The 55,565-nt window shown below is 64.9% G+C and carries 53 protein-coding genes, 1 tRNA gene, 1 other RNA gene and 3 pseudogenes (1 of these 58 running past the window's edge); 26 read left to right on the top strand and 32 right to left on the bottom strand.

The genetic code is table 11. The annotated features are described in order from the left end of the window. The 7 genes from KAK09_RS13615 to KAK09_RS13585 all read left to right on the top strand — a co-directional run. On the top strand, positions 1-365 hold the 3' portion of the coding sequence (locus KAK09_RS13615; protein ID WP_210879485.1) for an FAD/NAD(P)-binding protein. The gene continues 31 nt to the left of window position 1, outside the view; only the last 365 of its 396 coding nucleotides appear in the window; the start codon falls outside the window, past its left edge; it ends in the stop codon at positions 363-365. Next, positions 362-526 (top strand): hypothetical protein, encoded by a 165-nt coding sequence (locus KAK09_RS13610; protein ID WP_210879484.1) that lies wholly within the window; start codon positions 362-364, stop codon positions 524-526. Before KAK09_RS13615 ends, KAK09_RS13610 begins: the two co-directional genes overlap by 4 nt. Before the next feature lie 123 nt (positions 527-649). Continuing rightward, positions 650-1,198, top strand: a complete 549-nt coding sequence (locus KAK09_RS13605) for an NAD(P)H-dependent oxidoreductase (protein WP_210879483.1) — start codon at positions 650-652, stop codon at positions 1,196-1,198. Positions 1,199-1,285: 87 nt separating this feature from the next. After that, entirely contained in the window at positions 1,286-2,635 is a 1,350-nt protein-coding gene (locus KAK09_RS13600; protein WP_210879482.1) for an LLM class flavin-dependent oxidoreductase, read from the top strand. 11 nt (positions 2,636-2,646) lie between these two features. After that, entirely contained in the window at positions 2,647-3,483 is an 837-nt protein-coding gene (locus tag KAK09_RS13595; protein WP_210879481.1) for an ABC transporter permease, read from the top strand. Between the two features lie 45 nt (positions 3,484-3,528). Continuing rightward, complete coding sequence (locus tag KAK09_RS13590) at positions 3,529-4,506, top strand: ABC transporter substrate-binding protein (RefSeq protein WP_210879480.1); 978 nt, start codon at positions 3,529-3,531, stop codon at positions 4,504-4,506. A gap of 11 nt (positions 4,507-4,517) precedes the next feature. Further along, the gene (locus KAK09_RS13585; protein ID WP_210879479.1) at positions 4,518-5,288 is read left to right on the top strand and encodes an ABC transporter ATP-binding protein; all 771 of its coding nucleotides are present in this window, start codon (positions 4,518-4,520) and stop codon (positions 5,286-5,288) included. Positions 5,289-5,379: 91 nt separating this feature from the next. On the opposite strand, the pseudogene KAK09_RS13580 reads toward KAK09_RS13585, so the two are convergent. Continuing rightward, positions 5,380-5,670: pseudogene (locus tag KAK09_RS13580) on the bottom strand (YcbK family protein); the annotation flags it as partial. A 265-nt stretch (positions 5,671-5,935) separates the two neighbouring features. Between KAK09_RS13580 and KAK09_RS13575 the strand changes: the two are divergent. Beyond that, positions 5,936-6,025 (top strand) — tRNA-Ser (locus KAK09_RS13575). A gap of 381 nt (positions 6,026-6,406) precedes the next feature. Here KAK09_RS13575 and tnpB read toward each other — a convergent pair. The 14 genes from tnpB to ccoN all read right to left on the bottom strand — a co-directional run bounded on the left by tnpB (position 6,407) and on the right by ccoN (position 21,770). Beyond that, positions 6,407-6,793, bottom strand: coding sequence for an IS66 family insertion sequence element accessory protein TnpB (tnpB, locus tag KAK09_RS19140; protein ID WP_418895534.1), 387 nt, complete (start codon positions 6,791-6,793; stop codon positions 6,407-6,409). Positions 6,794-7,029: 236 nt separating this feature from the next. After that, positions 7,030-8,133 (bottom strand): ABC transporter permease, encoded by a 1,104-nt coding sequence (locus tag KAK09_RS13565; RefSeq protein WP_210879478.1) that lies wholly within the window; start codon positions 8,131-8,133, stop codon positions 7,030-7,032. After that, the gene (locus KAK09_RS13560) at positions 8,133-9,227 is read right to left on the bottom strand and encodes an ABC transporter permease (protein WP_210879477.1); all 1,095 of its coding nucleotides are present in this window, start codon (positions 9,225-9,227) and stop codon (positions 8,133-8,135) included. Before KAK09_RS13560 ends, KAK09_RS13565 begins: the two co-directional genes overlap by 1 nt. Beyond that, positions 9,224-10,978 (bottom strand): ATP-binding cassette domain-containing protein, encoded by a 1,755-nt coding sequence (locus tag KAK09_RS13555; RefSeq protein WP_210879476.1) that lies wholly within the window; start codon positions 10,976-10,978, stop codon positions 9,224-9,226. The genes KAK09_RS13560 and KAK09_RS13555 overlap by 4 nt, the downstream gene beginning before the upstream one ends. A gap of 5 nt (positions 10,979-10,983) precedes the next feature. Further along, positions 10,984-11,943 carry an HlyD family secretion protein gene (locus tag KAK09_RS13550; protein WP_210879475.1) on the bottom strand — a complete coding sequence of 320 codons (960 nt, stop codon included), beginning with the start codon at positions 11,941-11,943 and terminating at the stop codon, positions 10,984-10,986. A 285-nt stretch (positions 11,944-12,228) separates the two neighbouring features. Continuing rightward, on the bottom strand, positions 12,229-12,387 hold the full coding sequence (gene ccoS / locus KAK09_RS13545) for a cbb3-type cytochrome oxidase assembly protein CcoS (protein WP_210879474.1): 159 nt from the start codon (positions 12,385-12,387) through the stop codon (positions 12,229-12,231). Positions 12,388-12,390: 3 nt separating this feature from the next. Next, entirely contained in the window at positions 12,391-14,574 is a 2,184-nt protein-coding gene (locus KAK09_RS13540; protein WP_210879473.1) for a heavy metal translocating P-type ATPase, read from the bottom strand. 3 nt (positions 14,575-14,577) lie between these two features. Further along, positions 14,578-15,036, bottom strand: coding sequence for a FixH family protein (locus KAK09_RS13535; RefSeq protein WP_418895533.1), 459 nt, complete (start codon positions 15,034-15,036; stop codon positions 14,578-14,580). After that, positions 15,033-16,469: a cytochrome c oxidase accessory protein CcoG gene (ccoG, locus tag KAK09_RS13530; RefSeq protein ID WP_210879471.1), complete on the bottom strand. Its 1,437-nt coding sequence runs from the start codon at positions 16,467-16,469 to the stop codon at positions 15,033-15,035. Before ccoG ends, KAK09_RS13535 begins: the two co-directional genes overlap by 4 nt. Positions 16,470-16,645: 176 nt before the next feature. Further along, complete coding sequence (locus tag KAK09_RS13525) at positions 16,646-17,980, bottom strand: alginate export family protein (protein ID WP_210879470.1); 1,335 nt, start codon at positions 17,978-17,980, stop codon at positions 16,646-16,648. A gap of 368 nt (positions 17,981-18,348) precedes the next feature. Next, entirely contained in the window at positions 18,349-19,215 is an 867-nt protein-coding gene (ccoP, locus tag KAK09_RS13520) for a cytochrome-c oxidase, cbb3-type subunit III (RefSeq protein WP_210879469.1), read from the bottom strand. Between the two features lie 3 nt (positions 19,216-19,218). After that, the gene (locus tag KAK09_RS13515) at positions 19,219-19,413 is read right to left on the bottom strand and encodes a CcoQ/FixQ family Cbb3-type cytochrome c oxidase assembly chaperone (protein WP_210879468.1); all 195 of its coding nucleotides are present in this window, start codon (positions 19,411-19,413) and stop codon (positions 19,219-19,221) included. A gap of 12 nt (positions 19,414-19,425) precedes the next feature. After that, positions 19,426-20,151 (bottom strand): cytochrome-c oxidase, cbb3-type subunit II, encoded by a 726-nt coding sequence (gene ccoO, locus KAK09_RS13510; protein ID WP_210879467.1) that lies wholly within the window; start codon positions 20,149-20,151, stop codon positions 19,426-19,428. A gap of 14 nt (positions 20,152-20,165) precedes the next feature. Then, on the bottom strand, positions 20,166-21,770 hold the full coding sequence (gene ccoN, locus KAK09_RS13505) for a cytochrome-c oxidase, cbb3-type subunit I (RefSeq protein WP_210879466.1): 1,605 nt from the start codon (positions 21,768-21,770) through the stop codon (positions 20,166-20,168). A gap of 203 nt (positions 21,771-21,973) precedes the next feature. Between ccoN and KAK09_RS13500 the strand changes: the two genes are divergently transcribed. After that, positions 21,974-22,813, top strand: a complete 840-nt coding sequence (locus KAK09_RS13500; RefSeq protein WP_210879465.1) for a universal stress protein — start codon at positions 21,974-21,976, stop codon at positions 22,811-22,813. 106 nt (positions 22,814-22,919) lie between these two features. On the opposite strand, the gene fnrL is transcribed toward KAK09_RS13500, so the two are convergent. Then, entirely contained in the window at positions 22,920-23,672 is a 753-nt protein-coding gene (gene fnrL / locus KAK09_RS13495) for a transcriptional regulator FnrL (protein ID WP_336244460.1), read from the bottom strand. A 64-nt stretch (positions 23,673-23,736) separates the two neighbouring features. On the opposite strand from fnrL, the gene hemN reads away from it, so the two are divergent. After that, entirely contained in the window at positions 23,737-25,092 is a 1,356-nt protein-coding gene (gene hemN, locus KAK09_RS13490; RefSeq protein ID WP_210879464.1) for an oxygen-independent coproporphyrinogen III oxidase, read from the top strand. 5 nt (positions 25,093-25,097) lie between these two features. On the opposite strand, the gene KAK09_RS13485 is transcribed toward hemN, so the two are convergent. From KAK09_RS13485 to KAK09_RS13465, 5 genes are all read right to left on the bottom strand, one after another. Further along, complete coding sequence (locus KAK09_RS13485; RefSeq protein ID WP_210879463.1) at positions 25,098-26,693, bottom strand: ABC transporter ATP-binding protein; 1,596 nt, start codon at positions 26,691-26,693, stop codon at positions 25,098-25,100. Beyond that, on the bottom strand, positions 26,690-27,796 hold the full coding sequence (locus KAK09_RS13480) for an ABC transporter permease subunit (protein ID WP_210879498.1): 1,107 nt from the start codon (positions 27,794-27,796) through the stop codon (positions 26,690-26,692). Before KAK09_RS13480 ends, KAK09_RS13485 begins: the two co-directional genes overlap by 4 nt. 94 nt (positions 27,797-27,890) lie before the next feature. Continuing rightward, complete coding sequence (locus KAK09_RS13475) at positions 27,891-28,985, bottom strand: microcin C ABC transporter permease YejB (RefSeq protein ID WP_210879462.1); 1,095 nt, start codon at positions 28,983-28,985, stop codon at positions 27,891-27,893. A 30-nt stretch (positions 28,986-29,015) separates the two neighbouring features. After that, positions 29,016-30,881, bottom strand: a complete 1,866-nt coding sequence (locus KAK09_RS13470) for an extracellular solute-binding protein (RefSeq protein ID WP_247651270.1) — start codon at positions 30,879-30,881, stop codon at positions 29,016-29,018. Positions 30,882-31,096: 215 nt separating this feature from the next. Next, positions 31,097-32,155: a c-type cytochrome gene (locus KAK09_RS13465; protein WP_210879460.1), complete on the bottom strand. Its 1,059-nt coding sequence runs from the start codon at positions 32,153-32,155 to the stop codon at positions 31,097-31,099. Between the two features lie 120 nt (positions 32,156-32,275). Here KAK09_RS13465 and KAK09_RS13460 point away from each other — a divergent pair, with 120 nt between their 5' ends. After that, positions 32,276-33,118 (top strand): prephenate dehydratase, encoded by an 843-nt coding sequence (locus tag KAK09_RS13460; protein WP_210879459.1) that lies wholly within the window; start codon positions 32,276-32,278, stop codon positions 33,116-33,118. 56 nt (positions 33,119-33,174) lie between these two features. On the opposite strand, the gene KAK09_RS13455 is transcribed toward KAK09_RS13460, so the two are convergent. Then, positions 33,175-34,605, bottom strand: coding sequence for an NCS1 family nucleobase:cation symporter-1 (locus KAK09_RS13455; RefSeq protein ID WP_210879458.1), 1,431 nt, complete (start codon positions 34,603-34,605; stop codon positions 33,175-33,177). A 174-nt stretch (positions 34,606-34,779) separates the two neighbouring features. Between KAK09_RS13455 and KAK09_RS13450 the strand changes: the two genes are divergently transcribed. Beyond that, positions 34,780-35,424, top strand: coding sequence for a GntR family transcriptional regulator (locus KAK09_RS13450; RefSeq protein WP_247651261.1), 645 nt, complete (start codon positions 34,780-34,782; stop codon positions 35,422-35,424). 15 nt (positions 35,425-35,439) lie between these two features. Here KAK09_RS13450 and KAK09_RS13445 read toward each other — a convergent pair whose 3' ends face one another. Then, positions 35,440-35,907 (bottom strand): SRPBCC family protein, encoded by a 468-nt coding sequence (locus tag KAK09_RS13445; protein WP_210879456.1) that lies wholly within the window; start codon positions 35,905-35,907, stop codon positions 35,440-35,442. A gap of 58 nt (positions 35,908-35,965) precedes the next feature. Continuing rightward, positions 35,966-36,937: an NAD(+) diphosphatase gene (gene nudC / locus KAK09_RS13440; RefSeq protein WP_210879455.1), complete on the bottom strand. Its 972-nt coding sequence runs from the start codon at positions 36,935-36,937 to the stop codon at positions 35,966-35,968. Between the two features lie 237 nt (positions 36,938-37,174). Here nudC and KAK09_RS19135 point away from each other — a divergent pair. Then, positions 37,175-38,902 (top strand): annotated as a pseudogene (locus KAK09_RS19135) (bifunctional 2',3'-cyclic-nucleotide 2'-phosphodiesterase/3'-nucleotidase); the annotation flags it as partial. Between the two features lie 216 nt (positions 38,903-39,118). After that, an RNA gene (ffs, locus tag KAK09_RS13430) (signal recognition particle sRNA small type) lies at positions 39,119-39,216 on the top strand. On the opposite strand, the gene KAK09_RS13425 is transcribed toward ffs, so the two are convergent. Then, positions 39,203-39,697 carry a phosphatase domain-containing protein gene (locus KAK09_RS13425; protein WP_210879454.1) on the bottom strand — a complete coding sequence of 165 codons (495 nt, stop codon included), beginning with the start codon at positions 39,695-39,697 and terminating at the stop codon, positions 39,203-39,205. The two genes, ffs and KAK09_RS13425, sit on opposite strands and share 14 nt — an antisense overlap. Positions 39,698-39,805: 108 nt before the next feature. On the opposite strand from KAK09_RS13425, the gene KAK09_RS13420 reads away from it, so the two are divergent. The 4 genes from KAK09_RS13420 (at position 39,806) to KAK09_RS13405 (ending at position 42,989) form a co-directional block, all read left to right on the top strand. Beyond that, positions 39,806-41,548 carry a DNA polymerase III subunit gamma/tau gene (locus tag KAK09_RS13420; protein WP_210879453.1) on the top strand — a complete coding sequence of 581 codons (1,743 nt, stop codon included), beginning with the start codon at positions 39,806-39,808 and terminating at the stop codon, positions 41,546-41,548. A gap of 67 nt (positions 41,549-41,615) precedes the next feature. Next, positions 41,616-41,960: a YbaB/EbfC family nucleoid-associated protein gene (locus KAK09_RS13415; protein ID WP_210879497.1), complete on the top strand. Its 345-nt coding sequence runs from the start codon at positions 41,616-41,618 to the stop codon at positions 41,958-41,960. 68 nt (positions 41,961-42,028) lie between these two features. Further along, entirely contained in the window at positions 42,029-42,622 is a 594-nt protein-coding gene (gene recR / locus KAK09_RS13410; RefSeq protein ID WP_210879452.1) for a recombination mediator RecR, read from the top strand. 37 nt (positions 42,623-42,659) lie between these two features. Next, positions 42,660-42,989: a DUF1294 domain-containing protein gene (locus KAK09_RS13405; protein ID WP_210879451.1), complete on the top strand. Its 330-nt coding sequence runs from the start codon at positions 42,660-42,662 to the stop codon at positions 42,987-42,989. A 32-nt stretch (positions 42,990-43,021) separates the two neighbouring features. Here KAK09_RS13405 and KAK09_RS13400 read toward each other — a convergent pair whose 3' ends face one another. The 5 genes from KAK09_RS13400 to KAK09_RS13380 form a co-directional block, all read right to left on the bottom strand. After that, positions 43,022-44,143 carry a beta-ketoacyl-ACP synthase III gene (locus KAK09_RS13400; protein ID WP_210879450.1) on the bottom strand — a complete coding sequence of 374 codons (1,122 nt, stop codon included), beginning with the start codon at positions 44,141-44,143 and terminating at the stop codon, positions 43,022-43,024. An 89-nt stretch (positions 44,144-44,232) separates the two neighbouring features. After that, positions 44,233-45,189 carry a 2-hydroxyacid dehydrogenase gene (locus tag KAK09_RS13395; protein WP_210879449.1) on the bottom strand — a complete coding sequence of 319 codons (957 nt, stop codon included), beginning with the start codon at positions 45,187-45,189 and terminating at the stop codon, positions 44,233-44,235. Continuing rightward, on the bottom strand, positions 45,186-45,524 hold the full coding sequence (locus KAK09_RS13390) for a tRNA-binding protein (protein ID WP_210879448.1): 339 nt from the start codon (positions 45,522-45,524) through the stop codon (positions 45,186-45,188). Before KAK09_RS13390 ends, KAK09_RS13395 begins: the two co-directional genes overlap by 4 nt. Next, the gene (gene proC, locus KAK09_RS13385; RefSeq protein WP_210879447.1) at positions 45,517-46,332 is read right to left on the bottom strand and encodes a pyrroline-5-carboxylate reductase; all 816 of its coding nucleotides are present in this window, start codon (positions 46,330-46,332) and stop codon (positions 45,517-45,519) included. Before proC ends, KAK09_RS13390 begins: the two co-directional genes overlap by 8 nt. Positions 46,333-46,367: 35 nt before the next feature. After that, a complete protein-coding gene (locus tag KAK09_RS13380) occupies positions 46,368-46,868 on the bottom strand; it encodes a type III secretion system chaperone family protein (RefSeq protein WP_210879446.1) in 501 nt (166 codons plus the stop codon). A 241-nt stretch (positions 46,869-47,109) separates the two neighbouring features. Here KAK09_RS13380 and ttcA point away from each other — a divergent pair, with 241 nt between their 5' ends. The 4 genes from ttcA (at position 47,110) to yihA (ending at position 51,438) form a co-directional block, all read left to right on the top strand. Then, positions 47,110-47,979: a tRNA 2-thiocytidine(32) synthetase TtcA gene (ttcA, locus tag KAK09_RS13375; RefSeq protein WP_210879445.1), complete on the top strand. Its 870-nt coding sequence runs from the start codon at positions 47,110-47,112 to the stop codon at positions 47,977-47,979. A gap of 40 nt (positions 47,980-48,019) precedes the next feature. Next, complete coding sequence (locus KAK09_RS13370) at positions 48,020-48,760, top strand: diguanylate cyclase domain-containing protein (protein WP_210879444.1); 741 nt, start codon at positions 48,020-48,022, stop codon at positions 48,758-48,760. 161 nt (positions 48,761-48,921) lie between these two features. Continuing rightward, positions 48,922-50,751 (top strand): membrane protein insertase YidC, encoded by a 1,830-nt coding sequence (gene yidC / locus KAK09_RS13365; protein WP_210879443.1) that lies wholly within the window; start codon positions 48,922-48,924, stop codon positions 50,749-50,751. A 36-nt stretch (positions 50,752-50,787) separates the two neighbouring features. Continuing rightward, positions 50,788-51,438 (top strand): ribosome biogenesis GTP-binding protein YihA/YsxC, encoded by a 651-nt coding sequence (gene yihA / locus KAK09_RS13360; RefSeq protein ID WP_210879442.1) that lies wholly within the window; start codon positions 50,788-50,790, stop codon positions 51,436-51,438. A 6-nt stretch (positions 51,439-51,444) separates the two neighbouring features. On the opposite strand, the gene KAK09_RS13355 is transcribed toward yihA, so the two are convergent. After that, complete coding sequence (locus KAK09_RS13355; RefSeq protein ID WP_210879496.1) at positions 51,445-52,173, bottom strand: SDR family NAD(P)-dependent oxidoreductase; 729 nt, start codon at positions 52,171-52,173, stop codon at positions 51,445-51,447. A gap of 114 nt (positions 52,174-52,287) precedes the next feature. Here KAK09_RS13355 and argB point away from each other — a divergent pair, with 114 nt between their 5' ends. The 4 genes from argB to KAK09_RS13335 are packed head-to-tail and all read left to right on the top strand — an operon-like array spanning position 52,288 to position 55,438. Next, complete coding sequence (gene argB / locus KAK09_RS13350; protein WP_210879441.1) at positions 52,288-53,181, top strand: acetylglutamate kinase; 894 nt, start codon at positions 52,288-52,290, stop codon at positions 53,179-53,181. Continuing rightward, complete coding sequence (locus tag KAK09_RS13345; RefSeq protein WP_210879440.1) at positions 53,182-53,832, top strand: ferredoxin; 651 nt, start codon at positions 53,182-53,184, stop codon at positions 53,830-53,832. Then, positions 53,829-54,326, top strand: coding sequence for a SixA phosphatase family protein (locus KAK09_RS13340; protein ID WP_210879439.1), 498 nt, complete (start codon positions 53,829-53,831; stop codon positions 54,324-54,326). Before KAK09_RS13345 ends, KAK09_RS13340 begins: the two co-directional genes overlap by 4 nt. Continuing rightward, positions 54,323-55,438, top strand: a complete 1,116-nt coding sequence (locus tag KAK09_RS13335; protein WP_210879438.1) for an acetoin utilization protein AcuC — start codon at positions 54,323-54,325, stop codon at positions 55,436-55,438. The genes KAK09_RS13340 and KAK09_RS13335 overlap by 4 nt, the downstream gene beginning before the upstream one ends. Before the next feature lie 10 nt (positions 55,439-55,448). Here the strand turns inward: KAK09_RS13335 and KAK09_RS18795 are convergent. Then, positions 55,449-55,565: pseudogene (locus KAK09_RS18795) on the bottom strand (ABC transporter substrate-binding protein); the annotation flags it as partial.

Here is a 55,565-nt window from a genome sequence, read left to right as displayed (position 1 = left end):
ATGCGCTGATCATCGGCGGCGGGGCGAGCGGGGCGCTGATGGCGACGCATCTGATGCACCGCGCCCCCGAAATCCGCGTCACCATCGTGGAAAAGCGCGGCATCGTCGGTTGCAGCATCGCCTATGCGACCGACAACCCCGAGCATCTGCTCAACACCCGCGTTCACAACATGAGCGCCTTTCCCGACGATCCCGGTCATTTCCTGCGTTGGCTGCGCACGCGCGATGAGGATTGCGGTGCGACCGAACAGTGCTTTGTCAGCCACGCCACCTATGGCCGCTATCTCGAAAGCCTCGTGGCGCCCTGGCGCGACGACCGGCTGCGCTGCGCCTCGGGCTGGATACGACTCCCGGCGCGCGGGTGATCGCGCGCGGCGGCGTCGCCTCTCGCCGGATCTTCGCCATCGGGCCCTGCGCGCGCGGCGCCCTGTGGGAAATCACCGCGATTCCCGACATCCGCCTGCAATGCGCCGATCTCGCCTGCGCGCTGAGCGGTCATGCTGGCATCGTCAAACAGCGAAGCTGACATTCTCCCTGCCGCGTCGGGACGGCATCTTTTCTCTCTTTTCACCGGTATCTTTGGAATGGCAGCAAGAGCACAAAGTAAATACGATAAACACGATAGAATTGCTCGTTGAAAGGAAAGCTCATGACCGAGATCATCGGTTTCGTCGGCAGCCACAGCCAGCCCTCGCGCACCCGCGCCCTCGTCACGGCGGCGGTAAAGGGCGCCGCCCGCCAGACGGGCTCGGGCCATGCGGTGTTCGATCTGGGTGATCTGGGGGCATCCTTCAGGCAGGCGGACTCGCTGTTTGATCTTTCATCGGACGCGCGGACGCATGTTGACAGGCTTTTGGCCGCGCGCGCCATCGTCGTCGGCAGCCCGGTCTATAAGGGCAGCTATACCGGCCTTTTCAAACATCTCTTTGATCTCATTGACCCCGAGGCCCTGCGCGGCAAACCGGTGCTCTTGACCGCCACTGGCGGTGGTGATCGGCACGCGCTGGTGATCGAACATCAGCTGCGTCCGCTCTTTGGCTTCTTCGAGGCCGCGAGCGTGCCGACGGGCGTCTATGCCGGTGCTGCTGATATCGGCAGTGACGGGCAGCTCTCGGGGCCATTGCGCGCGCGGCTCGACACGGCGGTTGCGCAACTTAGCGCCGCCCTCACCCCGCGCAAGCTGGAGGCCGCCGCCTAACCCCCTTCCCCGACGCTGCGCCATCTGAATCACCCGACCACGCAGGCTGGGCCATGGCGGAGCCTTGCCCAAAACAAGGAGACCATCATGACCAGACAAATCAAACTCGGCGCCTTCCTGCCCGGTGGCGGACAGCATGTCGCCGCCTGGCGCCACCCGGACGCCCGCGCGGACGGGGCGACCAGCCTTGACTATCACATAGACCTGGCGAGGACCGCCGAGCGCGGGCTTTTTGACGCCTATTTCCTCGCCGATGGCCTGGCCACGAACGGAGCCGGGCGTGAGGGCGGCAGCGCCAAGATCGCAGGCTTTGAGCCGCTGACGCTGTTCGCGGCACTGGCCACGCAGACGACCCATCTGGGGTTCATCGCCACCAACACCACGACCTACGAAGAACCCTTCACCGTAGCGCGCAAATTCGCCTCGCTCGATCTGATCTCGAACGGGCGCGCGGGCTGGAACGTGGTCACCACCGCGACAGAGGAAGCGGCGCAGAATTTCAACCTGGATCAACAGATTTCCCATGCCGACCGCTATGACCGTGCGCGCGAGCATGTCGAGGTGGTGAAAAAGCTGTGGGACAGTTTCGAGGATGACGTGTTCCTGCGGGACAAGAAGAGCGGGGCGTTCTACGATCCTGATCGGCTGCACGACGCCAACCATGTGGGCAGGCACTTCCGCGTCAAGGGTGCGCTCAATGTCTCGCGCAGCCCGCAAGGGCATCCGGTGGTGGTGCAGGCCGGGCAATCCGAGGCCGGGCGCGATCTGGCCGCCGAAACCGCCGAGGTGATCTTTACCGCCCATCAGAAGATCGAGACGGCGCAGGAATTCTATCGCGACATCAAGGCGCGCGCGGCGGCCAAGGGACGCAATCGCGATCATGTGCTGATCATGCCCGGCGTCGCCCCCTTCGTGGGCCGCACCGCGGCGGAGGCGCGCGAGAAATACGAGCAACTGACCGATCTCATCGTCGAGGCCGACGGGCTGGCGCTGCTGGCTGGGCTTGCGGGCGGCACGCTCGATTTCAAGGGGCTTGACCTTGACGGCCCGCTGCCACCCGCCCCCGAGACCGAAGGCATGAAATCGCGCCAAGCCCTGATGCGGCAGATCGCCGACGAGCACGGCTTTAGCATCCGCCAGCTCTATCAATGGATCGCCACTGCGCGCGGCCATCTCACGCTGGTCGGCACCCCGACTGAAATCGTCGATACGCTGCAAGAGTGGTTCGAGAACGAGGCTGCTGACGGCTTCAACATCCTGCCGCCCTGGCTGCCGGGCGGGCTGGACGATTTCATCAATCTTGTGACACCGGAATTGCAGCGCCGGGGCCTCTTTCGCACCGCCTATGAGGGGCGCACCCTGCGCGAGAACCTCGGGCTGCCCTATCCCGTGAATCGCCACACCGCCGCGCGCAGCGCCGCGCAGGCCGCTGAGTAAAGGAGGTTTTCATGACCTATCAGATTTCAGATACGCGCGTCCGGTCCCCTCGGGGGCCGGACATTCGGGCCACGCTGGCGCGGACAGCACAGCGGGCGCGTGGCATCTTCGCCGATTACGGGTTGCTTCTTGCCTTCTTCGCGGGCTGGCATGTGGCCAGCGTCACCGGGCTTCTCAATCCCGCAGTTTTCCCGCCGCTCGACCGTATCGGGCAGGCACTCTGGAACGGCATCGCCTCGGGGCGGTTGGTGGGGGATATCGGCATCTCGCTGCAACGCGCAGGGCTGGCCTTTTTCGCGGCCGTCGCGCTCGGCATCCCGCTTGGTCTTTTCATGGGGCAGATCCGCGCAGTGGAACGCGCGCTTGACCCGATCCTGCAACTTTTCCGCCAGACATCGGCGCTGGCGCTTTATCCCGTGTTCATCCTGCTTCTGGGTCTGGGTGAGGCGTCGAAGGTTTTTGTCATCTTCTGGGCCACGCTTTTCCCGATCCTGCTGGCGACCATCGGCGGTGTGAAAGAGGTCGATGCCAAACTGATCGAGATGGCGCGCACCTTTGGCGCGGCGCGGCTCACCACCTTTCGCCGGGTCGTGCTGCCGGCCTCGGTCCCGGCGATCTTCGTGGGCCTGCGTCTGTCGGCCACGACCGCGCTCTTGCTGCTGATCGCCGCCGAGATGATCGGGGCCAACAAGGGCCTCGGGTTCCAGGTGATGAACGCGCAATACAATTTCCAGATCCCGCTGATGTTCGCCGCGATCTTCCTGCTGGCCGGGCTTGGCCTCGCGGCCAACTGGGTTCTGGTTCTGCTGCAAAGGCGGCTCTGCCGCTGGAACACGGCCAGGCACTGAGTTTTCTCCCGTCAACCAATCATCCACAAACCAAAGGACAGAAAAATGACCTATCGCTTCAAATCCATCATCGCGGGCGTCGCCCTGTCGCTTTCGGCTGCCACGGCACAGGCCGAGGACGTGACCCTGCGCTACCTCTCCTATCATGGCGGCGTGTCGGCGCATGAACTGGCCAAGGAGCTTGGCTTTTTCGAGGGCACCGGCGTGAACTTCGAAGGCTTGGGCTATGCCGGGGGCGGGCCGGAGTCGCTCTTTGCTCTGGCTGCGGGCAGCGTCGATATCGGCTCGGCGGCCACTTCGGCAATCATCAACGCCATCGCCGGCGGCAATGATTTCGTCGCCGCCTATCCGACCAACGGCATCAACGATGATGCGCAGTCGGTCTTTCATGTGTTGGAGGACAGCCCGATCAAATCCATCGCGGATATCAAGGGCAAGACCATCGCTGTGAACACACTTGGCGCACATCTCGATTATACGGTCCGCGAGGCGCTGCATCAGCAAGGGCTGCCGCAGAACGCCGCCAATCTGGTGGTGGTGCCGGGGCCGCAGCTTGAGCAGGTGCTGCGTTCGAAACAGGTGGACATCGCCGCCTTTGGCTATTGGCAAACGACGTTCGAGGGCGCGGCGCGCGCGAATGGCGGTCTGCGCGCGGTGTTTGATGACACCGACATTCTGGGCGAGATCGCGGGCGGCTTTGCCGTATTGCGCCGCGATTGGGTCGAGGCCCACCCAGAGGCCGCCCGCCACTTTGTCGAGAAATCGGCGCGTGCACTCGATTACGCCCGCGAGAACCCGGAAAAGACCCGTGAAATCATTGCCAAACTGCTTGAGGCACGCGGAGAAAACCCGCAGGTGGCCAAGTTCTTCGCAGGTTTCGGCGTGCGGGAGGGCGGTCTGCCGGTTGAGCGGGACGTGCAGTTCTGGATCGATGTTCTGGTGCGCGAAGGCGCGTTGCGCGAGGGACAGCTTGCCGCCGCCGACATCCTGTTGATCACGGGCGATGCGCCCGCCACGAACTGAGGCCGGACGCGATGACGCTGGTGCAGACACAGGCGAAGGGTGAGGTCACGATCCGTGATCTCACCAAGAGCTTCCCCCTTGACGGCGAGACGCTGACCGTCCTCAAGGGGATCAATCTTGATATTCGCGGTGGCGAGAGCCTTGCGATCGTGGGGGCCTCCGGCTCGGGCAAGACGACGCTTTTGCGCGTGCTGGCCGGTCTGGAAGAGCCGGATACGGGCGACGTGCTGACCGACGGCGCGCCGGTTCACGGGCTGGGGCGCGAGCGCGCGGTGATCTTTCAGGAGCCGCGCCTACTGCCCTGGCTCACGGTGCTCGATAACGTGGCCTTCGGGCTGGAGGTGCAGGGCGTGCCGAAACCGGAGGCGGCCGAGCGGGCGCGACGCTATATCCGCCTTGTCGGTCTGGCCGAGTTCGAGGCCGCCTGGCCCCGGCAGCTATCGGGGGGCATGGCGCAACGGGTGGGCATCGCCCGCGCCCTGACCGTCCAGCCCGAAATCCTGCTGCTGGATGAGCCGTTGGGCGCACTTGACGCCATGACCAAGATGACCATGCAAGAGGAGCTGACCCGCATCTGGCACGAGGAAAAGGTGACGATGGTGCTGGTCACCCATGACCTCGAAGAGGCGATCTTTCTGGCCGACCGGGTGCTGGTCCTTCCGGGCACCAAGGGCGACGCCATCCGCCTCATTGACGTGGACCTGCCCCGCCCGCGCGACCGCAACGACACGGGTTTTGTAGGCTATCGCCGTCAGTTGATGGCAGAATTCGGGTTGCATTGACCGCACCGTGTCCAGATCGCCACGGTGGTGCCGTAGCGCAGCGCCGCCCGCATACACGGACTGGCTGCAAACCCGGTCAGAAGCGCGGCAATCACCGCCGCCCCCGTTTCCAGTCATCAAGGCGCGCCCAGATCGCAACTGCAATCCCTGCGAGCGCCAGCGCGATGAACACCCAGCGCAGGGTATCGAGATACGGGACCAGCGGCAGGATGGCGGTCTGGGTCTCGGCCTGCACGACCTCGACCCCGGCGGCCCCCACTGTCGCCACACCCGCCGCACCACCGCCCTTCATGGTGCGGCTGGCGGCCAAAACCTCGCGCGCAGGCGGTGTTTCGGCTGCAAATGCTGTCTCTCGGACCGGGAACCGCTCGCCCGCATCACGGATACTCCCAACCACAGGCTGCCCGCCGTGGCAGCCTGACCGAGAGACCGAGCCTCTCCGAGGTCTGGCGCTCATACACCATCCCATGGGGCACTACCGTCCGCGCCATGATGAATTCCCACCGGACCTGCGACACGGCGTTCAGGGCAGACCGACGGCCCTCGGCGGAAGGTTATGTCAGAGCCTCCCTTGATCATCATGCCTGGCGGTGCCGGTCGAACAGCCCTTGCCAAGGCTCGCCATCATTGTCTAAGAAGCACAGGCCGGAGAGGTGGCCGAGTGGTCGAAGGCGCACGCCTGGAACGCGTGTAGGCGGGTAACCGTCTCCAGGGTTCGAATCCCTGTCTCTCCGCCACTTTCCTTTGAGAAACGTTTCTCCCGATCCGGCGGAAGACGAGTGAGGCGAAGCCGGTCTTCGGTCAGACCATGCCAATTCGAGGACGCGAATGGAGCGCTCACAACAGGAAATCGAGTGGAACACGGCATTGGCGATCGTCCTGCACCGCGCTGGGACCGGGGGCTCTATGCGGGTTCATTGGTTGCGGTCTTTGCTGATCCGACCGGCAATGCCAATTCGGCCTGCCGCCAGCGAGGGCTTGCGGATGGGCCTCGTTTGACCTTCGCGCGTGCTGCCGTGGCCGATGCGCGAGATCGGCCTCGGCGGCCGCGGCACGCCCTTCCGCCGCGGCGAGTGCGGCGCGCAGTTGCTTGAGTTCGGAGGCGGTCTCGGACATGGTCAAAACTTACCATGCCGATCCGCACAAGCCCATGGGAAAGAGACTGGGGGAGGCCGATTTATCCTGCCTTTGCAGGGCGTTGGGTCCAGCGCGAATTGCGCCAGCTTTACGTCGGGGGAAACAGTCCACCGGACTGTTTCCTGATCCCTCCTCACCTTCCAGAAGATAGCCGAGCTGCGCCGCCGAGATCTGCACTGCCTCGCCACTGCCGGTGCTCGGCCAGATGAACTTCCCGCCTCGAGGCGCTTCAGGTACAGCGACATGCCAACGCCGTCATGCCATAAAATCTTGACCAGATCGCCACGACGTCCGCGGAAGCAAAAAATCTCACCCGCATGCGGGTCACGACCAAGACCCTCCTGGACCTGCAGCGCCAGCGTGTTCATCCCTCGCCGCATGTCCGTCACGCCGCCTGCGATCCAGACCTTCACCCCGGGTGGAAACGCGATCATGGCCCGTCCACCGCGGCTAGGATCCGCCGCACCACACTTATGGGTAACTGCAAGCACAATCGGTCGGTTACGAGCCATCCATAGACGGCGGCGGCGTGTTGCGATGATCGCGTTCCTGCCTGGCTGGATCGCCGTCAGCCCATGAATCCGCCCCCCCCCAAGCCGGACCATCAACCCGCCGGCGAGCGCCGGAAGATCCGGGCGGCGACGAGGAAGAGCGGTGTACCGATGGCCACGAGTGCGAGCGCCTGGGGCCAAAGCTCGGCAAGACCGGCGCCCTTCAGGAACACACCAAGGATAACATCCATATAGTGACGCAACGGGCTGACGAGCGATGCCGTTTGAAGCAGCTTGGGCATGCTTTCGACCGGGGTGATGGTCCCCGAGAGAAACAGCACGGGAAACAGCCCGAAGAAGCTCAAGAGAAGGGCCTGCTGCAGCGTCCGGCTGACGCTCGCGATGAGCACGCCGATGGCGATCGCGCTGATCAGAAATACCGCTGTCAGAGCGAGGAACAGGGCAAGGCTGCCGCGCAGCGGCACGCCGAACCACGACACGATAAGCAGGCTCGGGAACACCGAAACGAGTCCCATCACGAGCATAGGCGCGGTCTTGGCCACAAACAGCTCGGTGGTGCCGATCGGCGTCACCCGAAGCTGCTCGATAGTGCCCGCCTCCTTCTCGCGCATGATCGAGGCGGCGGGATAGATGACGCCCACCATCAGGGCGGCCAGCGCGATCATCGAGAGGACGGTGAACGAGGTTGAACTCCCATCGGGATTGTACCAGACACGGAGCACCGGCCGGGCGCCTCCCTGGCCGTGCTGCTCGGCGGCGGTGGTGCCAAACCGGCCGACGATGGCAAGCGCAATGCCACGGGCTTGGGCAGCAATGTTGGAGTCGGTCCCGTCCAGCAGGATCTGGACCGCCGGAACCTCGCCGCGCGTGACATCCCGCTGGAATCCCACAGGCACGACCAGCGCGACCCGGGCGCGGCCGTCCTGCAACCAGTCCGTCGCCTCGGTGACATTGGCCGGTGCCCCGGCCAATGTGAAGGTATCCGAAACGAGAAAATCCTGGACAAGGGCGCGGCTCATCGGCGTTTGGTCGAGATCGACAGCGGCAAGTGGCATGTTCTCGACATCGAAGGATACGGCCAAGGTGCAGATCACCACCTCGATCGTGTACAGCCAAAGGATCAGCATCAGGACGACGCGGTCGCGCAGGAACTGGATCATCTCTTTGACGAGCAGACCGGCGAGGCGGGTTGTCATCACGCCACCTTCTTGCGGAAGCGCCACACTGCCAGCGCAAAGACGATCAGCGTATAGGCCAACAGAAGCGCGACCGATGGCCACAGCTCCGGCAGACCGGCCCCCCGGAGCACCAGACCGCGCGAAAAATCGACGAAATAACCGGCTGGCAGCGTCCGGGCATAGAGTTGGGCGGCATACGGCATGGTGAAAATCGGGAACAGGAAGCCCGAGAACAGGGTCGATGGCATGAGCGCGACGATCAGCGCAAGCAGCATCGCCACGACCTGGCTGTTGGCGATCGTCGAGACGAGAAGCCCGATACCCACGGTGGTGAAGACATAGACAAGTCCCACTGCCAACAGGAGGCCGAGGCTGCCCCGCATGGGCACGCCGAACCACAGGAAACCGATCACGATCACCGTGACGAGTTGAACGAACGCAATGAGACCGTAGGGCACGAGCTTGCCGGCCAGGAACTCGGCCGGCGTCAGGGGCGAGGCGAATATCTGCTGAATGGAGCCGCTTTCCTTCTCCCGTGTAATAGCCAGCGCGGTAAGCAGGGGCGGAAACGCCATCAGGATGACACCGAACAGACCGGGCACGATGAAGTTCGCACTTCTGAGCGCCGGGTTGTACCACACCCGCACCTCCACGCGCGCGGCCGGCGCGACCGCCTCTGGGAAGGCGGAGATGATGCTCTCGGCATAGGCCGCAGCGAGGTTCGCGCTCGCCGCATAGGTCCCGTCAACGATGACCTGCACGGGGGCCGCCTCGCCGCGAACCAGCGCTTGGTGAAACCGGGGCGGAATGACGAGTGCGAGCATCACTTCATTGCGCTGGATAGCACCTTCCATGGCTTCGGGTGTCGCGTAGGTGTCGGCAAGGCGGAAGTATCCGCTCTGAACGAATTCATCGACGAGCTGGCGGCTGGCGGGGGAACGATCATGATCGAGAACGCCCATGGGGATATCGTCAACGTCCAGGGAAATAGCATAACCGAACAGGAAAAGCATCATGATCGGCATGATCAGGGCGATGGCCACCGTCACCGGATCGCGGGCGATCTCCTTTGTCTCTTTCTCAAGGACCGCTGCGATGCGTGACGGTTTCATGACGCTTTACTGCCGCTGCGCGCCATCCGGGCGCGCTCGCGCTCGATATAGGCGACGAACACGCCTTCCACCGTGGCCGGGACATCGGACGGCAAGCCGGCGCACAACGACGCCAGGTCGCCGACCGCGATCATCCGGCCTTCGTGCATCAGCCCGAGGCGGTGACAATAGGCGGCCTCCTCCAAGTAATGGGTTGTGACGAGCACCGTGGTGCCGGCGGCTCCCAGCGCGTTCACCAAGCGCCAGAAACGATAGCGCGACAGCGGATCGACACCGGAAGTTGGCTCGTCGAGAAAAACGACTGCGGGTCGATGCAGGATGGTGCAGGCGAGACCGAGACGTTGGCGAACGGCCCCTGACAGGTGAGCGACGGTTTGACGTTCGAATTCTGCGAGTCCGGTTACGGCGCTTGCCCAAGTGATCGCATCGCGCGCGGCCCGCCGGCCAAGCCCATAGGCGCTGGCGAAGAATCTGAGGTTCTCGCCCACCGAGAGATCGGGATAGAGCGAAAAGCGCTGCGACATGTAGCCGATGTTCTGGCGCAAGACCTGGGGGTCGGTAACCGCGTCGATCCCGGCAACCCGCGCGCTCCCGCTCGACGGCGGCAACAATCCGCACAGCATGCGGATCAGCGTTGTCTTGCCGGCGCCATTGGCGCCCAGGAGACCAAAAACCTCGCCCGCGCCAATTTCGAACGAGACGTCATCCACGGCGACGAACGAGTCGAAGCGTCGACTCAGGCGATTGGTCGCTATGCCCGAAGTGGCGCTTTCCGCAGGGCCGAACGCCCGCGCCTCGCTTGCGGGTTCGATCTCCCCATCGGCCGCATGCCTGGCGCCGGCGGTGAGGATCACAAAGATGTCTTCGATCGTAGGGCGTGCTGGCTCCACCCGGCCAAGGTGCGCCAGTATCGCACGAAGGCGGGATGATAACGGGTCGCCAGGCCGCACGACAAAACGAACTTGGCGTGCCTGCCACTGGACACCCAGAACTTCCGGTTCACGACCGAGTGCGTTCTCGACGGCGGCGGGTTGGCTGGAGTCGACGCTGAACACGGCGCCCGTCCCGCGCGCCCGCAGTTCGTCTGGCGTGCCAAGGGCGATCATTCGACCAGCGTCGAGGAAGGCGACACGGTCGCAAATCTCGGCCTCGTCCATGTAGGAGGTGCTGAAAACGATCGTTGCGCCATCGCGCCGATATGCCTCCAGCATCCGCCACAGCTCGCGGCGCGACAGCGGGTCAACCCCGAGGCCCGGCTCATCGAGCAGCAGGAGCGGCGGCGCATGGACGAGATTGGTGCAAAGCGCGAGCTTCTTTCGCATGCCCCCCGACAGCGCGCCCTCGCGGCGATCGAGAAACGTGCCAAGCCCCGCCATGGCAAGCAAGCGCTGACGGCGCTCGGCCAGTTGCGCTGCAGAAACGTTGCGTACCTTGGCGGCGAAGGCAAGATTTTCTGCGACTGTGAGCCGGTCATACAGCGTGAAGCCTTGCGCCATGTAGCCGATCCGCGAGGTAATTTCCGCACTCTCACACACGCTGTCGTGGCCGAGCACCCGGCACTGGCCTTCGCTCGGGTCGAGGATCGCCGCCAGGAGCTGCAGAAGCGTGGTCTTGCCCGCGCCATCCGGCCCGACGAGGCCCACGATCTCGCCCCGAGCGATGCCGAGGTCGATATCCTGAATCGCCCATCGGCCCCGGAACCGTCGGCCCAGCCGCTCCGTCCGGATGATATCGGAATGGGACTGTGCCATCGGCGTCACCGCGGGACGAACAGGCGAACCGGCCAGTCTGCATCCGGTTGCCAAAGAATCCAGGCATCGGCCGGCATTCCGGGCTTCAATAGGCCGTCAGGGTTGTCGAGAGCGATGGTCACTCCGAAGACCATACGCACACGCTCTTCCGGCATGTGAATGTCGCGTGGCGTGAAGCGCGCCTGCTGGTCGACCCGCGCCACTCGCCCCTCGAACAGGCGGTTGGGGAAGGCGCTGACACGCACCCGCGCCAGAGAATTCAGACGCACCCTGGCCAGCTCGCCCTCCGGTATGAAAACCCTGAGTTCGATGCGGCTCAGGTCAACGAGGACCGCCACCACCTGTCCGGGCTGGACGACCTCGCCGGCCTCCACCGCCTTGACGAGCACGTTACCGCCGATCGGTGCGGTGATGCGGGTCTTGTCGATCTGGCTGGTGATCAGGTCGAGATCTCGGTGCGCCGCCTCAACTTGTGCTTCGAAGGTGTTGATCTGCGCTTCCAGGGCGGCAATCCGACCGCGCGCTTCCTCGATGGCATTTTCGGCCTGTTCCACCCGTTGCTCCGGCGTCACTTCTCGCGCAAACAGCTCGCGCGCCCGCGCCAAATCGCGCTCGGCTGTTCCCAGGTGATGCCGTGCCGTCTCCAGCTCACGCTCGGCGCGTCCGCGCTGTCGCTCCAGCGCTTCTATCAGAGCCTGCGCCCGCCGATGCCGCAGTTCAAGGTCCGTAACGTCGAGCCTGATCAGAAGATCGCCGCGCGACACCGTCTCACCTTCAACGAGGCGGCTTTCGACGACACGGGCCCCCACCTCGACCGCAACCCGAACCTCGGTGCCCTCAATATGGCCGTTTCCGTATAGCAACCTCTCGGGCAGCGGCTCTGGCCGCAGGTAGAGATAGCCGCCATAGGAACCGCCGGCGATCAGCGCCAACAGAAGCGCGGTCCAAACCCAAGTTTGTCGCATGCAGGCACCTCATTGAGCAAACTGCTAAAAAGGACCATGGACCTCTCCTGAGGATTCATGTGCCCTTTCAACAATCTGCACACAACTTCACAAATGATGGGCCCGTCTCTTCACGTCAAAGAATGACCTGAGGGACGGATTCTTTTCAACCATCATGCAGGAAAACCTGGTTCTACAGTGAGAAGAATCACATAAGCGGCGCGAAATTCGGAGAAGGTTGCCTTTCAGCCCCCCGGAGCCAGGCTTGCGTTCTGCCCCTTCCTGGTACCGAACGTTCTGGCAGCTTCAGGGTTTGGGCCGGTCATCCCAGTCGTCGGACAGGATGCGCCGCGCATCGCCTTCCGGGTCGTCATACTGGTTCGAGCGCACCGTGTAGACAAAGGCCACAAGGCCCACGCCACCGAGGATGAGCGAGATCGGGATGAGATAGGCCAGCACGTTCATGGATCACCTCAGCCTGAGCGCGTTGAGCGATACGGTAATGGAACTGGCCGACATGGCCAGGGCCGCAATCAACGGCGAGCAAAGCCCCGCCACCGCCAACGGCACGGCGACGATGTTGTAGACCGTGGCGATGCGGAAATTCTCGCGGATGCGGCGGGTGGCGGCGCGGGCGGTCTCGCAGGCCGCGCCGATGGGCGACAGATCATTGCCCAGAAGCACGATATCCGAGGCCACGCGCGCGGCATCAAGCGCCGAGGCGGGCGAAATCGAGACATGGGCCGCGGCCAATGCGGCAGTATCGTTAAGCCCGTCGCCCACCATCAGCACATGCGCACCCTGATCCGAGAGCGCCTTGACGCGCGCAGCCTTGTCGGCGGGCAGCGCCTCGGCCAGCCATTGCGCGATCCCCAGCCGCACCGCCAGCGCCTCGACCGCTGGGGTCGTGTCGCCCGACATGAGAATGACCCGCTTGCCCTGTCTGACCAGCGCCTCCACCGCCTCTTCCGCACCGGGGCGCAGCGCATCGGCGAACGTGAGCGCCACCGGCGCGGCCTCTCCCACCCGCAGGAAGGTGGCGGTCTCGGCGCGCGGCGCGGCACCAACCCAGCTTGCCCGGCCAAGGCGCACATCTTGCCCCTCGAAGACCCCCTTGGTACCATAGCCCGGCACTTCGGAGATGTCGGACACCTCCGCCGTCACATAGCCGCCGTCACGCCCGGCGAGGGTGATCGCCTGCGCCAGCGGATGCGCCGATGCCTGCGATAGCGCAAGCGCCAGTTCCATCGCGTCGCGCGGCAGCGTGTCGAGATTGGTCAGGCGCGGCATGCCCGAGGTCAGCGTGCCGGTCTTGTCGAACACGACCGTATCCACCTGCGCCAGCCGCTCCAGCGCGGTCTCGTGCTTGATCAGCATTCCCCGCCGGAAAAGCCGCCCCGAGGCCGCCGTCGTGACCGCAGGCACGGCCAGGCCAAGCGCGCAGGGGCAGGTGATGATGAGCACGGCAGCGGCGATGTTGAGCGCGGTGCGCAGATCCCATGTGTAAAGATACCAGCCGAGAAAGCTGAGCCCCGAAAGGATGTGCACGCCCGGCGCATAGAGCTTGGCCGCGCTGTCGGCCAACGATGTGTAGCGCGAGCGCCCGGATTCCGCGATCGCCACCAGATCGGCCATGCGATGCAGCGAGGTCTCCGCCCCCACGGCGGTGGCGCGGATGGTCAGCGGGCCGGTGAGGTTCACCTCGCCCGCGCTGACCTGTTGCCCCTCACCCGCGAAAACGGGCAGCGTCTCGCCGGTCAGCAGCGAGCGGTCGATTTCCGACGTGCCCGCGACGATCACGCCATCCACGGGCATCCGACCGCCGGGACGCACGAGGATCAGATCGCCAATCGACAGGTCCGCGATCCCCACAACCTCCTCCGCCCGCTCCCGCAGGCGCGTCGCGCGCGGCACTTCGAGCGCGGTCAGCTCTTCGGCGGCGGACCGCGCGATGGCGCGCGTGCGGTGGTCGAGATAGCGCCCCGCGAGCAGAAAGAAGGTGAGCGCGATGGCCGCGTCGAAATAGGCGTGCTCGCCCGAAAGCGATGTCTCCCAGAGCGATGTGATAACGGCCAGCAGGATCGCGAGCGTGATCGGTACATCCATGTTGAGTCGCCCCTGCCGCAGCGCGGCACAGGCGTTGCGAAAGAACGGCACGCCGGAAAAGGCGATGGCAGGAAGGGTTATGGCAGCGGAAATCCAGTGAAACAGGTCGCGCGTCGCGGCCTCGGCCCCGGACCAGACCGAAACCGACAACAACATGACATTCATGCTGGCAAAGCCCGCCACGGCAAGCCGCATCAGCAGGTCGCGCCCGGCCTTGTCGGTCGCCGTGGCGCTGAGTGTGCCTGCGTCCAGTTCATGCGCCTCGTATCCCAGCCCCTCGACCAGCGCGCGCATCTCCTCTGCCGTCACGTCCGGCGCGGCGTCGATGCTGGCGCGCTTGAGCGTGAGGTTGACGCGGGCCGAACGCACCTGCTCATGGGCATTGAGCGCGGCCTCGATCTTCGAGATGCAGGCCGCGCAATGGATCGTCGGCAGCGATAGTGCGATTCGCGCGTCCGGCAGCGCGCGCGCCGCCAGCGCCTCGGCCGCGGGGGCGGCGGCGCAGGCGGGGCAGGCAGACGGCGTGGCGCGCAGCGTCGCGGTCATGGCCTACTCCGTCACCAGAACGACGCGCTGCTGAAACGCGGTGCCGTCCTCGGCACGGGCCTCCATACGGATATTCCAGTTGCCGGGCCCCAGATCGACCGGCGCGACATAGCCCCGCCCGTCAAAGCGGAACTCGGGGCGCTGGTCCTCGGCCACATGTGTGGCGCGGCCAAGCGTGGCATCAAGGGCTGCCACGCGCACCGGCTGCCCCTCGGCATCGGTAATGGCCAGCCGCAGCACGCCACCGCCATGGGTGGCACGCACCTCCCAGCCAAGCGCCTCCTGCGCGGCCTTGCGTTCGTTGAATTCCTGGCTGGCGACATAGGAATTCTTCACCTCAAGCCCCGGAAAGGTGCTGACCGCCGAATATGCCAGAAAGAGGTTCACCGCGATGATGACGCCAAAGGCCCCCACGAAGATGAACAGCACATGCCGCCCGGTAAGTTTCCGCTCTGCCATCATTCGCCCCTTCCGTTAAAGACGGTATCCTTGTAAGAGCGCGCCCCGCTCTCGCGATCCTCCAGCCAGATGCGCACCTCGCTGCGCGCGTCCCGCGCCGGGGCCGATCCCGGCGGCGCGACAAGATAAAGCCGTTGCAGGCGCATCTCGTCGGCGGGCACGCTGACCACATTGCCCTCCAGACCTTCAAGCGACAGGACAATCGCCGGGTCGCCCTTGACGCTCAACACGAACTCCCGCTCGTCATGCTGCATGTTGCGGATGCGCACCTCATAGGTGTTGCGGATCGTTCCATCCGAAAGTGTAACATAGATCGGATTGCGCACCGGCGCGACCGTGATATCGAGATCGGAACGGATGAAGAGCGCAAAGACAAGGCCGATCCCGACCGCCGACCATAGAACGGTATAGAGAATCGTGCGCGGACGCAGGACATGCTGCCAGACAGGCTTGGGCGTCTTGCCCTCCCGCTCGCGCTGCTCATCGGTAAGCGCCATATAGTCGATCAGGCCGCGCGGCTTGCCCAGCTTGGCCATCACATCATCGCAGGCGTCGATGCAGAGCGCGCAGGTGATGCACTCCATCTGCTGCCCGTCACGGATATCGATGCCCATGGGACAGACATTGACGCAGGCCATGCAATCGACGCAATCTCCCATCTCCGCCCCGGCCTTGACCTCGGCCGAGTTCTTGCGCGGCTCACCCCGCCAGCCGCGATACCCGACGGTGAGCGTGTCCTCATCCATCATCGCTGCCTGAATCCGCGGCCAGGGACAGGCATAGATGCAGATCTGTTCCCGCGCAAAGCCGCCGAAGAAGAAGGTCGTGCCGGTCAGCACACCGATAGTGGTATAGGCGATGGGGTGAGCATTGAGAGTGAACAGATCAACGAGAAGCGTCGGCGCATCAGTGAAATAGAACACCCAGGCCCCGCCCGTGGCCACCGCGATCAAAGCCCAGGTGATCCACTTGGTGAGCCTGAGCCGCAGCTTGCGGACATCCCATTTCTTTTGTCGGTGCAGCCGCAGCCGCGCGTTGCGATCGCCCTCGATCCAGCGTTCCACGAGGATGAATAGGTCGGTCCACACGGTCTGTGGGCAGGCATAGCCGCACCAGACCCGGCCGAGCGCCGAGGTGAACAGAAACAGGCCCAGCCCCGCCATGACCAGAAGCCCGGCCACGAAATAAAATTCGTGCGGCCATATCTCGATCCAGAAGAAAAAGAACCGCCTGTTCGCCAGATCGAGCAGCACCGCCTGATCCGGCAGGCTTTCGCCCCGGTCCCAGCGAATCCAGGGGGTGACATAATAAATGCCGAGGGTGATCGCCATGAGCACCCATTTCAGATTTCGGAACGGCCCCGAGACGCGTCGCGGAAAGATCGGTTCCTGCGCGGCATAGAGGGATTGCGGGGCGTTCGGTTGCGAATCGGACAAATCGGAACTCCGGGCTACTCGGGTCATGGAGCGCGTTCTTGCAGGATGCCACGGCACCGGCTTTGACCTGAATCAAATCTGAATCTTGAACCGATCTATTTGCCCGCCCAAACCGCGCCCGAAATGACAAGGGCGGCCCACGATGGGCCGCCCCGACACCGCAAATCGCGGCGCGATCAGAAGTTGACGATGGCGAAAGCCTGCAACAGGTAGATGTTGTCGTTGTCGCCGAAAGCCTGCTTTGCTGCCGATCCGGGAAAGGCCACACCGGCCACGGCGCCCACGCTCAGATTGTCGTTCACCTCCCAATCCACATAGAAGTTGATCTCGTCGGCAAAGTCCGTGCTGGTCACCGGAATGCCGAAGTAATTCTTCTTGTCCAGATCGAAGTGATAGTAGATCGCGCCGATGCCGATGCTTTCGCTGACGCTTCCGGAGAGATGAACCATGTGGGTGCGCTGGTTCGAGTTGAACAGCAGGTATTCGCCCACGATCTCGCCCTGGAACCAGGTGCCCCAGCCATCAAAGCCGTAGAAAAGCGGGTCGAAGGCCTTGATGTCGGCGCTGCCGTCCTGACCGCTGAATTTCGAATAGCGATAGCTCAGCGTCGGCGTGAAGGGCAGCCCGGCAAAGCTGTAGCTGATCTGCCCGTAATAGCCATGGGCGTCGAAATCATTGCCGCCCTTGCCGCCGAACTGCTTGGTATATTCACCGCTGAGCGAAAGCCCCTCGACCGCCGGGATCGGCACGTCAAGCGCCCGCAAGCTGACCATTTCCATGCCACGACGTGCGAAATTCACTTCGTCGGAATCGTTGATCTCGGCGTAGAGGATACCGAACTGGCCATAATCGGTCGTGAATTCGAGATCGACCCCGCCTACTTCGGCCCGGTCGTTGTCGCTGTCGCCCTTGACGTAGAAACCGGTAAAGCCGACCTGCTCGTTGCCCAGCCTGACGATCCCGGTGTTGCGAAACGCCGTGCGCGGCGCAAGCCAGAAGGCATTGTCCGAGAAGGCGTCGAAGTTACCGTCATAGAACAGCCAGCCATTGCCGATCTGCAGATCCTGCCGACCGCCCGAGACATCGAGCACAAGCGGGTTGTCGCCCTGCGTGAGGTTGAACCGCAGGCCCAGATACGCCGCTTCGATATCGGCGTCGGTATCGTCGCCGGCGGTAAAGCCACCCGCATCGCCATCCCCGAGAGTGCCGGTCAGGACGCCGGACAGCTCGCCGTAAAGCTCGGCCACGCCGCCTGCGTCGTAGCTGAAGCTGAGGCTTGGCTTGACATAGGCCTCGTAGTTGCTGGTATCCCCGGTGTTTTCCCCGTTGCTCAGGTCGATCCGGCCCAGACCGAAATTCGGGTTGTCCACGAAGAACGCCGCCGATCCGATCTCGACATCAAGCGACACGGTCAGCCCGCCACTGGAATAGATTTCCGCGGCCGGGGCGGGCATCGCCAAACCACCGGCAAGCCCGAGCGCAAGGAGCGTATGGGTTGTGCGTTTCGTCATTTTCATTGTCATTGTCATTGTCCCGTCCGTCGGCTGACATGGGGCGGCATCGGTTCAGACGCCCAAGGGTCCGCCAGAATGCTTCATCATTAGGAACGCGGGATGAAAACCCGCCTTCTGAAAAGAAGGCCGGGAGAGTCGCTCGATTTCAAGCTGTAGTTGCGCGTCCCCGGCAAAGGCGCCGACGATGTTGCAAAAATGTGTCTGGGGCACTGTTGTGCGGCAGAGCCGGAAACACGATGCCTCAGGTTGTCACGGACGGGCCGTCATGGCAAAACGGCACCGACCCTCCCTGGAAACGCGCGAACAGGACGGAAGGGCCGGTGCTTCACCCCGGGTCTTGCGACCCGGGGATTTCGTCGGCGGGACTATTCGCCACCGCCAAGCTGGTGGACATAGACCGCGACGGCGCGCACCTCGGCCTCGCTCAGGCGATCCGCCCAGGAGGGCATGACGCCAAAGCGGCTGTAGCGCACGGTCTCGGTGATGGTCTCGTAGCTGCCACCGTAAAGCCAGATCGCATCGGCAAGGTTGGGCGCGCCCTGCGTCACGTCCCCCTCGCCCGCCTCGCCATGACAGGCGGCGCAGTTGTCGAGGTAGATCTCCTCGCCCGCGGCAACGGCGCTGGCATCCTTCGGTTCGCCCGAAAGCGCCATGACGTAATTCACCACCTGATCGATCTCGCGATTGTCGAGCATGTCACCAAAGGCGGGCATCTGCGACCAGCGCGCATCGGGATCGGTCTCGTTGCGGATCCCGTGGGCGATGGTGGTATGGATATCCTCCAGCGAGCCGCCCCAGAGCCAGTCATTGTCCAGAAGGTTGGGATAACCCCCCGCCTGCACGCCCGCCGCACCCGAGCCGTGACACTGCGCGCACCAGGTGCGGAACACCGCGCCGCCAGCCGCGACCGCATAGTTGTTCAGCTCGGCATCGCCGGGCACATCGTTGAGGTCGGCGGCCACAAGGCGCGCGTTGATCCCGGCATTGGCCTCACGCGCCGCCTCGATCTCGGCGGCGACATTGGCGCGCGTGGACCACCCCTTGTAGCCCGCTGTCGCCTGGTTGATCAGCGGCCAGGCGGGATAGGCGATCACATACCACAGCCCCCAGGCGATGGTGGCGTAGAACACCCAGACCCACCAGCGCGGCAAGGGATTGTTGTATTCCTCGATCCCATCCCAGGAATGGCCGGTCGTCTCGACCTGCTTCTTGTTGTCGGCTTTCTTGGCCATGTCTCACGCCTCCTCTGGGCGGCGGGCGCTCTCGGGCGCCGGTTTGTCTTCGTGCCGGAAGGGGATGTTCGCGGGGTTCTCATAGGCCTTGCTTGCGCCGGGTCGGAACACGAAGATCACGACCCCGACGAAGAAGACAAAGAGAACCAGAAGCATCCAGCTATCGGCGAATTCGCGCAAAAGCGAGTAGGTTTCCATTGCGTTCCCTCCTCAGCGGCTGGCCACGGGGGTGAAGGTCGAGAAATCGACCAGCGTGCCCAGCATCTGCATGTAGGCGATCAGGGCGTCGGTCTCGGAAATGCCCGGCTGCCCGTCAAAGTTACGCACCTGCGCCTTGGGATAGCGGGCAAGCAGCCCGTCGCTATCGGCGTCCGGGTCCGCCTGCGCCCGGAAATCGGCCACTGCGTTCTCGATCATCTCGTCGCTATAGGGCACGCCAACCAGACGGTGCGTCTTCATGAGATCGCCGATATACTTGCCATCCAGCAGGCGCTTTTCAAGATAGCCGTATTTCGGCATGACCGATTCCGGAACCACCGATTGCGGGTCGCGCAGGTGCTGCACATGCCAGTCATCCGAATAGCGGCCACCGACACGGGCGAGGTCCGGCCCTGTCCGCTTGGATCCCCACTGGAACGGGTGGTCGTATTTCGACTCCGCCGCCAGTGAATAGTGGCCATAACGCTCGACCTCATCGCGCATCGGGCGGATCATCTGACTGTGACAGACGTAACAGCCCTCGCGGATGTAGATGTCACGCCCGGCCAACTCCAGCGGGGAGTAGGGGCGCATGCCCTCTACATCCTCGATGGTGTTTTCCAGCCAGAACAGAGGCGCGATCTGCACGATGCCGCCGATGGTGACCACGAGGAAGGCAAAGATTGCCAGAAGCGTGACGTTCTTTTCGAGAACGGCGTGTTTGTCGAGAAATGCCATCTCTCCGGCCCTCCTTATTCAGCCGGGACCGTGCCGTTCGTGGCCTCAACGGCCGGCGAACGTTTCACAGTCATCCAGAGGTTGTAGCACATGATGATGGCCCCAGCGAGGAACAGCACCCCGCCCAGCGCCCGCACCACATACATCGGGAACTTTGCGGCCACCGTGTCGGCGAAGGAGTTCACGAGGAAGCCGTTGGCATCAACCTCGCGCCACATCAGCCCTTCCATGACCCCCGTCACCCACATCGAGGCGGCGTAGAGCACAATACCGATGGTGGCGAGCCAGAAGTGCCAGCTCACAAGGCTCAGACTATAGAGCCGCTCGCGGTTCCACAGCTTCGGCACGAGGAAGTAGAGCGCGCCGAAGGTGATCATCCCGTTCCAGCCCAGAGCCCCGGAATGCACATGCCCGATGGTCCAGTCGGTGTAATGCGACAGCGAGTTGACCGCGCGGATCGACATCATCGGCCCTTCGAAGGTGGACATGCCGTAAAAGCCGATCGAGATCACCATCATGCGGATCACCGGATCGGTGCGCAGCTTGTCCCAGGCGCCCGAGAGCGTCATCAAACCGTTGATCATGCCACCCCAGGACGGCATCCACAGAATGATCGAGAACACCATGCCAAGGGTCGAGGCCCAGTCAGGCAGCGCGGTATAGTGCAGGTGGTGCGGACCGGCCCAGATATAAAGGAAGATCAGCGCCCAGAAGTGGATGATCGACAGCTTGTAGGAATAAACCGGGCGTTCGGCCTGTTTCGGCACGAAGTAATACATCATGCCCAGGAACCCGGCGGTGAGGAAAAAGCCCACGGCGTTGTGGCCATACCACCATTGCACCATGGCATCCTGCACGCCCGAGAAGACCTGCACCGATTTCGAACCGAAGATCGAGACCGGTATGCTCAGGTTGTTCACCACATGCAGCATCGCCACGGTAATGATGAAGGACAGGAAGAACCAGTTGGCCACATAGATATGCGGCTCGCGGCGCTTGACGATGGTGCCGAGGAACACCGCCAGATAGGCCAGCCAGACCACGGTCAGCCACAGGTCGATATACCATTCCGGCTCGGCATATTCCTTGGACTGCGTGCCGCCAAGGATATAGCTTGTCGCCGCCAGCACGATAAAGAGGTTGTAGCCCCAGAACACGAACCAGCCGAGGTTGCCGCCCCAGAGCCGCGCCGCGCTCGTGCGCTGCACCACGTAGAACGAGGTCGCGATCAGCGCGTTGCCGCCAAAGGCGAAGATCACCGCCGAGGTGTGCAGCGGACGCAAACGCCCGAAATTCATGTAGCCCTGCGCCCAGTCGAAATTGAGCGCCGGAAAGGCAAGCTGAAAGGCGATATAGGTGCCCGCAAGGAAACCGACCACGCCCCAGAACGCGGTCGCGATAACCCCGGCGCGGATCACGCCATCCATGTATTCACCGGAAAGATCGACCTTGACCTTCGGCTCGTCGGTGCGCCGCAGCACCCACAGAAACAGCCCGCCGGCCACTGCCGCCACGATCAGCGCATCGACCAGATAGGCCAGATCGCGCGCGTAATTGGCCGCGACCAACGCGAAAAGCGTGATCAGACCAAGCACGATCAGCTTGATATAATTCATCATGTTGCGTCCCTTCGTCCTCACCGGCCCGAGTCGGTCTGACCCGCGCAGGCACATTTGATTGCGCCCGTAATGATAGGAACAGAATCAAGTAACCTTGATCTGCATCAAAACCCCCGCGCGCGGGGCTTGATCCGCGTCAAGGCGCCTTGGAATGAACCGGCCCTATGCTAGGTTTCAGGTTAACACCAATCGGGAAAAGCGACATGACATATAACAGCCTCTTCACGGTCCTGTCCGACGTGGCGCTCGTCGACGAGACCCTCTCTCATGCCATTGCCGCCGCCGAAGCGTTCGACGCCCATCTCGACGTGCTCTGCCTCGGTGTGGATCGCAGCCAGACCGGCTATTACTACGCCGGCGCCAGCGCGATCGTGCTTCAGGAAACCATCGCGCGCGCGCAGGAAGAATCCGAGGAAGTCGAGACCCTCGCGCGCCAGCGCCTCGAGGGCACGACGATTCGTTGGGCTGTCGATGCCGGGGTCAGCCAACTGGCCGATCTGGGGCGGCACGTCTCCACGCGGGCGCGATTCTCGGACCTGGTCATCCTGGCGCAACCCTATGGCGAGGGCCGTGGGGCCGAACTCGAACCGGTGACCGAATCGGCGCTTTTCGAGGGACGCACCCCTGTTCTGATCGCCCCTGCCGGGGCCAGACCCGCGCCACGCCCGCGCCGCATCCTGCTGGGATGGAACGAAAGCAGCGAGGCACTCGGCGCCACCCGCGCCGCCCTTCCGCTGCTGCGGGCCGCGGAAAGCGTGCATGTGGTGGTGATCGACCCGCCCACCCATGGACCCAACCGCTCGGATCCCGGCGGGCTCTTGTCACAATACCTGGCCCGCCACGGGGTGAAAGCCGAGATCGACGTGCTGTCGAAAACGCTGCCGCGCGTGTCGGACGTGCTCTTGCGTCATGTCGCCGACATGGATGCAGATATGGTGGTGATGGGGGCCTATGGCCATTCGCGCTTCCGCGAGGCAATCTTTGGCGGGGCGACGCGCTACATGCTGGAACAGGCGACAGTGCCTGTCTTCATGGCGCATTGACGTCGATAGGGTAACGTGCGGTTTGGGGGCCAGCCCCCAAACCCCCGGGATATTTGCAGCCAGAAGAAACCGCGCCAGTCATCACGATCCTGGCCGCGCCAGCGTGTTATGCCAGCAAACCGCCATCGCTGTCGTCACCCGCTTCTTCAAGAAGGCGGTTCATGTCGGGCACGGTTACGCGACGCTTGCCTTCCAGGACAATCACCCCGTCCCTCTTCAGCGCCGATATCTGGCGGCTGACCGTCTCCAGCGTGAGCCCGAGATAGTCGGCCATCGCTTCTCGGGTGAGAGGCAGATCAAAGACAAGCGGCCCGCCCCGTCTGCCCATGTGCAGGGCGGCGTCGCGCCGCCCGATGATCGCCAGAAGCGAGGCGATCTTCTCGCGCGCGGTCTTGCGCCCAAGCACCAGCATCCATTCACGCGCGGCATCCAGCTCATCCAGGGTCATTTCCAGCAGCCGCTGCGCAATATGGGGCGTGCGTCCCATCATCTCCTCGAAGGGTTTGCGGCGAAAACAACACATGACAATATCGGTCGTCGCCACCACGTCATACGCGGCCCGCGCCCGCCCTGGCCGCCCCACGAAATCCGAGGGCAGCAACAGGCCCACCATCTGCGTGCGCCCGTCCTCCATGGTTTGCGTCAGCGTGGCGATGCCAGAGACCACCGAGGCCACGAAATCCATCGGGTCACCCGACCAGATCACCGTCTGACCGGCCTCGAAGCTGCGATAATATTTTATCGAATCGAGCTTATCCAGCTCACCCGGCTCGCAACGCGCACAGACGGCCCGATGACGGATCGGGCAATCCGCACAGTCATGCGGAGCTGTGTCCGCGATATGTTCAAGCGTTGCCACTGTCTCGTTCCCGCGATTGATCTGGGTCAAGGACTTTAGATGAATCGAACGTAATCCTTAGCGCATGGATACGCAAACCAAACTGGGCAGTCTGGGTCTTTTTGACGCCAAGGTGCCACGCTACACAAGCTACCCGACCGCGCCGCACTTCAACCCGGCTGTCGGAGAAGCGCATTTTGTCACCTGGATCAAGGCTATTCCCGAAGGATCGGGGATCTCGCTCTATGTGCATGTGCCCTTCTGCCGCAGACTGTGCTGGTTCTGCGCCTGCCGCACGCAGGGCACGCAATCGGATGCACCGGTAGCGGCCTATCTGGAGACGCTCAAGACCGAGATCGCGATGCTGGGCCGCACCCTGCCCGCGGGGGTGCACCTCTCGCGGCTGCATTGGGGCGGCGGGACACCAACGCTTCTGTCGGCACCGATGATGACCGAGCTTGCCGGGGCGATCCGGGACATCGCGCCCTTCACCGAAGAAACCGAGTTCTCGGTCGAGATCGACCCGAACGAGATCGACGGGCCGCGTCTCGATGCACTGGCCGCAGCGGGCATGAACCGTGCCTCGATCGGAGTGCAGGATTTCGACGAGGAGATTCAAAAGACCATCGGCCGCCTGCAAGGCTATGACATCACCCGGCAGGCGGTTGAAGAGATTCGCGCGCGCGGCGTACGCAGCCTCAATGCCGATATCCTCTACGGCCTGCCCCATCAAAGCCGCGCGCGCATCACCGAAAGTGTGCAGAAACTCCTGTCGCTCAATCCCGACCGGGTGGCGCTTTATGGCTATGCCCATGTGCCGTGGATGGCCAAGCGACAGCAGCTGATCCCCTCGGACGCCCTGCCCACCCCGCAAGAGCGACTCGCGCTGTTCGAGACGGCGCGTCGGCTGTTTCTCTGGGACGGCTATGACGAGATCGGCATCGACCATTTCGCCATTCCCTCCGACGGGCTGAGCGTGGCGCAACGCGCCGGACGGCTGCGGCGCAATTTTCAGGGCTATACCGACGACACGGCCGAGGTGCTGATCGGGCTCGGTGCCTCGTCCATTTCGCGCTTTCCGCAAGGCTATGCGCAGAACGCGCCCGCCACCGGCGTGCATACGGCGGCGATCCGCGACGGGCGCTTCTCGACCGCGCGGGGGCATGTCTTTTCCGAGGACGACAAGCTGCGCGCGCGCCTGATCGAGGCGCTGATGTGCGATTTCCGCATTGACCGCGCCGAGATCACCCGCGATTTCGCCGTCACGCCCGAGACGCTCAACGCAATGCTCTCGAAGGTGGACCGCGCCTTTGCCGGGCATTTGCGGCTCGACGCAAGCGGCCTTGCCATCCCGCCCGAGGCACGTCCCCTCACCCGGATGATCGCCCGCAAGTTCGACGCCTACGAGGTGAACGCAGACGGGCATTCCTCGGCGATCTGAGGGGCTCAGGCCTCGGCCCGCCCCTCCAGCGCCGCCGCCAGCAGCGTGCGCGCATAGTCGGTCTGCGGCGCGGAAAACAGCCGCTCGGCCTCGCCCGCCTCGATCACGTCGCCACCTTTCATCACCAGCACCCTGTGACTCATGGCGCGCACCACATGCAGGTCGTGGCTGATAAACAGATAGGCCAGACCGTATTTCTGCTGGAGCGCGCGCAGAAGGTCCACGATCTGCACCTGCACGGTCATGTCAAGCGCGCTTGTCGGCTCGTCGAGCACCACCAGTCTTGGCCGCAGAATCATGGCGCGGGCGATGGCGATGCGCTGCCGCTGCCCACCGGAAAACTCATGCGGGTAGCGGTCCATCATCGCGAGGTCGAGGCCGACCTCGCCCATCACCTCGGCCACCAGTTCCCGCTCGGGGCGCCCGCCGGGATTGCCATGCACGCCCAGCCCCTCGGCGATGATCTGCGCGGCGGTCATGCGCGGGCTGAGGCTGCCAAACGGGTCCTGAAACACGATCTGCATCTCCGCCCGCCGCCGCCGCAAGTCCCGCGTGGACCAACCGTTCACATCCTCGCCCGCGAAACGGATGCCGCCCTCGGATGCAATCAGCCGCATGACCGCCAGCGCCAGCGTGGTCTTGCCCGACCCCGATTCGCCCACGATCCCCAGCGTCTCGCCCGCCCTGACCTCCAGCGTGGCGGCGTTGACCGCTTTCACATGCCCCACCGTGCGCCGCAGAAAGCCCTTCTGGATCGGGAACCACACCCGCAGATCCTGCGTCTCGACCACCACCGGCGCGCCTTCGGGCACCGGTGAAGGCACGCCCGTCGCGCGTGCGGCAAGCAGTTTCCGGGTATAGGGATGCTGGGGCGCGGCAAAGACCTTGGCCACCGGCCCCGCCTCGACGATCTCGCCATCCTTCATCACACAGACCCGGTCGGCGATGCGCTGCACGATGCCCAGATCATGGGTGATGAACAAAAGCCCCATGCCCTCCTCGCGCTTCAACTCTGCCAGCAATTCCAGAATCTGCGCCTGAATGGTGACATCAAGCGCGGTTGTCGGCTCGTCGGCGATCAGGATGTCGGGCTTGTTGGCCAGCGCCATGGCGATCATCACCCGCTGCCGCTGCCCGCCGGACAATTGATGCGGATAGGCCCCCAGACGGCTTGCCGCGTCACGAATACCCACCCGCTCCAGCAACTCCACGATCCGCCCGCGCGCCGCATCCCCTGTCAGCCCCTGATGCAGCTCAAGGCTCTCGCGTAATTGCTTTTCCAGCGTGTGCAGCGGGTTGAGGCTGGTCATCGGCTCTTGAAAGATAAAGCTGATGTCATTGCCCCGCACCTTGCGCAGCCGCCGCTCATCCGCGCCGATCATCTCCTGCCCGGCATAGGTGACGCTGCCCGTCACCTCCGCCGACGCCCCCAGAAGCGACACGGTCGAAAGCGCGGTGACCGACTTGCCCGACCCGCTCTCGCCCACCAACGCCACCGTCTCGCCCCGGTCCACGCTGAAGCTGACACCCCTGACCGCCGGTATCACCTGCCCGTCCTGCCGGAAACTCACGCGCAGATCGCGCACCTCGAGCACGCTCATTGAAAGGTCTTTCTGGGATCGAACGCATCGCGAACGCCTTCGAAGATGAAGACAAGCAGCGACAGCATGATGGCAAAGGCGAAAAACGCCGTGAAGGCCAGCCAGGGCGCTTGCAGGTTCTGCTTGGCCTGAAGCGTCAATTCCCCCAGCGACGGCGAGGAGGACGGCAAACCGAAGCCCAGAAAATCCAAGCCCGCCAACAGCGAAATCGTGCCGGTGATCACGAAGGGCAGCATCGTCAGCGTCGCCACCATCGCATTGGGCAGCATATGGCGGAACATGATCGTGACATTGCCCACGCCCAGCGCCTTGGCCGCGCGCACATATTCCAGATTGCGCGCGCGCAGGAACTCGGCCCGCACCACACCGACCAGAGCCATCCAGCCGAACAGCACAGTGATCACCACCAGAAGCCAGAAACTTCGCGGCAGGATCGCGAAAAGGATGATGATAACATAAAGCTGCGGCGTCGAGGCCCAGATCTCGATGATCCGTTGAAACAGCAAATCCGTGCGCCCGCCGAAATAACCCTGCACCGCGCCCGCGAAAATCCCGATCACCGAGGACAAGAGCGTCACGATCAGCGTGAACATCACCGAGAGGCGAAAACCATAGATCACCCGCGCCAGCACGTCGCGCTTGGTATCGTCGGTGCCCAGCCAGTTCTGCGCATTGGGCGGCAGCGGCGCCGCACCGGGCCGGTCCACCGTGGTGGTATAGCTATAGGGGATGGGCGGCCAGATCGCCCAGCCGCGCACCACCTCTTGTCCATCGACCCGACCGCTCGCGGCCTGCGCCATCACCCCCTCGGGATCGTCAAGGCAGGCATCCAGCCCCCCCGTGGCAATCAGGCAGCGCACCTCCGGATCACGATAGATCGCCTCGGTCTCGAAATCCCCGCCGAACTCGGTCTCGGGATAAAAGCGGAAGATCGGCATGTAGAACTCGCCGCGATACTGCACGAGGATCGGCTTGTCATTGGCCACGAATTCGGCAAACAGCGTCACCGTGAAGATCACCGAAAAGATGATCAGCGACCAGAAGGCGCGCCGGTTGCGCCTGAAATTGCGCCAGCGGCGCTGGTTGAGCGGCGAGAGACGGATCACCGCGCCCCTCCTTCTTCTGGCCGAAAATATCCCGGGGGAGTCGCGCCGCAGGCGCGGCGGGGGCAGCGCCCCCATGATGCGCGGCCCATCCTCACCCCTCCCGCTTCTCGAAATCGATGCGCGGATCGACCAGCACATACATCAGGTCCGACAGGATCCCCACCACCAGCCCGATAAGGCCGAACAGGAACAGCGTCCCGAACATCACCGGATAATCCCGGCTCACCGCGGCCTCGAAACCAAGCCGCCCCAGCCCGTCGAGGCTGAATATGGTCTCGATCAGGACAGACCCGCCAAAGAACACGCCGATGAACACCGCCGGAAAGCCCGCGATCACGATCAGCATGGCGTTGCGGAAGACATGGCCGTAAAGCACCCGGCGCTCTGACAGACCCTTGGCGCGCGCGGTCATCACATAGTGTTTCTTGATCTCGTCGAGAAAGCTGTTCTTGGTCAGCAGCGTCAGCGTGGCAAAGGCCGAGATGGTCGAGGCAAGCACCGGCAAGGTGATGTGCCAGGCGTAATCCATCGCCTTGCCCCAAAGGCTCAACTCGCTGAAATTGTCCGAGGTCAGGCCCCGCAGCGGGAAAATCTGGAAATAACTGCCGCCCGCGAACAGCACCAGAAGCATGATTGCAAACAGAAACGCCGGGATCGCATAGGCCACGATGATAACGCCGCTCGTCCAGGTGTCGAACCGCGTGCCGTCGCGCACCGCCTTGCCCACACCCAGCGGGATCGAGACGATATAGGCGATGACCGTGGACCACAGCCCCAACGTGATACTGACCGGCATCTTCTCCAGCACCAGGTCGAGCACGTTGATCTTGCGGAAATAGCTCTCGCCGAAATCGAAGCGCATGTAGTTCCACATCATGCCCAGGAACCGCTCCAGCGGCGGCTTGTCGAGGCCGAATTGTTCCTCCAGCTCCTTGATGAGTTCGGGCGGCAGGCCACGCGCGCCCAGATAGGCCGAAGACCCCGCCGCCGTCCCGACCAGGTCCTGCCCGGTGTCGGACCCTGACCCGGCAAAGCTCTCGAACACGTCACCGCGCCCCTGCATGTTGGCGATCATCTGCTCGACCGGGCCGCCGGGCACGAATTGCACAAGGGCAAAGTTGATCACCATGATGCCGAACAGCGTCGGGATGATAAGCGCCAGACGCCGCAGGATATAGGCCCCCATCTCAGGCGATCCCCCCGATCACAACCCGCCTCACAGCGCGCCCGCTGCCTTGAGAGCGGCGGCCTTCTCCTTGTCATACCACCAGAAATCGAGCACGCCGGTGGCGAAGGGCGGCAAGGGATCGGGGCGCTCGTAGATGTCCCAATAGGCCACCCAGGACCGGTCCAGATACCAGGTCGGGATCATGAAGAACTCGTGCCGCAGCGCCCGGTCAAGCGCCATCAGCGCCACGTTCTGTTCCTCCAGCGTGGTCGATTCAAGCGCCTTGTCGATCAGCGCATCCACCAGCGGGCTTGCCAGCCCCGCCGGGTTGAACAGGCTGAACGCCGCTTCCTGGCTGCCATAGCGTTGATGCAGGCCGGTACCCGCCTCCAGAAAGGCCACATAGCTGTCGAAGATGATGTCGTAATCGCGGTCGCGCTCGCGGGCGGTGTATTGCGCGGCGTCGATCTTGTCGAATTTCGCCTCGATCCCCATAAGTTGCAGGTTCGACACGAAGCTTTCCACCACCGCCGACATGGTGGCCGACCCCGATGAGGAAATCGGCAGTTCCAGGGTCAGCAGCTCGCCGGCGGCATTGCGCCGCTTGCCGTCGCCGCCCACGGACCAGCCTGCCTCGTCCAGAAGCTGCATGGCGCGGCGCAGGTTGCGCCGGTCGTTGAGGCGGTCAGGATCGGACGTATGCGCCATGACCGCCGGTTCGCCCAGCATCGCCTCGGGCACCAGATCGCCCAGTGATTGCAGCAGCGCCAGTTCCTCTCCCTCGGGCAGGCCCCTGGCCTCCAGTGGGGTATCCTGCACGAAGGAATGGCGCTGTTTGAACAGCCCGAATTGCAGCGAGGCGTTGGTCCATTCGAAATTGAACCCCAGCGCGATCGCCTTCCGCACCCGTTTGTCCTGCAATTTCTCGCGGCCAAGGTTGAAGACAAAGCCAGAGGGCGTCGGCGGCAGCCCGTCGGGCAGTTCGGCACGCACCACATGACCCGCGCGCATTGCCGGGAAATCATAGCCCGTGGCCCAGGTCTTGGAATTGCCCTCGGGACGAAAGGTGTAGATCCCTGCCTTGAATGCCTCAAAGGCGGCGTTGTCATCGGCGAAATACTCGATGCGGATCCGGTCGAAATTGTGCCGCCCCTTGTTGATCGGCAGGTGCCAGCCCCAATAGTCGGGGTTGCGCTCGTAGACGATATTTCGGTTCACCTCGACGCGCCCGACCTGATAGGGGCCAGACCCCGGCGCCGCCGCCAGGCGCGGCTCGTCAAGGCGTGCCTCCGTCTCCTCATACCAGGCGCGCGGAAACACCGGCGTGCCGCCCACCTGATCGATCAGCGACCGGCGCGAAATTCCTTCCGCGAACTCGAATCTGACCGTGTGGTCGTCAAGCGCCTCGGCCCCGATCACCCGCCGCCGCACCGCCTCGGCATAAGAGCGCAAGCCCTGATCCAGAAACAGGTTGTGCGAAAACACCACGTCCTGCGCCGTCACCGGCGTGCCATCGGCAAAGCGCGCCTCGGGCCGCATGTGAAAGATCACCCAGGTCTTGCCCCGGTCGTATTCAAGGCTTTCTGCCAGAAGGCCATAGCCCTCGTTATAGCGATCCCCCGGCAGCGGCTCGCCACTTGCCAGCGACCGGCCCAAAAGGCTTTCGTAGACCATCCAGGACAGGCGACCGGCCCGCCCCTTGCGGGCATAGGGGTTCATCGAATCGAATGTGCCGGGGGCAAACAGCGAAATCTCGCCCCCCTTGGGGGCATCGGGGTTCACATAGTCGAAATGGGGATAATCGGCGGGATACTTGAGATCGCCGAAGAAGGAATAGCCGTGCGACCGGATGATGTCATCGTCACCGGCGCGCGCCTGACCCGGCAGCAGCACAGGCAGCGCGCTCCCGGCCATGAGGGCCGCCATTCCTGAAAGGGCAAAGCGGCGGCTGACAGGGAATCCGGCGTGCGGCGGTTGGCTCATCTCATCCTCCTGTCGGTCACGCGCGTTGGCCGCGCCTTGAAGGGCAAGCTAGGGGGCGTGGGCGGCTTGTTCAAGCGCGGAACGGGCGCGGACATGAAAAGGCCGCCGCCCTCGCAGGCAGCGGCCCCCGAAATCTGCCCTGCGGATCAGTTGCCGAGGGTTGCGAGATAGCCGATCAGGTTGGCGCGGTCCTCTTCACCCTTCAGCCCCGGAAAGCCCATCCGGTTGCCCGGAGCAAAGGCGCGCGGGTTCTCAAGCCAGCCGTCAAGCTGCTCGACGGTCCAGGCACCATCCAGCCCCTTGAGGGCGTCGGAATAGCTGAACCCGTCAACCGAGGCGATGTCGCGCCCGACAATGGCGTAAAGATGTGGCCCTGCCTTGTTCTGGCCGTCCTGAACAGCATGGCAGGCCGCACAACGACGATAGAGCTTTTCACCCTGCGCAACATCCGCAGCAGCAACGAGCGTGGCGAAATTGCCGGCGGGCGCGGCCTCGGCGGCGGCCTCCTCGGTCGTCGCGGCCTCTTGCGCAGGCGCTTCGGCTGCGGCGGCCTCCTCGGCAGGGGCCTCGGCGGCGGCCTCTTCCTCGGCGGGCGCTTCCTCGGCGGGCGCTTCCTCGGTTGCCTCGGGTTCGGCAGGGGCTTCTTCTGCCGGGGTGGTCGCGGCGGCGGGCATCTCGTAGGTGGTGCCATCGGTCTGATCGAGGAACGCGATCAGGTCGGCACGGTCCTGGGCCTTGCGCAGACCGGCATAGCCCATCGTCGTGCCCGGCGCATAGCCGCGCGGGTTCTCAAGAAAGGCGTCGAGTTCCTGCGGCGTCCAGGCATCCACAACCGCCGTCAGCGCACCGGAATAGGCAAAACCCTGCGAGGCCCCGACATCGCGCCCGACGACGCCATAGAGATAAGGCCCAGCCTTGTTGACACCTTGCTCAAGCGCGTGGCAGGCGGCGCAATTGCGGAACACGCGCTCGCCATTCGACATGTCGGCAGCGGCAAACAGTTCGGCAAAGCTCGGTCCCTCGTCGGCGGCCACATCCGCTGCGTCATCGGCCCCGGTATCGATCACGAAGCCCTGCACGCGGTCATCTCCATAACCGCTACCCATCGAGTAAATGGATTCCGCCGCCCAGCTTCCCAGAAGAAAGACAAGCAGAGATCCGCAAATCGCGCCGGTGGCCTTAGTGAGTGTCATCGTGTCGAACATTGGCTCGCTTCCGTTTGCTCTGTCGCTTGGGCGCGTATGTATCCGCTTCCCCTACCCGTTCGCAAGGTGTAGTTTCCGCGACCAAACGCCCGACCGGGCCCGAATTGCACGGAATTCGCCATGACCAAGCGCATCGCCTTCCAGGGAGAGCCGGGAGCCTATTCCCATCAGGCCTGCCGCGAAACCTATCCCGACATGGAGGCGCTGCCTTGCCGCACCTTCGAGGATGCCATCGCGGCGGTGCGCGACGGCGCGGCACAGCTTGCCATGCTGCCGATCGAGAATTCCACCTTCGGGCGCGTCGCCGATATCCACCACCTGCTGCCGCAATCAGGGCTGCATATCGTGGGCGAGGCGTTTGTGCGCGTGCATATCAACCTGCTCGCCCTGCCCGGCGTGCGGCTCGACCAGGTCGAGAGCGCGATGAGCCACACCATGCTGCTCGGTCAGTGCCGCGCCTTTCTGGAGCGTCACGGCATCCGCCGCGTGACCGGCGCCGACACGGCCGGCTCGGCGCGGCAGGTGGCCGAGGCGGACGTTCCCGAGATGGCGGCGCTGGCCAGCGAACTGGCTGGCGAGATCTATGGCCTCGACGTGATCGCCCGCCATATCGAGGATCAGGGAACCAACACCACGCGCTTTCTCGTGATGGCGCCCGAACCCGATTTCTCACCGCGCGGTGCGGACGGGATGATGACCACCTTCGTCTTTCAGGTGCGCAACATCCCCGCCGCGCTCTACAAGGCGCTTGGCGGCTTTGCCACCAATGGCGTGAACATGACCAAGCTGGAAAGTTACATGGTGAACGGCTCGTTCACTGCGACGCAGTTCTACGCCGATATCGAGGGCCACCCCGAGGATCCGGCGGTGGCGCGCGCACTCGACGAGCTGGATTACTTCACCTCGGACGTGACCATTCTCGGCGTCTACCCTGCCGATCCCAAACGCCACGCGGCGGGTTGACCCAAAAGGAAAACCCGGCACGGGGCCGGGTTTTCCCATGTCATGCACAGGCGCGCTCAGACGATATGGTTGCGGCGGCAGCGGACGAAATAGATCACGCCGCCCAGGATCGCGCCGATCACCCAGGCATATCCCGAAAGCTCGCCCAGCGCGGGCACCCAGACCGTCGCCACCGAGAACACCGCCGCAATCGCGAACGCCGTCAGCGCGTTGCGGTTCCAGCCATCGGTGAAATGATAGGCCCCGCCCTCCATGTTGTAGAGATCGTCGCACTTCAACGCCTGTTTGCGCAGCAGGTAGTAATCCGCGATCATGATCCCGTAGAGCGGTGCAAGCGTCGCGCCCAGCGTGTTGACAAAGCCGCTGATGCCGAATTCGCTGATGAAGCTGTGCCAGAACCCACCGATTACCAGCGCAAAGACCGACGTGATCAGGCCCGCCTTGCGGAACCCGATCTTCTCGGGGGCAAGGCTGGCGATGCCGTTCACCGCCGGGATGAAGTTGGCCACAAGGTTGATGCCCACCGTTGCCGCGAAGAAGGTGATCGCCGCAATGACGCCCAGAAGCACGCTGTCGGTGCGCGCCACGATCTCGGTCGGGTTGATGATCGCCTCGCCGTAAACCACCGCCGCGCCCGCCGTGGTCAGAAGCGCCAGCGCCGAGAACAGGATCATGTTGAGCGGCAGGCCGGTGAGGTTGCCCAGGATCATCGCGCGCTTGTCCCGCGCGAAGCGTGAGAAATCGCTGAAATTGATCATAACGGCTGCGAAATAGGCCACCATCGTGCCGATGATGGCGACAAAGCCCGCGATCTCTGTGCCCCAGGTGCCCTCGGGATTGGCGAAGATCGTTTGCGCCTGCGACAGAAGCTGGCCGTCGGACTTGACCCAGAGCACCGCCAGAAGCCCGATCATCACCGCATAGACAAAGGGACCGGCAATATTGAGAAACGTCTCGACCCAGGTCATGCCACGCCAGAAAATCAGGATATGAAAGACCCAGACCAGCACGAAGGAGAGCCAGTCCACGCCGGTAAGGCCCAGCACCTCGGCTCCGCCGTTGATGCCCGTCACCGACCGGATCAGAAGCGCCAGCGCGGTAGAGGCGAAATAGACCTGCACACCATACCAGAACACCGCCACCGTGGCGCGCAGCACCGCCGGAAGCCTGGCCCCCGCCGTGCCCATGCTGGCGCGTGCGAAGACCGGATAGGGGATGCCGTATTTCTCGCCCGCCGCCCCCGAGAGGTTGACAAGGAACATCACGAACAGACCCGCACAGATCAGCGCGGCGAAGGCCGTCCAGCCGCTCACCCCATAGGAAATGAACAGCGACGCCACCAGAGAATAACCAAACAGTGACTGGATATCGTTCGCCCAGACGTTGAAGATGGCGAACCAGCTCCAGGTTTTTTCCTCAGGCTTGACGGGGGCAAGCGTGTCGTCGTCGCCCGCTCCGATCTGTGCCTCAAGCGTGGTGCTATGCATCAGGTCCTCCCTTCCCTCGATGCGACGAACGCCTGGCGTGTCGCATCGCTGCATTTGTGATATTGCACCTGACATGTTAGATGTTATGTTACGTTTTGATTATTCATAAAATCGAGACAGGACCTTCAGGATTTGCAAGAGACTGGGCCTTCACAAAACCTGCGCGTGATGGGTATGCCGACGACATCAAATCTCTCCGACCGTGCCCACGCGGCTTTGCTCGACCGGCTGCGTGACGGGCGCCTGCGCAGCGGGACTTTCCTGTCCATGCCCGTGCTGGTCGACCTCATCGGACTGCCCATCGCCGCTATGCGCGAGGCGGTCAAGCGCGCCGAGGCAAGCGGGCTTCTGACAATCGTGCCGAAACGGGGGGTGGCGGTGATGGACGCGGGCCCACAGACCACGCGCGATTGCCTTGAACTGCGCACAATGTTCGATTGCGAGGGCGCGCGCAGGATCATCGCCTCTGGCGGCGCCTTTCCCCTGGCGGCTCTGCGCGAGACGCATCATCAGCTTCTGGCCGAGGCGCGCGCCGACCCCGCCTGCGACCTTCAGCAGCGCGCGATCCGGACCGATCTTTCGCTGCACGATGCGCTGGCGCGGGGCCTCGACTCGCCGCTCGCCGCGCGCCTCTACGGCGAGAACCGCGACCGAATCGCGGTGATCCAGAACACCCGCCCCTTCGTGCCCGACCGGATTGCCCCGGCAATGGAAGAACATCTCGCCATTCTCGATGCCATCGAGGCCCGAGACAGCATCCGCGCCGACGCGGCGATCCGGTATCACCTGAGGGAAACGCTGCGCTGGTGGGGGGTCTGAGACGGCCCGCACCGGTCAGGATGCGCGCTTGTAACGGTCCTCGAGATCCCTCGCAAATTCCGCGAGGCGCAGCCGGAACCGTTTTGACACATTGCCCCTGGCCAGCTTCAGCGATTGCACGATGAGCCGCCCGGCCAGCGTGCGCGGCTCAAGCGCCAGATCCACCGTCAGCCGCGTTCGCGCGCGCGAAAGCGCGATCAGATCCACCGTCATGCGCCCTTCCAGCGTCGCCGCCTCGGCCTCGATCGCGATACCATTCGGCGGATCGTAGTCGGCCAGCCGCAGCGACAGATTACGCATCCGCCCCCGCAACCTGAACTTCGCGCGCCAGCTCATGCCAACGCCGGGTGCGTTCAGGCTGTCGATGCGCTGCACATCGGCCCCCCGGCGCAGCGCGGCACGCTCGAACCGCTGGACATCGATGATATCGGCAAAGACACGCTCGATCGGCGCCTCGATATCTTCCTTGCTTGTGAACTGCATCGCCTGTCCTGCCGTGGTTTTTGGTGCCCTGTCACCGGGATCGGGCGACACTTTCGCTTCATTCGAGGCGGTCGGCAAGCCAGTTCCTGAGCAGGAAATGCGCCACCGCCCCCTTGCGCGCGGGCAACACCTGGGGGTGTTCCCCGGCAAAGGCGGCAAGGATCTCCTCGCGGCTCATCCAGCGCGCGGCCTCGATCTCGTTGGGGTCGATGGTGATCGCATCGCTCAGCGCCTCGCCGCGACAGCCCAGCATCAGCGAGGCGGGAAAAGGCCAGGGCTGGCTTGCCAGATAACTCACGCGGCCCACGCGCACCCCCGCCTCCTCCCAGACCTCGCGGCGCACAGCGGCCTCGACCGTCTCGCCCGGCTCGATGAACCCGGCCAGCAGCGAATACATCCCCTCGGGCCAGCCGTGCGAACGCCCCATCAGCACGCTGTTGCCATGGGTGATCAGCATGATCGCCACCGGGTCGGTGCGCGGGAAATGCTGCGCGCCGCAATCGTCGCAGGCCCGTTGCCAGCCGGCCCGGATCATCCGGCTCCTCGCGCCGCAGCGCGCGCAATGGCGGTGGCTCTCGTGCCAACCAAACACCGCCTTGGCGGTCGCGGCCAGTTCCGCATCGCGCGGCGAAAGCGCACTCATCACCCGCCGTAACTCGGCAAAAACCGCACCTTCGGGCAGGTCGGGATGCGCCTGTTCCGAGGCGTCGAGGAAGGTATCGAGCTGATCGGGCTCCAGCCCTGGCGGCACCCAGGCGGAAATGTCATGGGCAAGGATCAGATCGCCCCCCGCCTCGCGCCCGAGCAGGATCGGCGGCACCTTGTAACGCCCCAGCACCGGATGATCCGGCGCGAGCCGCACCAGCGCGTCCAGCCCCGGCCCCGCCAGCAGCGGCTTGCCGCGCCAGAGCACGACCGAGCGCGCCCGTCCCTCGGCGAGCGCCAACGCAATCGCCCCCTCGTCACCGCGAATCTCGTCCGCTCGGTCCAGCGCCGAACCTCCGAACGTTACGTCTTCCGCATGTCGCATGCGACCTCCCTTTCCGTCGTGCCTTATTGGCACCGGCACGAGAGGCATGGCAAGCGGTCGCATATGCCTGTCAATCCTTTGAAATAAATCAAACTTCAACCTAAAGATTATCTGACTAAAGTAATTGCTTCTTAAGATAGATCAAAGACAGGGTTTGCCTGTCTGGCCAGTCATGGCCTTGCGATTCCTGACTTTCCGCACCCGCAGCTTTCCAACCCCAGTTTTCAGGCCACCATCGTGATCTACGCCAAGCACAGCCCCAACGCCCCTGCCAACAGCCCCCCGGTCACGACACTGCGCCTGCTGGCAACCAGCGACGTTCACGGCCATGTGCTGCCGACCGACTACTTCGCGGGGACGCCCGGCGCGCCGGGCGCGCTGGCGCGGGTGGCCTCGCTGGTCAGGCGCGCCCGCGCCGAGATCGCGCCGGAAAACTGCCTTCTCCTTGACAACGGTGATTTCCTGCAAGGCACCGCCCTGACCGACCTGACAGGCCGGCCCGGTCGGGGCTGGCGCGGTCAGCACCCGGTGATCCGGGCGATGAACCGCATGGGCTATGATGCTGCGACCCTTGGCAATCACGAGTTCAACTTCGGTCTCGACTGGCTGGAAGAAACGCTTGTCGGGGCCGATTTCCCCGTGCTCTGCGCCAATGCCGTGCGCGCGACAGGCAGGACACCGCTAGATGACACCCCGTTCCGGCCGCCGGTCACGATCCTCACGCGCCACCTCCGGGCCGCCGACGACACCCGTCATGCGATCCGCATTGGCCTTGTCGGGTTCTGCCCGCCACAGGTGATGGTCTGGGACCACGCCCATCTGACCGGTCGAATCAGCACACGCGACGTCGTCGAAACCGCCCGCCACTGGGTGCCCACGCTGCGTGCGCGGGGCGCGGACATCGTGATCGCGCTGGCCCATACCGGCATCGACCCCGGCCCCGACCGCTCGGGCATGGAGAACGCGGCGCGCGCACTGGCGCGTGTGCCGGGGATCGACGCGATCATTGCCGGGCACAGCCACCGCGTCTTTCCAAGCCCAGATCACGCGCGGACACCAGGCGCCGATGTGGCGCGCGGCACGCTGCACGGGGTGCCTTGCGTCAAGCCGGGCTATGCCGCCTCTCACCTGGGCCAGATCGACCTCCACCTTCTGCGTGACACCACGGGCTGGCGTGTGGCCGGACATGCCGTCGCGCTGCGCGCGTGCGCGCAGATACCACCCTGCCGGACCGTCACCCGCACCCTTGCCCGCGCCCATGCCCACACGCTTCGCCTGACCGGCTACACCTTGGGCGAGACGCGCGCGGCCCTCCACAGCTATCTGTCGCTGGTGCGCGACGATCCCGGCCTCGCCCTTGTCAATGCCGCGCAGCGCGCAGCACTGGCAGAGGCGATCCGCGACACACCATATGCCACGCTGCCGATGCTCTCGGCCTGCGCGCCCTTCAAGACCGGCGGGCGCGGCGGCCCGGATCATTTCACCGACATCCCGGCGGGGCCGCTGCGGCTGCGAAACATTGCCGATCTCTACAGCTTTCCCAACACCCTGTGCGGCCTTGTCGTGACCGGGGCCGACCTGCGCGACTGGCTCGAACGCGCGGCGATCTGCTTCAACCGGATCACGCCGGGCGCACCCGGTCAGGCGCTGCTTGATCCGACCGTTCCCGGCCATGTCTTCGACGTGATAGACGGGTTGCGCTACGCCATCGACCTGACCTCGCCCGCCCGTTACAGCCTGAGCGGCGCAGTGATCGACCCCAACGCAAGACGCATCCGCGATCTGACCTATCGGGGATGCCCGCTGGCCGACGAAGACCTGTTCGTCATCGCCACAAATTCCTATCGCGCCTGGGGCGGGGGCCCGTTCCTGCCGCTCGCCCGTGGCGCGCTCATCCACCAGTCGAACCGCCCGATCCGCGACCTGCTGGCCGATCATGTCGGAATCTCCAGCCCGATCGCGCCAACCGCCCCCACCACATGGCGCCTCGCGCCTATGCCCGCGACCCGCGTGGCGATCCTCACCGGGCCCGGTCTGCGCACCCATTCGAACGAGATCGCGGCGCTCGGGGCGATCGACGAGGGGCTCGATGAAACCGGCTTTCTGCGCCTTGACATGCCCCTGCCAGAGGCTGACAGCCCCACCCTTGCCAAGCCCGCCGCCGACGCCTATATGCGGGATCGAGAGGTTGGCGCGGGCAGGCACCTCGCCAACCCGGTCAGATCCGGAAGGAAGCAGCCGTAACGAGCCTCGCTTGGGTCGTTGTCAGCCTCTCACCCTCCCCCGCAGCGCCCATGCCATCTGCGCCCCGGTCTCGACCGCGCAAGGCCGCAGCGCGCGCAAACGCGCCAGCGCCCGCTCCGGCACCTCGCCCGCCTCGATCATCAGCCGCAGCACCGCCATGCCCGAGCGTCCGCACCCGCCCCGGCAATGCACCAGCACCCGGCCCCCACCCCCGAGCGCAGCCCGCGCCGCCGCACTCGCCTGCACCCAGTCCGTGGCCTGATCCGCCCTCGGCACGCCGTAATCTGCCACCGGCAACCCGATCCAGCGCGTGCCCGCCGCCTGCACCTGCGCCGCCAGATCGCCCGCCCCAGAGGCCACCATCTCGGCCCCGGTCGTCATCGAGATCACCAGCGCCGGCTTCCAGTCGGCCAGATGCGCCATGTCGGCGGCATACTCGCCCCCCGCCCCCGGCAGAGGCGCCAGCGCCAGCGTGCCCCCGCCCACATGCAACGCGTGAATGACAAACCCGGTCATGACCACTCCCCCGCCGCCACCCTTCCCGCACTTGTCCCGAAAAGCAAGGTGGACGGCCCGCGCCCCCGGCTTTAGGTTCATCGACGAAGAGACAGAAAGGCCCCCCGCATGTCGCAGCCTCTTGAGTCCGGCTATCAGGTTCTCGCCCGCAAATACCGTCCCGAGACCTTTGCCGATCTTGTCGGACAGGACGCCATGGTGCGCACCCTGAAAAACGCCTTTCAGGCGGACCGCATCGCACAGGCCTTCATCATGACCGGCATTCGCGGCACCGGCAAGACAACCACCGCGCGCATCATCGCCAAGGGCATGAACTGCATCGGCCCCGACGGCACCGGCGTGCCGACGACCGAACCTTGCGGGCAATGCGAGCATTGCCGCGCAATCATGGAGGGGCGCCATGTCGATGTGATGGAGATGGACGCGGCCTCGCGCACCGGCGTGGGCGATATCCGCGAGATCATCGAAAGCGTGCACTACCGCGCCGCAAGCGCGCGCTACAAGATCTACATCATCGACGAGGTGCACATGCTCAGCACCTCGGCCTTCAACGCGCTTCTGAAAACACTGGAAGAACCGCCTGCCCATGTGAAATTCATCTTCGCCACCACCGAGATCCGCAAGGTGCCAGTCACCGTGCTCTCGCGCTGCCAGCGATTCGACCTGCGCCGGATCGAGCCGGAGGTGATGATCGGCCTGCTGCGCCGGATCGCGGGCGCGGAGGGCGCGCGGATCACCGACGAGGCGCTCGCGCTGATCACCCGCGCCGCCGAAGGCTCGGCGCGGGACGCAACATCGCTTCTCGATCAGGCCATCTCCCACGGCGCGGGCGAAACCACGGCGGAACAGGTCCGCGCCATGTTGGGCCTTGCCGACCGGGGCCGAGTGCTTGACCTCTTCGATCTGATCATGAAAGGCGACGCCGCGGGCGCGCTCACCGAACTTGGCGCGCAATATGCCGAAGGCGCCGATCCGCTCGCCGTGCTGCGCGATCTGGCCGAGATCACCCATTGGGTGAGCGTGGTCAAGATCACCCCCGACGCGGCGCAAGACCCCACCATCGGCCCGGACGAGCGCGCGCGCGGCCTTGCCATGGCCGGGGCACTGCCGATGCGCGTGCTCACCCGCATGTGGCAGATGCTGCTCAAGGCACTCGACGAAGTGGCCGCCGCCCCCAACGCCATGATGGCCGCCGAAATGGCGGTGATCCGCCTCACCCATGTGGCCGATCTGCCCGCGCCCGAAGACCTCGTGCGCCAGCTGCGCGAGACGCCCCCCTCCGGCCCCGGCGGCGGTTCCGGCTCGGGCCCGCGCACCGCCCCCCAGGGCGCGGCAGGCCCGCCCCGCACCACCATGCCGACACAGCGCGGCACCGGCCCCGTCACCGCGCTTGCCCCGGCGCAGGACGTGGCACTGGCGGCCTATCCCAGCTTCCAAAGCGTGCTCGACCTCATCCGCGCCCAACGCGACGCGAAGCTTCTCATCGAGGTGGAAGGTTGCCTGCGCCTTGGCGCCTACCGTCCGGGCCGCATCGAATTCACCCCCACCCCCGACGCCCCCGCCGACCTCGCCCAGCGCCTCGGTTCCGCCTTGCAACGCTGGACCGGGCAACGATGGGCCGTCAGCCTTGTGAACTCCGCCACCGCCCCCACCATCGTCGAGGCGCGCGACACCGCGCAATCGGCGCTCGAGGCCGAGGCACGCGCGCATCCGCTGGTGCGCGCGGTGCTCGACGCCTTCCCCAGGGCCGCGATCCGGGAAATCCGCACCGCGCAGGATATCGCCTCGGAGGCCGGCGCCGAGGCTCTGCCCGAAGTCGAGGGCGAATGGGATCCCTTCGAGGAGGACTGAACGCCTCGCCAAGCCGCGCGCGATATGTTTAAAGCGGCACCGAACCTTTCAGCAGGAGATGACCGACATGTTCAAGGGTCTGGGACAGATGGGCGACATGGCCAAGATGATGAAGGCCGCCCAGGAAATGCAACAGAAGATGGCCGCGCTTCAGGAAGATATGCACCTGCTCACCGTCACCGGCGAATCGGGCGCGGGGCTGGTCAAGGCCACCTGCACCGCCAAGGGGGAATTGAAGGCGCTCGACATCGACCCCTCGATCTTCAACGCCGACGACAAGGAAGTGGTCGAGGATCTGATCCTCGCCGCGATCAAGGACGCGCAATCGCGCGCGCAGGACAAGGTCAAGGAAGAGATGGGCAAGCTGACCGAATCGATGGGCCTGCCCAAGGACATGAAACTGCCGTTCTGAGGCGGCTTCATCTTGCCCTGAACACCCTCGCCGAAGGCCTATCCGCCCGCATCCCCGGAGCAAACCGCTTGAGCAGCACCCGCGACATTGACGCCCTCATCGACATGATGGCCCGGCTGCCCGGCCTCGGGCCGCGCTCGGCCCGGCGCGCGGTACTGCACATGATCCGCAAACGCGCGCTGCTGCTCTCGCCGCTCGCCGACCTCATGCAGAGCGTTGCCGCCACCGCGCGCGAATGCCGCATCTGCGGCAATATCGGCACGACCGAGGTCTGCGACATCTGCCTCAACGGCAAACGCGCCAACGGCCAGATCTGCGTGGTCGAGGATGTGGCCGATCTCTGGGCGATGGAGCGCGGGCAGGCGTTCCGGGGGCGTTATCACGTGCTTGGCGGCACGCTTTCGGCGCTCGATCAGGTCGGCCCGGACATGCTGCGCATTCCCGAATTGATCACCCGCGTCGAGGCCGAGGGGATCACCGAGGTGATCCTCGCGCTCAACGCCACCGTCGATGGCCAGACCACGGCCCATTACATCGCCGATCAACTCGAATGCCGCGTGGCGATCACATCTCTCGCACAGGGTGTTCCAATCGGGGGCGAGTTGGATTATCTCGACGACGGGACGATCAGCGCAGCACTCGCGGCACGCAAATCGTTCTGACAGCGGATTTTGAAATTACCACGTTCTGAAAGTCGCCATGACCTCGCTGGCCCTCGCTTTCGTTTACCTCGCCACCCTGAACCTCGTGACATTCGGCCTGTTCTGGTGGGACAAGCAATGCGCGATCCAGCGACGCTGGCGCGTGCCTGAAAGCACCCTGTTGACGCTCTGCCTTGTCGGCGGGGCCTTCGGGGCCAAGACCGGTCAGGCGTTCTTTCGCCACAAGACCCGGAAGGAACCGTTCCGCAGTTCACTCAACGCGATCATGGTGCTGCACCTGGCCTTTCTCTCGGCCCTGGTGCTGCCGGGCTTTCGCGGGTCGGTGATGGTGCTGCTGAACGACGCGACAAGCGCCCTCTTCGGCTGAGCGCGGACAGTCCCGCGCAAGCCCGCCCCGCCTCAGCCGCGCGCAACCAGCACCGAACCCACCGAATAGCCCGCCCCGAACGAACAGATCAGCCCCAGGTCGCCGGGTCGCAGATCGTCGGAATATTGCGCGAATGCGATGATCGAGCCGGCGGATGAGGTATTGGCATAATCCTGAAGGATATTGGGCTGCTCCTCCCGCTCCGGCACGCGGCCCATCACCTTGCGGCCAATGAAATCGTTCATGGTCCTGTTGGCCTGATGCAGCCAGAGCCTGCGCAGATCCGCCGCCGTCACCCCCTCCGCCTCCATATGCTCCAGGATATGCGCCGAAACCATCGGCAGCACCTCCTTGAACACGCGGCGCCCCTCCTGCACGAACAGCATGTCGCGCCGGTCCGCCATGCCATTGGGTCGCGAGCGGCGCAGAAAGCCGTTATTGTTGCGGATATTGTTGGAAAACCGCGTGGCGCAGCGGGTCGAGAGGATGCGGAAATGCGCGCCCTTGGCCTCTTCCGCCGCCTCGATCACCAGCGCGGTGCAGACATCGCCAAAGATGAAATGACAATCCCGGTCACGCCATTCCAGATGCCCCGAACAGATTTCGGGGCTCACCACCAGCGCGCGCCGCGCGCTGCCCGACCGGATCATGTCGGCGGCGGCCTGGATCCCGAACGTGGCCGAGGAACACGCCACGTTCATGTCAAACGCAAATCCGCCCGCGCCCAGCAAGTCCTGAATCTCGATCGCCACCGCCGGATAGGGCCGCTCGTGGTTCGACGCGGCGCAGATCACCAGATCGACCTCGCCCGCCTCCCTCTCCGCCCGCGCCAGCGCCTTGCCGCAGGCATCAAGCGCCATTTCCGCCATGATCCCCGGCTCGTCATCGCTGCGCGCACGCAGACGCGGGTGCATCACCTCCGGATCGAGAACACCCGCCTTGTCCATCACATGCCGCCGCTCGATCCCCGAGGCGCTGACGATGAACTCCGGCGACGAAAGCCCCTTGGCCGCAACCTCGCCCGCCGCGATCTCCGTCGCATGACGCGCGTTGAACGCCTCGGCATAGGCGTTGTAGGCCACCACCAGCTCCTCGTTGGTGATCACCTCGGGCGGCGTGAACACACCCGACCCCGTGATCGCGGGCTGCACCATGGTCGTCTCCTCAGGTTTCCCGCCAGATCATCGGAAATGCACAATCCCGTCAAGCAAGACGTGGCGCCGTTTCACCGTTCCGCAAATACTCATTCCACCGGATTCGGCAGCGCCTCACCGGCGAAAAAGGCGCGCAGGTTCGCCACCGCCATCAGCCCCATCGCCTCGCGCACCTCAAGCGCGGCCGTGCCCAGATGCGGCAGCAGCGTGACGTTCTCCAGCGCCCGCAGCGCCTCGGGCACCTCCGGCTCGCGTTCGTAGACATCCAGCCCCGCCCCCGCGATGCGCCCCTCGGACAGCGCGGCAATCAGCGCCGTCTCGTCCACCACATCGCCCCGCGCGATGTTCACAAGATGCGCCGAGGGCCGCATCACCGCCAGCACCTCGGCCCCGATCAGCCCCCGCGTCCCGGCCCCGCCGGGCACCGCCACCACCAGAAAATCCGCCGCCGCCGCCAGCGCGGCAACACTCTCCACCTGCCGCGCCGGGAAATCGACCGGTTTGGCCGAGCGGTTGTGATAGAGCACCTCCATGCCGAAACCGAAATGACAGCGCCGCGCGATCGCCTGCCCGATCCGCCCCATGCCGACGATGCCCACGGTCTTTCCGGTCATGTGCAGCCCCAGCATCTGCGTCGGGTTCCAGCCCATCCAGCGCCCCGCGCGCAGCAGCCGCTCCCCCTCGCCCGCGCGTCGCGCGCTCATCAGCATCAGCATCAGCGCGATATCGGCGGTCGCGTCCGTCACCGCACCGGGCGTGTTGGTGACGGCAATGCCCACCGCCCGCGCCGCGGCCACGTCGATATGGTTATATCCCACCCCGAAATTGGCGAGAATGCGACAGCGGCTCCCCTCGGCCTCGGCGAACACCTCCGCCGAGAACATGTCGCCCAGCGTCGGCAAAATCCCGTCATAGAGCACCAGTGCGCCCTTCATCTGCCCTGTTTTCAGGGGCGTGTTGTCCTCGCGCACCTCCACCTCGAAATGCGCGCGCGCGACCTCGATCACGCGCGCGGGCATGGGCCGGGTGATGAGGATCCGTGTCAATGCAGCCTCCCGCCCAAAGGCACGTCGATATCCGGGCCGATCAGAACGATCCCGCCCTGCGCGTCGCTGACGCCCAGAACCAGCACCTCCGACACGAACTTGCCGATCTGGCGCGGCGGGAAATTCACCACCGCCAGAACCTGCCGGCCGATCAGCGCCTCGGGCGTGTAATGCACGGTGATCTGCGCGCTCGATGTCCGCTCGCCGATCTCGGGGCCGAAATCGATCCAGAGCTTGATCGCGGGCTTGCGCGCCTCGGGGTAAGGCTCTGCCCGGATCACCCGGCCCGCGCGGATATCCACCTTGAGGAAATCCTCGAAACCGATCTCAGCCATCGCGCAACGCCTTCGATCGCGCGGTTGCCGCCGCAACCGTGCGCGCCATCAGCGGCGGCAGGCCCGTGACCTTGTCCATCAGCACCTCAAGCCCCGCCTGCGTGGTGCCATTGGGGCTTGTGACATTCTCGCGCAACTGCGCGGGCGTCTCTCCGGCCACCTCGGCCAGCGCGCCCGCCCCGGCGACCGTCGCCTTGGCCAACTGCATCGCCAGAGCGGGGGCCAGCCCCTCGGCCTCGCCCGCCTTCGCCAGACATTCGATCATGTGGAACACATAGGCCGGGCCAGAGCCCGAAAGCCCCGTCACCGCGTCCATCTGATCCTCGCTCTCCAGCCGGACGACCTGCCCCACGGCTTTCAACAATGTCTCCGCCTGATCGAGATGCGCCGCCGAAGCCGTGGCATTGCCCACAATCGCGGTGATGCCCTTGCCGATCGCGGCGGGCGTGTTGGGCATGGCGCGCACCACCGGCGTCGCCGCGCCGAGCATCGCCTCATATGTGGCCATCGTCGTGCCCGCCGCCACCGAGACAAACAGCGTCGTGCCGTTGCCATAGCCCTTCAGCACGGGCAGCGCATCGCCCATCATCTGCGGCTTGACCGCGACGATGACGATGGCCGGGCTCTCGGGCAGGCCGCCATTGACCCGCACCCCAGCCTCGCGAAGCCACTCCGCCGGGCGCGGATCGATCACATGCACCGCCTTTGGCGCCAACCCTCCGTCGAGCCAGCCCCTGAGCATCGCGCCGCCCATCTTGCCACAGCCCAAAAGCACCAGCCCCCGGTCTGCCAACTGCTGAAATCCCATGCCTTTTCCCCCGCTTGCCGCATGCGGGAGCAGGTTTACGCGCGCCCGTAGGCCTCTGCAATGGCGACCTGCATCGCGTCACGCGGAGACTTGCCACCCCAGATTGCAAGCTGAAAGGCCGGGTAATACCGCTCCGCCGCCATCACCGCCGCGCCCAGAAGCGTGTCGATCTGCTCGGCGCTCGCGCCCTGCGTGCCAGCCATGACAAGCCCGTAGCGCCAGACCATCAGCTTCTGTTCGCCCCACCAGGTGAACGCCCCGCTCCAGCACTGATCGTTGACCGTGTTGAGCATCTCGTAAAGTACATCCAGACGGTCCTCGGGCGGCTCCATCTCGTAGGTGCACACAAGGCGCAGCGTCTCGTCATGGCCCGACCAGGCCAGCGTGATCGCATAGGTCCGCCATTGCCCCTCTATCGCCATGGCGATCTGATCGTCGCCGATGCGATCAAACTCCCAGTCGTGATGCGCGGCGATATGCTCGACGATGTCGATCGGGTGCAGATCGTCGCTGAGATAATGCTCGGAAAGTGCCATGGCGCCGCCTCATATGCTGTAGCGCGTAGGGGCCTGTGCACCCCAAACGCTAGGTGCCTGCTCTAAGGACGGCAGTGCATCTATCCGTCCCTACCAGATATGGTGAGGGGTTGAACGCAGCCTGTAAAGCAATTTGTTGGGGGTGCGGGCAATAAGTTGTGGGAAAGTGATCTTTGACCGCAAGATAACGGTCAATCGTGCAACCCTTGTCCGGGAACGCGAAAGCCCCTAAAGCGCGCTCATGTCCGATGTCGATGACGAGATTCACCCGCTCTTTCACGGCGCCCCCACGGGCACCGAATTCCGCAAGCTGCGCAAACGCATCGTGCGCAACGTGCGCGAGGCGATCGAGCAATACGGCATGATCGCGCCGGGCGGCAAATGGCTGGTCTGCCTCTCGGGCGGAAAGGACAGCTATACCCTCCTCGCCGTGCTGTATGAGCTGAAATGGCGCGGCCTTCTGCCCGTGGATCTGCTCGCCTGCAATCTCGATCAGGGCCAGCCCGGTTTTCCGGCCACCGTCCTGCCCGAATTTCTCGAACGGATGGGCGTGCCCCACCGGATCGAATATCAGGACACCTATTCCATCGTCATGGACAAGGTGCCGCAGGGGCGCACCTACTGCGCCCTGTGTTCGCGCCTGCGCCGGGGCAACCTCTACCGCATCGCCCGCGAAGAGGGCTGCACGGCGGTCGTTCTCGGCCATCACCGCGACGACATTCTCGAAACCTTCTTCATGAACCTCTTTCACGGCGGGCGGCTGGCGACGATGCCGCCCAAACTGGTGAACGAAGAGGGCGATCTTTTCGTTTATCGCCCGCTCGCTCATGTGGCCGAGGTGGATTGCGAGCGATTCGCGCGGGCGATGAACTATCCGATCATCCCCTGTGACCTCTGCGGCTCGCAGGACGGCCTGCAACGCCAGCAGGTCAAACAGATCCTCGACGGCTGGGAATCACGCAGCCCCGGTCGCCGTCAGGTCATGTTCCGCGCCCTGATGAATGCACGGCCCTCGCATCTTCTTGATCCCAAACTGTTCGATTTCGCGGGGCTGACACGCGACCCGGCCGTATCCGGGACAGATTTCGTGGAACCGCCAACACTTCGTTAACTTCGCGCGCGCAGACTGGCCCGAGGATTCGGAGGCTGGAATGCGACATGTGATAATCCCCCTTCGTGGCTGGTGTCACACCATGGCCGAGGCGTTGCGCGGCCCGCAACTGATCGTCTTCGGGCTGGCGCTGGCGCTGGCGCTGCTTTGGTATGGCGCGCGTGGCCTTCTGCTGACGCTGCCCCTTCTGCTCGTCGGGGCGCTGCCGCAGGGTCGGCGGGACACTCGGGACGGGCGCCCGTCGCGCGATGCGGCACCGGGTCAGTTCGCCGACATGGCAAACGCGCTTGAACGGCGCCTTGCGCGCGCCCGGCGCGACGGTCGGGATGCGGCCTGCATCCTTCTCGGAATCGACCGCTTCGCGGAAATCCGGGCGCGGCACGGCCCCGCGATGCAGGCCCGACTCGTGACCACCTGCCTCGATAACCTCGCCCGCGCCCTGCGGGCAGGGGACAGCCTGTTCGATCTTGGCGAGGGGCGTTTCGGCGTGCTGCTCGGGGCAAGTGCGACCTACAATCCCGGCTCTGGCGGAAGGGTGGCGCAGCGGCTCGGGCAGGTCGCGCAATCGGCGGCGGGGGCCATCCTGCCCACGGACGGGATCCGGGTCTGCGCCACAATCATCGTGGCAAGGCCCGGCACCCACCATCGCGTGCCAGAGACGATCAGGGAAAGCCTCGACGCGCTTCTGCGGCATCCGCCCGAGGCAACGCCCGTGACCATGCCGCTTGCCCCGCCGCAACCACCCACGGCCAGGCGCACCCGCCATCGGACTGCGCGCTGACGCCCCCCCCTGTCTGCCGCCCGGCCTGCCGCTTGACACCGCACGACACAAGGCGCGACGAATCCCCGCCCTCCGCGGCATCTCGCCCGGAAACCGCTTGACCTTTTGGGCCGCACTCTGTTGAACGCCCGGGACACTGCAATGACGGACGGTTCCGGGCCATGGACGATCAGAACAAGAACCTCATACTCGCGACGGCGCTCAGTTTTCTCGTGATCCTGGCCTGGTTCGTGCTGTTCCCGCCGCCGGAACCGGCACCGTCGGACCCGAACGCTCCGGCGGCCATGACCGACACTGCGCCCACGTCCCCGACCGCCACCGCTGGCGCGACCGATCTGGCCGGTACGATCGGTGGCGCTGCGGAAACCGACGCCGCAACACCGCGCCTGAGCATCGAGACGCCCCGGCTGAGCGGTTCGATCTCTCTTCTCGGCGGCCGGGTCGATGATCTGGTGCTCAGGAACTACCGCGAGACCATCGACCCCGAGTCCGATACGGTGCACCTGCTGTCGCCGACCGGCACGGTCGCGCCCTATTACACGCTGCATGGCTGGGCCCCCGGCGCGGGGCTTTCGCCCGAACAGGTGCCCGGCGCCAACACGCTCTGGCAGGTCGAGAGCGGCACCGTGCTCAGCCCGCAAAGCCCGGTCACGCTGGTCTGGGACAACGGTGCCGGCCTGATCTTCCGCCGCGAAATCAGCATCGACGCCGATTACATGTTCTCGGTCCGCCAATCGGCCGAGAACCAGAGCGATGCCACCGTGAGCCTCGCGCCATACGGCATCATCGCGCGCCACGGCCGGCCCGCCGATCTCAAGAGTTTCTTCATCCTGCACGAGGGCATCATCGGCATGGCCGACGGCACGCTCTCGGAACTGAGCTACAAGGATGTGGAAAAACTGGACTTCAACCCCCGCGAGGGCGCGCCGGCCAAGGTGATTCAGGTCGCGGAAAGCGGCTGGTTGGGCTTTACCGATCACTACTGGATGACCACGCTCATCCCCGATTCCGGCACGCCGTTCAAGGCCGTGACCAAATACGATCCGCAGCGCAGCATCTTTCAGACCGAAACGGTGCAGGCGACGCTCAGCCTCGCGCCGGGCGCCACCGTCAGCGCCGACAGCCGCCTGTTTGCCGGCGCCAAGGAATGGGCCACCATCCGCCGTTACCAGAACGAGGAGAATGTCGATCGCTTCGTCGATTCGATCGACTGGGGCTGGTTTTTCTTCCTGACCAAACCGATCTTTGCGGCGCTGCACTGGTTGAACCTGATGATCGGCAACATGGGCTGGGCGATCATCGCGCTCACGCTGCTGATCAAGGCGCTGGTGCTGCCCTTGGCCTACAAATCCTACGTCTCCATGGCCAAGATGAAGGAACTCCAGCCGCAGATGGAGAAGATCAAGGAAATCGCCGGCGACGACCGCCAGAAGCTGCAACAGGAGATGATGGCGCTCTACAAGAAGGAAAAGGTCAATCCGGCGGCGGGCTGTCTACCGATCCTGCTGCAGATCCCCATCTTCTTTTCGCTCTACAAGGTGATCTTCGTTACACTGGAACTGCGCCATGCGCCCTGGATCGGCTGGATCAGGGACCTTTCCGCGCCCGATCCGTCGTCGATCATGAACCTTTGGGGCGTATTCCCCTGGGCCGCGCCGGAGCCGGGTTCGATCCTCGCGCTGATCTTCATCGGCATCCTGCCGCTTGGCCTTGGCATCTCGATGTGGCTGCAACAGAAACTCAACCCATCGCCGACCGATCCCACGCAAAAGATGATCTTTGCCTGGATGCCCTGGGTCTTCATGTTCATGCTGGGCAGTTTCGCCAGCGGCCTCGTGCTCTACTGGATCGCCAACAACATGATCACCTTCGGCCAGCAATACGCGATCATGCGCACGCATGGCCACAAACCGAACGTTTTCGGCAATATCATATCCAGCTTCAAGCGCGACAAACCCACCGGTTCGACCAGGCCGGAGAAGAAGAAGTGACGCGGCCCGCCCGCGTCACCGCCCGGTAGGCCCGCCATGCAGCTTGCCTTTCCCGTGGCCGCAGCCCCCGACAGCATCGCCGCCGAGGCGGGGCGCAAGCTCTTTGCCGGGCCGGTCGATTTCCTCAAGGGGGTGGTGGCCATGTCCGGCCTGCCGCCGGCCGACCGTGCCGAAGTCTGTTTCGCGGGCCGCTCCAATGTGGGCAAGTCAAGCCTGATCAACGCGCTCACGGGCCGCAAGGCGCTGGCGCGCGCCTCGAACACGCCCGGTCGCACGCAGGAGATCAACTTTTTCGCCCTGGCCGACAGCCATTACCTCGTGGACCTGCCCGGCTATGGCTTTGCCAATGCGCCGGTGGCGGTGGTCGAGAAATGGCAGGCCCTTCTCAAGGCCTATCTCTCGGGTCGCCCCAGCCTGCGCCGCGCCTTCGTGCTGGTGGATTCGCGGCACGGGATCAAGTCGGTGGACGAGGAAATCATGGCGCTGCTCGACCGCGCCGCCGTGCCGTTCCAATGCGTGCTGACCAAGACCGACAAGATCAACGCCGCAACCCTCGACCAGGTGCTCGCGCAGGTGCGCGCCCGCCTCGCCCCCCACCCGGCGGCCTATCCCGAACTGATCCTGACCTCCTCGGAAAAGGGCGAGGGGCTGGCCACGCTGCGCGCGACCATCGCCGCGCTCGGCTGATCCCGCTCAGACGTGCTGCGCGCCGTTGATCTCGATCTGGGTACCGGAAATGTAAGATGACCCCTCGGTGCAGAGAAAATAGATCGTGTCGGCCACTTCCGACGGCTCTCCGAGGCGGCGCATGGGGATGGATTCGGCCAGTTTCTCGGTCCCCGGAGAGAGAATGTCGGTGCGGATCTCGCCGGGCGCGATGGCGTTGACGCGCACACCCAATGGCCCGAAATCATGCGCCATCTCACGGGTCAGCGCCGCCAGCGCCGCTTTTGACGTGGCATAGGCCGCGCCCGCGAAAGGATGCACGCGCCCGCCCGCGATGGAGGTGACATTGACCACCGCGCCCTTCGCTGCCGCCAGTTCATCCTTGAGGCCGCGCGCCAGCACGACAGAAGCAAAGAAATTGACGTGGAACACCTGCCCCCAGGTGCGCAGATCGGTGGTCAGCGTATCGAGCCGCTCGCCCTTCGCTCCCTTGGGAGAGATACCCGCATTGTTCACCAGCGCATCGAGCCGCGTGCCGATCATGCCCCGGATCACTTCGATCTTCTCGATCACGTCATTGGGGTTGGCAAGGTCGATCTGGACATGATGTTGCGCCCCGCCGCCCCAGGGACATTCCGAGGGGAAAGGGTGGCGTGAACAGGTGATGACGCGCCATCCCTCGGCATTGAAGCGGCGCACGGTGGCGTGCCCGATCCCCCGGCTCGCGCCGGTCAGAAGCAATGTGCGCATGTCGATCCCTCTTGCCCTTGTCGCGAACACCCTAGCCTGACGCGCGCCAAGTTCAACGGCCCTTGGCACCTCGCCACGCAGCCGCTAACAAGAACGGGCACCCCCGCGCCGGAGACAAGGATGAAGGCCCGAGACATGAATCGCGACTGGATCGCCACCGCCCGCACCCTCTCCGAGGCGCTGCCCTATCTGCAACGCTATACCGGCGCGATTGTCGTCATCAAGCTTGGCGGGCACGCCATGGGCAGCGATGAGGCGATGGAGGAGTTTGCCCGCGACGTGGTGCTGATGCAGCAGGTGGGTATCAACCCGGTGATCGTGCATGGCGGCGGGCCGATGATCAACGCGATGTTGGCGCGGCTCGATATCCGCTCGGACTTCGTGAACGGCAAGCGCGTGACCGATGCGGCGACGATGGACGTGGTCGAGATGGTGCTCTCGGGCACGGTCAACAAGCGGATCGTGGCCGCGATCAACGGCCAGGGCGGCCGCGCCGTGGGGCTGTCGGGCAAGGATGCCCGCCTGATCACCTGCACGCCGGCCAGCCCCGATCTGGGTCTTGTCGGCGAGCCGTCCGAAATCGACCCCAAGATCCTGCACACGCTGTTCGCCGCCGACATGATCCCGGTGATCGCGCCCCTGGGTGCCGGGACAGCGGGCGAGACCTACAATATCAACGGTGATACGGCGGCCGGCGCCATCGCCGCCGCGCTCAAGGCCGATCGGCTGTTGCTGCTGACCGATATCGACGGGGTGCGCGATGCGTCGGGACAGGTCGTCACCGAACTCAGCGCAGAACAGATCCGCCAGATGACCCGCGATGGCGTGATCGCGGGCGGGATGATCCCCAAGACCGAGACGGCGCTTGCCGCGATTGACGGCGGCGTGCGCGCGGTGGTGATCCTCGACGGGCGCGCGCCCAATGCGACCCTGCTGGAGCTGTTCACCGAGCATGGGGCAGGCTCGCTCATCCGGGGCAATCAGGGACCGCTCGTCAAGCGCGACACTGCCTGAATGACGGGCGCGCCCGATCTCGCCCTGATCGACGCGACCGCGCGCGCCCACCACCTTGCGGTGTTCGGCGCGCTGACCCTCGATCCGGACGAAGTGCCCGGAATGCGGGCCCTTGTCCTTCTCGGGCCGCAAGAGCCGGGATTCTGGGCGCATTTCACCCAAAGCCCCGAATATCGCGACAGCGCGCCCGACCCGATGAACCACTGGTCCGAGCGAGTCATCGGCGCGTTGGCCGAAATCCTCGGGGCGCGCGCGCTTTTCCCCTTTGGCGGCCCGCCCTGGCAGCCCTTCACAACCTGGGCGCGACGCTCGGGGCGGGCCTGGCAGTCGCCGGTCGGGCTTTTGGTGCATGACGTGGCGGGGCTGATGGTGTCCTATCGCGGGGCGCTGGCCTTTGCCCATGCGCTTGATCTGCCGCCCGCCACAGCCTCGCCTTGCGAGACCTGCGCCGCACGACCCTGCCTTTCGGCCTGTCCGGTCGATGCGCTCAAACCCGGTGGCTATGACGTGCCCGCCTGCAAGACCGATCTGGAACGGCCCGGCAACGACTGCATGTCGCGCGGTTGCGCGGTGCGGCGCGCGTGCCCGGTCAGTCAGGGCTATGGGCGGCAAGAGGCCCAATCGGCCTTTCATATGGGGTATTTCGCATGAAACGCCTGATCCTGATGCGCCATGCCAAATCCGACTGGGACGATCCGGCCCTGCCCGATCACGCGCGCCCGCTGAACAGGCGCGGTCGGCGCTCGGCCAAGGCGCTTGGCGCGTGGCTGCGGACCGAGGGGCTGGTGCCGGGGGAAATCCTCTGTTCCACCGCCACCCGCACGCAGGAGACCTGCGCGCGCCTCAAACTGCCGCTTGCGCCACGCCTGCTCGACAGCCTCTACATGGCCGGGCCGCAGGACATGCTGGCCGCGTTGCGCACGGCCCACGCCGACACGGTGCTGATGATCGGACACAATCCCGGCATCGCCGAGTTTGCCACGCGCCTTGTTGCCGCAGCACCCGAGCACCCGCGCTTTGACGACTATCCGACCGGGGCGACGCTGGTGACCGATTTCGCCATCGCGGACTGGGCTGCATTGAAAGAGCACACCGGCCAAACCCGGCATTTCGTGATCCCGCGCGCATTGCTCGACGAGGCATGACCGCGCCGCTCTTCATCGGCTCCGAAATCTATCGCGGCTCCTCCTACGGGCCGCGCCATCCGCTCTCGATCCCGCGCGTGCCGGTCGTCATGGACCTCTGCCGTGCGCTTGGCTGGCTGCCTGATGGGCAATACCGCACCAGCCCGCGTGCAAGGCCGGAGGCTTTGACGGCCTTCCACACGCCTGCCTATATCGCCGCCTTGCAACGCGCCGAGACCGAGGGCCGCGTGAGCGACGCCACCCGCGCCCGCCATCAAATCGGCACGCTGTCCAACCCGGTATTCCCCGAGATGTTCCGCCGCCCCGCCACCGCCGTCGGCGGCTCTCTCCTCGCTGCCGGTCTGCTGGCGCGCGGCGGCGCGGTCTACAATCCCGGCGGCGGCACCCACCACGGCATGGCCGATCATGCGGGCGGTTTCTGCTATCTCAACGACCCGGTGCTGGCGATCAAGGCGTTCCTTGCGCAGGGTCTGGGCCGCATCGCCTATGTGGATATCGACGCGCATCATTGCGACGGGGTGGCGGCGGCGTTTCACGGCGATGCCCGCGTGTTGATGATCTCGACCCACGAGGCGGGGCGCTGGCCCTTTACCGGCGCGCTCGGGGATCGCGCGGGCGGGCAGGCAATCAACCTGCCCCTGCCGCGCGGCACCAATGACAGCGGGTTCGCCATGGCGCTTGATGAGGTGATCCTGCCCGCGGTGCAGGCGATGCGGCCAGAGGCCATTGTCCTGCAATGCGGGGCCGATGCCGTGACCGAGGACCCGCTGTCGCGGCTTTGCCTGTCGAACAATGCCCATTGGCGGGCGGTCGCACTGCTGCGCCCGCTGGCCCCGCGCTGTCTGGTGCTGGGCGGCGGCGGCTACAATCCGTGGACCGTGGGCCGCCTCTGGGCCGGGGTCTGGGCCACGCTGAACGGGCACACCATCCCCGACCGCCTGCCAGAGCGCGCCCGCGCGATCCTTGCCGCGCTTTCCTGGCCGCGCCGTCCGGCGATCCCGCCTGATGCGCTCATCGACACGCTGCGCGACGCGCCGCGTGAAGGGGCGGTGGCTGAGGGGGTGCGCACGGCCATCGCGCATCTGCGTGCGCGTGGCCGTACCTGGGTCTGAGCGCGCGCGCTTACATCTTGCACTCTGCCGCGTAAGCGTCAGCGTGGTCCTCAAGCGCGACACCGATCACCTTGTTGGTGAAGACATCCCCCTCCCGGATCACCTCGCGGGCATAGATGGTCTGGAC

Source organism: Roseovarius autotrophicus (assembly GCF_018069895.1).
Lineage (GTDB): Bacteria > Pseudomonadota > Alphaproteobacteria > Rhodobacterales > Rhodobacteraceae > Roseovarius > Roseovarius autotrophicus.
This window is presented reverse-complemented; position numbering and strand designations above follow the sequence as displayed.

Coding starts and splice junctions, on each gene's coding strand:
- KAK09_RS13605 (WP_210879483.1), top strand. CDS start 650: ATGACCGAGATCATCGGTTTCGTCGGCAGCCACAGCCAGCCCTCGCGC.
- KAK09_RS13600 (WP_210879482.1), top strand. CDS start 1,286: ATGACCAGACAAATCAAACTCGGCGCCTTCCTGCCCGGTGGCGGACAG.
- KAK09_RS13595 (WP_210879481.1), top strand. CDS start 2,647: ATGACCTATCAGATTTCAGATACGCGCGTCCGGTCCCCTCGGGGGCCG.
- KAK09_RS13590 (WP_210879480.1), top strand. CDS start 3,529: ATGACCTATCGCTTCAAATCCATCATCGCGGGCGTCGCCCTGTCGCTT.
- KAK09_RS13585 (WP_210879479.1), top strand. CDS start 4,518: ATGACGCTGGTGCAGACACAGGCGAAGGGTGAGGTCACGATCCGTGAT.
- tnpB (WP_418895534.1), bottom strand. CDS start 6,793: ATGAACACGCTGGCGCTGCAGGTCCAGGAGGGTCTTGGTCGTGACCCG.
- KAK09_RS13565 (WP_210879478.1), bottom strand. CDS start 8,133: ATGACAACCCGCCTCGCCGGTCTGCTCGTCAAAGAGATGATCCAGTTC.
- KAK09_RS13560 (WP_210879477.1), bottom strand. CDS start 9,227: ATGAAACCGTCACGCATCGCAGCGGTCCTTGAGAAAGAGACAAAGGAG.
- KAK09_RS13555 (WP_210879476.1), bottom strand. CDS start 10,978: ATGGCACAGTCCCATTCCGATATCATCCGGACGGAGCGGCTGGGCCGA.
- KAK09_RS13550 (WP_210879475.1), bottom strand. CDS start 11,943: ATGCGACAAACTTGGGTTTGGACCGCGCTTCTGTTGGCGCTGATCGCC.
- ccoS (WP_210879474.1), bottom strand. CDS start 12,387: ATGAACGTGCTGGCCTATCTCATCCCGATCTCGCTCATCCTCGGTGGC.
- KAK09_RS13540 (WP_210879473.1), bottom strand. CDS start 14,574: ATGACCGCGACGCTGCGCGCCACGCCGTCTGCCTGCCCCGCCTGCGCC.
- KAK09_RS13535 (WP_418895533.1), bottom strand. CDS start 15,036: ATGATGGCAGAGCGGAAACTTACCGGGCGGCATGTGCTGTTCATCTTC.
- KAK09_RS13525 (WP_210879470.1), bottom strand. CDS start 17,980: ATGACGAAACGCACAACCCATACGCTCCTTGCGCTCGGGCTTGCCGGT.
- ccoP (WP_210879469.1), bottom strand. CDS start 19,215: ATGGCCAAGAAAGCCGACAACAAGAAGCAGGTCGAGACGACCGGCCAT.
- KAK09_RS13515 (WP_210879468.1), bottom strand. CDS start 19,413: ATGGAAACCTACTCGCTTTTGCGCGAATTCGCCGATAGCTGGATGCTT.
- ccoO (WP_210879467.1), bottom strand. CDS start 20,151: ATGGCATTTCTCGACAAACACGCCGTTCTCGAAAAGAACGTCACGCTT.
- ccoN (WP_210879466.1), bottom strand. CDS start 21,770: ATGATGAATTATATCAAGCTGATCGTGCTTGGTCTGATCACGCTTTTC.
- KAK09_RS13500 (WP_210879465.1), top strand. CDS start 21,974: ATGACATATAACAGCCTCTTCACGGTCCTGTCCGACGTGGCGCTCGTC.
- hemN (WP_210879464.1), top strand. CDS start 23,737: ATGGATACGCAAACCAAACTGGGCAGTCTGGGTCTTTTTGACGCCAAG.
- KAK09_RS13485 (WP_210879463.1), bottom strand. CDS start 26,693: ATGAGCGTGCTCGAGGTGCGCGATCTGCGCGTGAGTTTCCGGCAGGAC.
- KAK09_RS13475 (WP_210879462.1), bottom strand. CDS start 28,985: ATGGGGGCCTATATCCTGCGGCGTCTGGCGCTTATCATCCCGACGCTG.
- KAK09_RS13470 (WP_247651270.1), bottom strand. CDS start 30,881: ATGGCCGGGAGCGCGCTGCCTGTGCTGCTGCCGGGTCAGGCGCGCGCC.
- KAK09_RS13465 (WP_210879460.1), bottom strand. CDS start 32,155: ATGTTCGACACGATGACACTCACTAAGGCCACCGGCGCGATTTGCGGA.
- KAK09_RS13460 (WP_210879459.1), top strand. CDS start 32,276: ATGACCAAGCGCATCGCCTTCCAGGGAGAGCCGGGAGCCTATTCCCAT.
- KAK09_RS13455 (WP_210879458.1), bottom strand. CDS start 34,605: ATGCATAGCACCACGCTTGAGGCACAGATCGGAGCGGGCGACGACGAC.
- KAK09_RS13450 (WP_247651261.1), top strand. CDS start 34,780: ATGCCGACGACATCAAATCTCTCCGACCGTGCCCACGCGGCTTTGCTC.
- KAK09_RS13445 (WP_210879456.1), bottom strand. CDS start 35,907: ATGCAGTTCACAAGCAAGGAAGATATCGAGGCGCCGATCGAGCGTGTC.
- nudC (WP_210879455.1), bottom strand. CDS start 36,937: ATGCGACATGCGGAAGACGTAACGTTCGGAGGTTCGGCGCTGGACCGA.
- KAK09_RS13425 (WP_210879454.1), bottom strand. CDS start 39,697: ATGACCGGGTTTGTCATTCACGCGTTGCATGTGGGCGGGGGCACGCTG.
- KAK09_RS13420 (WP_210879453.1), top strand. CDS start 39,806: ATGTCGCAGCCTCTTGAGTCCGGCTATCAGGTTCTCGCCCGCAAATAC.
- KAK09_RS13415 (WP_210879497.1), top strand. CDS start 41,616: ATGTTCAAGGGTCTGGGACAGATGGGCGACATGGCCAAGATGATGAAG.
- KAK09_RS13405 (WP_210879451.1), top strand. CDS start 42,660: ATGACCTCGCTGGCCCTCGCTTTCGTTTACCTCGCCACCCTGAACCTC.
- KAK09_RS13400 (WP_210879450.1), bottom strand. CDS start 44,143: ATGGTGCAGCCCGCGATCACGGGGTCGGGTGTGTTCACGCCGCCCGAG.
- KAK09_RS13390 (WP_210879448.1), bottom strand. CDS start 45,524: ATGGCTGAGATCGGTTTCGAGGATTTCCTCAAGGTGGATATCCGCGCG.
- proC (WP_210879447.1), bottom strand. CDS start 46,332: ATGGGATTTCAGCAGTTGGCAGACCGGGGGCTGGTGCTTTTGGGCTGT.
- KAK09_RS13380 (WP_210879446.1), bottom strand. CDS start 46,868: ATGGCACTTTCCGAGCATTATCTCAGCGACGATCTGCACCCGATCGAC.
- ttcA (WP_210879445.1), top strand. CDS start 47,110: ATGTCCGATGTCGATGACGAGATTCACCCGCTCTTTCACGGCGCCCCC.
- KAK09_RS13370 (WP_210879444.1), top strand. CDS start 48,020: ATGCGACATGTGATAATCCCCCTTCGTGGCTGGTGTCACACCATGGCC.
- yidC (WP_210879443.1), top strand. CDS start 48,922: ATGGACGATCAGAACAAGAACCTCATACTCGCGACGGCGCTCAGTTTT.
- yihA (WP_210879442.1), top strand. CDS start 50,788: ATGCAGCTTGCCTTTCCCGTGGCCGCAGCCCCCGACAGCATCGCCGCC.
- argB (WP_210879441.1), top strand. CDS start 52,288: ATGAAGGCCCGAGACATGAATCGCGACTGGATCGCCACCGCCCGCACC.
- KAK09_RS13345 (WP_210879440.1), top strand. CDS start 53,182: ATGACGGGCGCGCCCGATCTCGCCCTGATCGACGCGACCGCGCGCGCC.
- KAK09_RS13340 (WP_210879439.1), top strand. CDS start 53,829: ATGAAACGCCTGATCCTGATGCGCCATGCCAAATCCGACTGGGACGAT.
- KAK09_RS13335 (WP_210879438.1), top strand. CDS start 54,323: ATGACCGCGCCGCTCTTCATCGGCTCCGAAATCTATCGCGGCTCCTCC.